This window comes from Qipengyuania sp. L-5Y (genome assembly GCF_056859455.1).
In genome coordinates, this window is the sequence record NZ_JBSXOM010000031.1 from 457072 (window position 1) to 514595 (window position 57524).

Genomic DNA, 57524 nt, shown 5'->3' on the forward strand with positions numbered 1-57524 from the left:
CGGAGCCGTCCTTCCACTCAGGCCATTGACTGTTGTTCGCCAATTCGGCGCCCAAGTCGCGGAACAAGGCGATGTCCTCCACCGCTCCTGCAAGGTTCCAGTCTTCGCTCCACGCGTCGCAGGCGGCGTGGTAGCAATCGCCGGTATAGGCATCGACCCACGCTTGACCGGCTTCGGTACCGCCTTCGACCAGATCGGAAGCGCCTGCGATGCCCATCATCAGCATTACCGGTACGCCGCGCTTGGCGAGGCTGAAATGGTCGGCTCGATAGAACAGGCCACGTTCGGGTAGGCTTTCCTCGCTTACCGTACGCCCTTGGGCCTGCGCAAAGCGAGCAAGATCGTCTTCCAGCGTACTTTGCCCTTTACCGACCAGGATCACATCCTTCGACCGGCCCGCGGTTTGCAATATGTCCAGGTCGAAATTGGCGACGGTCTTGTCCAGCGGATATATCGGATTGGCGGCATAGTATTCGGATCCGAGCAACCCGCGCTCTTCCGCAGTCCAGAAGGCGAAGATCACGCTGCGTTCGGGCGCGGGGCCACTCTTGAATGCGCGGGCGATTTCAAACAGCCCGGCAACGCCCAGCGCATCGTCATTCGCGCCTGCGCGGTAGATGCGGCCCTGTTCGTCCGGTTCACCTTCACCATAGGCGTCCCAGTGAGCGCCGTAGATTATGCTCTCGTCCGGTTTCGATTTGCCGGAGATCTTCGCCAGTACATTCTGGCTCTGAACGACATCGCTCTTTACGGGGAACGATGCGGAAAACGTCGTATCAAGATCGACAGGTTTGAAATCCCTGCGCCGCGCAGCGATGCTCAGTTCGGCCAGATCCTGCCCGGCAGAAGCGAACAGCGTTTCGGCGGTTTCTCCTGAGATCCACCCCTGCAGCGCGAGGCTGGTGATATCATCCTCGGGGCGGACGACATCGTAATTCTCGCCCCCAGGGCTCTCCACGACATTCCAGCCATAACCAGCGCCCGGCGTTTCGTGGACGATCAATGCACCGATCGCCCCCTGCCGCGCAGCCTCTTCGAATTTGTAGGTCCAGCGGCCGTAATAGGTCATCGTGCGGCCCCCGAATGTGCCCGCGACCTCCTCACCATCCTGGGCATGGAAATCCGGATCGTTCACCAGGAACACGGCGACTTTTCCCTTGAGGTCGACACCCTTGAAATCGTCCCAACCTCGTTCTGGCGCATCGACACCGTAACCGACAAAAACCAGCGGGGCGTTTTCGATAGCGGCCGTATCGGACGGCTGCAGGGTCGACACGTAAATATCTTTCGGGAAGTTCAGACTTTTGGTGGTGCCGCCATGTTCGAACGACAGGGTCTTCGGGGTGCCGAGTCGAGTGTGAAGCAATGGCACCTTCTGGGTCCACGTACCGTCTTCGCCGCCCGGTTCCAGTCCCAGTCCCTGCAAACGCCCGATGAGGTAACCGATAGTCCGTTCTTCGCCGACCGTTCCAGGCGCTCGTCCCTCAAACTGGTCGGAAGCCATGGTGCGTACGGTTTCTTCCAGCCTGTCCGGATCGATGCCTGCCGGTTCCCGTTCCGACTGCTGCGCGATCGCAGAAGTGGTGAAGAACAGGGCAGTCGTTATGGCGAGGCTGCGTAGGATCATTGAACGCTCCGGCTAGGGTAAAACATTACCCTAGCCGGTGTGTTCATAGGTGCAAGGTCAGCGGCCCACTTCAGGGCTTGGGCGGTTTACCCTTCCCCTTGAAGGGCTTGCCCTTCTTGAAGGGTTTGCCGCCGCCAGGCTTGCTATCGCCCGGTTTGCCCCTGAAGCCGCCGCCGGGTTTGCCCTCGCCAGACTTGCCCCGGAAACCGCCACCGGATTTGCTGTCGCTGGTCTTGCCGCGGAAACCGCTGCCCTCGGGCTTCCCATTGCCGGACTTCCCTCTGAAGCCAGCGCCGCCGCCGGGCTTCCTGTTCAGCGGGCGAGCGTGGACTTTGCCACCGCCACCATGCTTGCGGTTCTCACGCGCTTCGACACGTGGGCCTTCCGGTGCTTCGACAATGGCAATGGCGTCCTGTTCGTCATCGGGGCTTGCTGTGCGCTGCACAGCATCCGCGAACTTGGCAGCAATGGGACGGGGCACCTGAAACCAGGTTTCATGCTGGCCAATGCGGATCGCACCGATTTCATTCCGCGTGATGTGCCCGCGGCGACAGATCAGCGGTAGAATCCAGCGCGGCTCGGCATTCTGGCGTCGCCCGATGTCCATGCGGAACCACACGACATCTTCGAAGCCGGGACGGTGACGTTCGGCCTTGGCCTTTTCCCGTGCTTCGGGCGTGTTGGCGAGCAGTTCTTCCGGCTCGGGCATTTCCGCCCTGTGCGCCTGCACCAGTGCAGCGGCGATATCTTCCGGGGCCATGCGGGTCATGATGTCGGCAGCGAGTTCGCGATCATACTCTTCGATTTCGCGCGGTGCCGTCAGGTTCTCGATCAGACGGGTACGGTCTTTTTTCCGGATGGCTTCCGGAGTCGGCGCATCGATCCATTCGGCTTCGATCTGCGCGCCCCGCAGCATGCCTTCCACCCGGCGGCGCCGGTTGTGGGGGACCACAATGGCGGCGATACCCTTCTTACCCGCACGGCCTGTGCGACCGGAACGGTGCTGCAGCGTTTCCGCGTCGCGCGGTATCTCGACATGAATGACGAGGCTCAAGGTCGGAAGATCGATACCGCGAGCTGCAACGTCGGTCGCCACACACACACGAGCGCGGCGGTCTCGCATTGCCTGAAGGGCCTGATTGCGTTCGCTCTGCGAATGCTCACCAGAAAGCGCGACCACGCCGAAGCCACGGTTCTGCAATGTCGCGTGAAGGCGGCGGACGCTTTCGCGAGTGGCGCAAAAGCAGATTGCCGTCTCAGCTTCGTGAAAACGCAGCAGGTTGACGACCGCGTTTTCGATTTCCGACGGCCCGACAGCAACGCCCTGGTAGGCGATATCGCCATGTCCACGCGTTTCGCCGACCAGCGAAAGTCTCAAGGCGTTGCGCTGATAGCGTTCGGCCAGCCGTTCGATCGGGCGGGGCATGGTGGCGGAGAAGAGAAGCGTGCGGCGTGTCTCGGGCGTTGCGTCGAGGATTTCCTCGAGATCTTCGCGAAAACCCATGTCCAGCATTTCGTCCGCTTCGTCGAGTACCACGCCGATAAGGCCCGACAGGTCCAATGCGCCGCGCTCGATATGGTCGCGCAGGCGCCCCGGGGTGCCGACGACGATGGCCGGTCCGCCACGCAGGTTGCGCCGTTCCTTGCTCGCATCCATCCCGCCGACACAGGTTGCGATGCGCAGGCTTGCACCTGCAAAAAGCCACCCGAGTTCACGGCTGACCTGCAGCGCCAGTTCGCGCGTTGGAGCCACTACGAGCACGAGGGGGGTCTCGCTCAATGGCGAGCCGCCGAGGTCGCTCAGCAACTGGTCGGCAAGTGCCAGACCGAAGGCAACCGTCTTCCCGCTGCCGGTCTGAGCGGAAACGATCAGGTCGCGACCATGCGATTCGGCTTCGGTCACGGCCTTCTGAACGGGGGTGAGCGCCTCGTAGCCACGAGCGGTCAAAGCCTCGCCGATCACCGGCGGGAGGTGGGAAAACGACATTGAATTCTTTCTTTTGGGCGCGGGGCTCGGCAGGGGGTGCCGGCTCGTCGCGGAGCGGGCACGGCCCGCAATCGCGTGCGCCCTACACGCAAATTGCGCGTTTGGCCCGCATTATTTGCACTGACGGTCGGTCGAGCGCTCGCAAGGCCCGGCATTGTGACAAATGAAAGGCAAAAATAGCGCATTTGTCGTCAAACCGCCTCCGTGCGGCAATCAACCGGTCAAACACCAAAGCTAGGCGGCCCTCAACTTACTCGGAGGGCAACCATGAAAATCAGACATTCCCTATTCGCCGGCGCTGCAATCGCCGCCATGTCACTTCCCGTTCTTGCTCATGCTGGCGAGGTCGCCGGGACGGTTTCGGATACAAGTAACACCATTGCGCTGCGTAGTGCGCAGGTCCGCATTGTCGAACTGGACCGCGTGACAGCAACATCGCGAGACGGCTCCTTCCTGTTTGCCGATGTTCCGGCTGGCGATTACACGCTGGAAATTACGTATGTCGGTGCGGAAACCGCCACCCGGTCGATCAGCGTCCCCGCTACCGGCACAGTGCGCGAGGATGTTGCGCTGGCAGGTTTCGGGGATGATGAGATCCTGGTTGTTGGTCAGGCTGCCAATTTGTCCAGCGCGCTTTCGCGCAAGAAGGAAGCCGATGGCATCTCCGATGTGTTGACGCGCGATGCGATCGGCCAGTTCCCCGACCAGAACGTCGCTGAAAGCTTGCGCCGCCTGCCCGGCGTGAACGTGCTGAACGATCAGGGGGAGGGGCGCTTCGTATCGGTGCGCGGCCTCGATCCGGAGCTCGTATCGACCTCACTCAATGGGGTCCGTTTGCCTTCACCCGAAAGCGATGTGCGCTCGGTCGCGCTCGACGTTATCTCCAGCGACATCATCGAATCGATCGAAGTGAAGAAATCGCTCACTCCCGACATGGATGCCGACACAATCGGTGCTTCGGTCGAAATCCAAACAACCAGCGCTTTCGATCGCAAGAAGGACTTGCTGATCGTCAAGCTCGAAGGGAGTTATAACGATTACGCCGACGCTCTGACGCCGAAAGCAAGCCTCGATTTCGCCACTCTTCTTAGCGACAATTTCGGCGTATCCGGCGGCGTTTCCTATTATCGACGCAAGTTTGAGACCGACAACATCGAAGCCGACGACTGGATCGACGAGGGCGGCATCGTTCCTCTCGAGCTGCAGTATCGCGATTATGACGTGGAACGCGAACGGATCAGCGGCACCTTGGGCTTCGATTTTCGCGCCAGCGATACCACCGACCTTTACGTCAAGGGGACGTGGAGCCAATTCGACGATCAGGAATATCGCCGCCGGCTGACGTTCGACATGGGCGACTTCGAAGATTACGGACCGACCAGCTTCGCCAATGGCATTGCGACGTTCAACGATGCGACCATTCAAGATCCGGAAAGCGACGATCCTGCGGACACGGTGCGCCAGCGGATCGGCGTAGAACGCGATATCAAGGACCGTTTCGAACGCCAGCGGATCTGGTCTGTCGTTGCAGGCGGAAAGACCGATACGGGAACCTGGTTCGCTGACTACTCTGCCAGCTATGCCCGCGCTTCCGAACGCGAGAATGGCAGCGTCGACCCGGCAGAATTTCGTCAGCGTTTCTCGGACGACGGCCTCGAAATCGGCTTCGATCTGACGGATCCGCGCGTTCCGCTCTACACCGTCAATGCCGATCCGGGCAGCTTCTACGATCCGGCGGCTTACGAATTGACCGATATCGAATACACCGCGCTTTCGGACGCGAGTGACGAGGAATGGGCGGGACGCGTTGACTTCGGGCGCCGGTTCATCACGGACGGGGGTGAATTCACGGTACAGGCCGGTGCCAAGGGCCGCTGGCGGGACAAGCGTTACAATGCCAACATCGAATTCTACGAGAACGACAGTTTCACGCTGGACCAGGCCCTGGGCTCTGCCACCTATCGCCTGATTTCCCTCGAACCGATGGCGAGCAACACCGGCGCGAGCGATTTCTTCCGCGCAAACCGTGACGATTTCGAATTCGTCGCACTCGATAGTGCCTTCGATTCAGCGGTGTCTGACTATTCCGTCGGCGAAGACATCATGGCTGGTTATCTTCTGGGCCGATGGGACAGCTCGACGCTGCGTGTCATCGGCGGTCTGCGTTACGAACACACCAGCAACGACATTCGCGGCAATCTCGTCACGCTCGTCGAGGAAGGGGGCACTTTGCCTGATGGGGGTGAAGCCGCCGACGACACTGTGCTCGTCGAACCCACCACGATTGACAAGAACTATGGCAACTGGCTGCCCAGCCTGAATGTCCGTTTCGAGCCGACCCGGAACGTGGTTCTGCGCTTGGCCGGATACCGCAGTCTCGTGCGCCCAAAATTGTCGCGCCTTGCGCCTCGTTTCGCTGTCGAACAGAATGACGATGACGAGCGCGAAGGCGAGTTCGGCAACCCCGACCTTCTGCCGTACAAGGCGTGGAATTTCGATGCCTCGGCCGAATATTACATGAGCAGCACCGGTGCGATCACGGCCGGCATCTTCTATAAATCCATCGAGGATTACATCGTGGATGCCAATTTCGAGGGTGACGATCCGCCGTTCAACGGTGTCTACCGCGGGATTGAATTCGACGAAGCGGTCATTCCTCTGAATGGCGATACGGCCGAGGTGTTCGGCGTGGAAATCGGAGTTTCGCAGGCGTTTACCTTCCTGCCCGAACCGTTCGACGGGTTCGTCGTCAGCGGCAACTACACCTACACCGATGCAACGGGCACGGTGTTCACCGATGGCGACATTGCCGATCCTCGCAAGATCACGCTGCCCGCAACATCCAAGCATACGGCCAACCTATCGCTCGGTTACGACAAAGGGCCGGTCGATATCCGCCTGTCGGGAACCTACCGCGACAAGTATCTCGACGAACTGGCTGGGACGGCCGAATACGATCGCTTTGTCGACGACCACTTCCAACTCGACCTCTCGGCCAAATTTCGGGTCACCGATGGTATTCAGATCTTCTATGAATGGGTGAACATCAACAACGCGAAATATTTCGCTTACAACACGCTCGGCAACCAGCGTAACCTGTTCCAGTACGAAGAATACAATTGGACCATGAAGGGCGGCGTGAGGGTGACTTTCTGATGCGCAGCACACTTCCCATCCTCGCCAGCGTCAGCCTTGCCGCATGTGCGACTACCCCAATGCCCGGCGATCCAGCCGTCCCGGTCTATGCCGTTGCAGAAACCGTGCCGGTAGCGACGGCGAATGAAGACGCTGCCGATGATCCTGCGATCTGGCGCAACGCCGCATCGCCGAGCGACAGCCTGATCGTCGCGACCGACAAGAAGGGCGGGCTCTACGTCTATGGCCTCGACGGCGAGGTGAAGAGCTTCAGCGAACACCCTGCGCTGAACAATGTCGATCTCGTCGACATGGGCGATATGGGCGTGATCGTCTTTGCCAGTGACCGGAGTGATCCCGTAAATGCCGGCATCATGCTTTATCGGCTCGATACGGCGAATGGCACACTGACGAAGCTAGGTCGCGTCGCCACCGGTCCGGGCGAGGCTTACGGTATCTGCGGTACACGTCGCGGCAACACCCTTGTCGTCTACACTGCCCCCAAAAGCGGGCGGATCGGGGAATGGGAAATCGCGCTCGACGCGGCGCCTGCCGCACGCGAACTGCGCACCATGCAGGTGCGCACCCAACCCGAAGGCTGCGTTGTCGATCATCGCAACGGTACGCTCTACATCGGTGAGGAAGACGTCGGCATCTGGCGCTTCCGGTCCGATGCAACGACGGGCGAGCTGGTTGCCGAGGTGGACGGGCGCAAGCTTGTCGCCGATGTCGAAGGATTGGCGCTCGTTCCTGAGGGCACCGATGACGGCTGGCTCTATGCGTCCAGCCAGGGCGACAACACCTATATGCGTTATGCTTTGCCCGACATGACACCTGCAGGGCGGTTTCGCATCGCAAAAGGTGCTTTCGGCAGTGCCGAGGAGACCGACGGGATCGAAGCGATGGCAGGCGATTTCGGACCGGCATTTCCCGGCGGACTGTTCATCGCCCAGGACGGCATGAACGAAGGGAAAGCGCAGAATTTCAAACTGGTCCCGCTGGCTGAGATCGAGAAGGCGCTCGCGACCGAGTAAATACCTCGCGGACATGGTTTTCGCTGACAGAACCTTACCTTGACATCGATGCTCCGGTGGCGGACACATCGGTGTCAGGGGGTAGATGAGACGAATGTCGGCTGCGCGCGAGGAATTGACGGGGGCGATGGCCGGCATTGCTGGCGGCGATCGTAGGGCGCTTAAAACCGTCTACCGCCTGACATCGGCCAAGCTTTTCGGCACAATTGCGAGGATCGTTCCAGACCGCGAACGAGCCGAGGATGTCCTTCAGGATGTCTACGTCAAAGTTTGGCGCCGTGCCGCGCGTTTCGACAGCCGCAAGGGGAGCCCGATTACCTGGCTATGCACGATCGCACGGAATACCGCGCTCGACGAACTGCGCCGTGACGGTCGGATCGTCGAGCGGGCGGAAGCGACGCTGCCCGAAGTCGAAGACATCGATGTTCTTCCCGCCGACGAATGGTTGTGCGCGATGGAAGAGAGCGAGGCTTTGGCGCGCTGTTTGAAAAGGCTGTCGGGTGATCAGCGCCGTTCCATCAGGCTCGCGTTCTTCGATGGCTATTCATATTCCGAGCTTGCTCTGAAAATCGACGTTCCGCTCGGCACATTGAAGAGCTGGATCAGGCGCGGCCTTGCCGGTTTGAAGGGCTGCCTTGGTGGCTGATGACGAAGTAATTCAGTCGGACGACCCGTTCCTGACCGCGGGCGAACTCGCTCTGGGTGTACTCGAGGGCAGTGACCTGGCGGCCGCTCGTCGCTTGCAGCTTTCCGACGTGACCTTCGCGGGGGCGGTCGAATGGTGGGAGGCCCGGCTCGGCGCGATGAGTGAAGGAGCGCAGAGCGCTCTGCCCTCCGATGCTGTATGGCAGGGTATTGTTGCACGGATCGACGCAATTGATGCCCAGCGAGACATGCCGGCCGCAGCAGCGATGGCCCCTGTGCACGGGCGGGGCCCTGCGGGATGGAGCATTGCTGCAGCGCTCGTTGGCGTGAGCGCAGCCGCAGCGGCCTTGGTTCTCTTTTTGTCCACCCCAGCGACATCACCGGTTGCACCGCCGGAAATTGCCGCAGTTGCGGGTGATCAACTTGTCGCCCAACTGACAGATGCGGAAGCTAGTCGCAGTCTTGCGAGCCGCATCGATCCCGAAAGTGGGCAGCTAAGGCTCGCAATCGCCGGTCTGGAAGCGGAACCGGGCAAGACCCCTGAACTATGGGTCATTCCTGCAGGCGGTGGCCCGATATCTTTGGGCGCGATTCCCCAGCAGGGCAATTTCGCTCGTGACCTGTCGGTCGAGGAAAGCTCGTTGTTGGCGGCGGGAGCAACGCTGGCCGTCACTTTCGAAGACGACACGGGCGAACGGCATGAAACGCCTACCATGCCGATCCTGCTGGCAGGTCCTCTGGCGGAAGTCTGAGCCAAATCTCAAAATAATTCTCTGATACTATTCAGGGCGTTGAGACAGATATTCTTATTTTTCTGCGCGCGAGTGCATCCGATCGGGCTGCACGCAAGTAGCTGTTGGCGTCATCTCGATCGGGATGGCAGCCGAGACCCGTAGGTCTTCGTGCAGAACAAGGTGGAATAACCGCCAGCTGTGGGAGAGGATGGCCCGCGTCGATCGGCTTTCTGGTCCGTTAAAGGAAAGAGAAAGCATCATGATCAAGACTTTCGAAAATCGCATCGCAGCCGCACTTCTGGCCGGTACTGCAAGCCTGGCATTTGCCACGCCTGCGCTGGCAGATGGAACCCCGGAATGTAATGCCGCGAATACAAATTCTACCGAGTGCGGCGTAGATTCGGTTGCGACAGGTAACGGCGGCGTCGCCGTCGGAACAGGTGCCGTAGCAGATGGTACCGATGCAGTGGCGATCGGCAGCGACGATGCCGGCGCCGCCCCCGCTACGGCGACCGGTCCGTCAACCACCGCGGTTGGTGGAGAGTCGGTCGCTACCGGCCCTGGCGCAAGCGCTTATGGCTGGCAGTCGATGGCCACCGGTGAACGTGCAACGGCGCTTGGCCATCTTGCGACCGCGCAAGGGGTTCGCTCTGTCGCTGTGGGCGAGAATGCCGATGCACAGACAGACAATGCGACAGCGATCGGCAATGAATCGATCGCCAATGGCATCGATGCACTGGCTGTTGGTGACACGGCGATGGCAATGGGTAATTCGACCAGTGCAATTGGCGGCGAAAGCGTCGCAACCGGGCCGGGTGCGTCGGCCTTCGGCTGGCAAGCACTTGCAACCGCGGAACGCGCGACTGCGGTCGGGCACCTGGCAACCGCACAGGGTGTTCGCTCCGTCGCGATCGGTGAGAACGCCGATGCCCAGACGGACAATGCAACGGCGATTGGCAATGAATCGATTGCCAACGGTATCGACGCACTGGCTGTTGGTGACACGGCAATGGCCATGGGCAATTCGACCAGTGCGGTCGGCGGTGAAAGCGTCGCGACCGGACCGGGCGCGTCTGCCTTTGGCTGGCAAGCGCAAGCCAATGCAGAGCGTTCTACCGCCTTGGGGCATCTGGCAACGTCGGATGGTTTCGCGTCGGTCGCAGTAGGTGAAGCTGCCGCTGCGCAAGGTCGTGGCGGCATAGCTATCGGCGGCAACACCGACGGTGGCGCATTCGGTGCCCTCGCAACCGATGACGCTGGCATCGCACTCGGCGGCGACGCCGAAGCTCGCGGCGTAGGCGCTATTTCCATCGGCAGCGATGGCGACGGTGATGGCGATGGCTCGGTAGCTGACGGTGTGGATGCACTTGCTCTTGGTGCAGACGCGACCGCTATGGGCAATTCGACCTCGGCTATCGGCGGTGAAAGCGTTGCCACTGGGCCGGGCGCGTCCGCTTTTGGTTGGCAGTCCTCTGCCGGTGCAGAGCGAGCCACTGCGCTCGGTCACCTCGCTACCGCGCAGGGCGTTCGCTCTGTCGCGATAGGCGAAAACGCCGATGCACAGACTGACTTCAGCACCGCGATCGGCAATGAAGCGATCGCCAATGGAGTGGATGCTCTGGCAATTGGCGACACGGCGATGGCGATGGGCAATTCGACCACCGCAGTCGGCGGCGAAAGCGTTGCGACAGGTCCAGGCGCGACAGCTTATGGTTGGCAGTCATCGGCTGGAGCAGAACGTGCCACGGCGCTCGGCCACCTTTCAAATGCATCGGGTGTTCGCTCGGTCGCAGTAGGTGAAGCTGCCGCTGCGGCTGGCGATGGATCGATTGCCGTAGGTAATCTGGCCAGCGCGACGGGCGCGAATTCAGTTGCCATCGGTAATGGCGCCAGCGCGACCAATGATGGACAGGTCGTGGTCGCTTCGCTCGACACAAGCACAGGATCGCAAGTCGGACCCATTGCTGTGGTAACTGCCGATGCCAACGGAACGCTGGGCGTCAGTTCGTCAGCAGGGCTGAGTAATCTTGCCAGCTTCACCGACGTGCAGGCAAACAGCGTGGCGATCGCCGGCAACTCCGCCGCCATCATGGATCTGCAGGGCCAAACCGGTCTCCTGTTTGACCTTGCTGCCGAAAACAGCGTGCAGGCCCGCCGTGCAAACGAAGGCGTGGCAATGGCGCTAGCCATGGAATCGCCAATCATCATGCCGGGTAAGCGCTTCGGCGTAGCGGGCGGCTTCGGCTATTATAACGACCGTGTCGCAGGTTCGGCTTCGGTTGGCCTCCGCGTAAGCGACAGCACCGTGTTTACCGGTGGCCTTGGGGTCGGCTTCGACTCCGGTGAGGTGGGCGCACGCGCCGGGTTCCAGGCTTCCTGGTAATCCATCTGCCAGCTTCCTGAAGGACCAGGAAGGAAGGGCGGGGTGCCATGCATCCCGCCCTTTTTTGCGTCTCCATCCGCTGGGCCGAGCTATTCGCCCGTCTTTACCCGTTTCCGCATCATCCCTTCCTGAGCGACACTAGCGACCAGTTCCCCCGCGCGGTTAAAGATGCGTCCGCGGTTGAAACCCCTCCCGCCACCGCTCCATGGGGCATCGGTGGCGTAGAGCAGCCATTCGTCGGCGCGAGCGGGGCGATGGAACCAGATCGCATGATCCAGGCTGGCACCGACGAGTTCGCCCCGCATCCAGCTGAGCCCGTGGGGTAGGGCGCTAGTCCCCAACAAGGTATAATCGCTGGCGTAGGCGATAATCGCACGATGCAGTGCAGGGTTCTCAAGGATCGAAGGCAGATCGGAGACGGTACGGAACCAGGTATGCGCTCGGGGCGCGCGCGGTTCGCTGTTCATCCAGTGCAACTGATCGACCGTGCGCATGTCGATAGGTCGAGGGCGCAGGACGAGAGCGCGTTGCTGTTCGCCCATTCGGTCTCCGGCACGCTCGACCATGGCGCGGCGCATTTCCTGATCGCTCTTGAGTTCTTCGGGCGCTGTCACGTCCGGCATGGCCACATCGTCATGCGACAGGCCGTCCTCCGGTCGCTGGAAACTCGCGGTGAGGTTCAGAATGGCCCGCTGCTCGCCAGTATCATCTGCCTGACTGGCAACGACGCGCCGATTGGCAAAACTGCGTCCATCGAAGTCGCGCGCGGTACGATAGGCGATATCCACGCCCTCCTTCCCACCACGAAGGAAGTAGGCGTGCAGCGAATGTGCTTCCAGCCCATCGGGCGCGGTCGCTTGCGCGGCTTGCAGGGCTTGGGCAATGACCTGACCGCCAAATACGCGCCCGACCCCGCCAGCTTGCTGCGGGGCGGTAAAGGCGTCTTCGCCGTCGCGGGACACAGTCAGCAGGCTGACGAGCTCTGCGACCAATTGTTCAGGGGACTGTTTTTCGCTCACGCCAATGGCTTTGCGGAGGGTTTACGTATCCGTCAAGCGCCCGACTTGTCGGCAAGTCACTTGCCGGAGCGGAAGGTCCTTCGCCAAACCCGGTAGGCCAGTGACTTTGCACGATTGCTGGCTGGCCAGCGCCCTGGCGCACGCGGGTTGATGCCCCATTTCCGCACGATCCCGTTGAAGCAGCGGGAGTCGGATTCGGCATAGCTCCAATCGCTGCGCCAGGTGATGGAAAGCGAGATTGAACTGGCCGATCCATTGCGCACGAAATGCGGTGCCATGACAGGAACGTATACGGCCTCTCCCGGATCGATCGCGAAGGGGGTGCCGCCGGGCAGCAAATCGTTGCTCCAAGGCAGTTCGCGCGGTCCGCCGAGGTGATAGCTTTCATGGACCTCATCGGGAGCATAGATGGGGTTGCCCGCCGGGAACTGGGTCATGACCTTGTTGCCCTTGAGCTGCAGCAAGATGTTGTGTTCCGGATCGAAATGGTAGGGCGTGACAGCGTTCGGGCTGGATATAAAGATGAAGCCCTGCGGTGTCAGCATGGTGCCGGTCGTTGCCTCTATCATGGGGCGAAGTTCTTCCAGAAGCCCCATCAGCAGAGCATCATATTCGGGGATTCGCTCGATATTCTTGAGCACCGCCCAGCTGTTGCTGGTGGCGATATGGCGAATGGTTTCGCCGATGGTGAGCCCGTTCGAACCTGGCTTTCCATCCACGCCTACCGGCAGATCTCCGCGGTTGTATTCGACGGAACGCTGCGGCAGAGCTTCCGCCAGACCGGCCAGCGCATCGAGCGCGAGCCGATCGTCATCCTTCAAGTCATGGCGCAGGACGTGCGGTCTTTCGGGGTAATCACGTGCGAATCGAGCGTATGATTCACCCGAAAACACCCGTGTTCGGCGGGCGGTAAGCGTCTGATCGTGTGCGGTCATCGGTTGTTCTCCGACCTGCGGGCTTCGATTGATGTCAGAATGTCGCCGATCCCCCGGCGGATCGCGCCGCCGACCGGGATGGACACGGAAACGATGTCGCGACGATCGTCCCAGATCTGTTCGATCATGGGATGTCCGGCAGCCGCGCAGCTATCGGTCATCTCGATTTCTTCACGCTCCAGCAGGGCGAGGTTTTCTACCTGCAACAGCATTCCGGGCGACAGTTTGTAAAGATCCTCGTCGAAAGCCGTCTTGAAGCTGTGGGCGAGGGGGGGCGTGACGAAATTGCAGAGCATTGCCACCGGCTTGCCGTCGACATGAAACGCCAGCCGCTCCAGCCTTTGCTCCCGGGCCGCGCCCTGAAGGCTTTCACGGAAAAAACAAGCGGTCTGCCGCGCACTGACGAGCGAGGATCTTTCCTGTCCTTTCCAGCCTGCATCTTCGAGATGGAGAAACTGGTCGATCCATTCGTCCAGACAGTCCTCCCCCGTCGCTCTGGTAAAAATCGTCTGGCCGGTTTCCTCCAGCCGCCGCCGCTTGCGAGACAATTCCTTGCGACGCTTCTTTCCGAGGATGGAGGCCAGATGAGCTTCGGGCGACAGACCGCGGCGAAGACAGGCCCGGCTAACGCGATGGACAACCCGGTTAGGCCTTCGTTTCGCCTTGCAGACACGGTTCAGCGTATCGACGGCAATCCCGTCGCCGGGGAGACACGCGATATGAAGGAACAGGCTCGATCGCCAATTGCGGTCGCTCCAGTCGAGTACGGCCGACCAGAACGCTTCTGCATGATCCCCCGCAATCAACGGTTCCCCGCAGAAGCTATTCGGGTGCATCCAGTTGCCGATGTGGGGCAGAGGATGACCGTGATAGTTGCGGGCCCGGTGTAGTGGCATGAGGCCCACCAGTTCGCCGCCCACGACCAGTGTCGCCAGATGAACGGTGCCGCGAGGATCGAACTGCTCGAGCGAGGGCAGGACGAACCAGTGTTCGCCAAATGGATTGGGCGTGGCTGCGGACGCGGCAAGACGGCGCCACGATTGCACGAACTCCGGAGATACGCAGACTTTCCAGGGTCGTACGGAAAGCCCGTCGGGACCAATGGGGCGTGACCCGACGCTCGCGGGTTCCCCACGCCAGCCGTCTTCGATCAGGTCTTCGATCCGCGTCAATTGAAGGCGTCCCCTAGTCGGGCGATAGCATATATCGAAGCGCCTTAAACTTGCTTAATGCGCCAAACGCAAAGGGCGGCGGTACCTAGAGATACCGCCGCTCGAAGAATTTGCCTGAGGATTTTTGTCAGTTGAAATCCATCAAGCTTGGCTCAGGCGTCTTGTCGGTTTGAATATAAGCAGGATTAAACCTTTCCAGCCAAGCGTAGGCCTCCTCGATCCATTGGATATGCACGTCATCATACGGCAAGTTATGCGTACCTTGTTCCTGCACAATGTAGCGGTAATCCTTCCCTTCGACCTTCCCTGATTTCCGAAGATTGGCGACAAGCGTTTCCGCCTGTTCCATCGGAATGCGAGCGTCCCGCTTAGCTGTTACAATCAGAATTGGCGCCCATGGCCCATTAGTATTGCGAGCGGAACTGATACCTTCAGGGTCTTCAGATGTCGCTTGGAAACCACTGCTAAAACGACCAAGGTTCTTGGAATCCCACTTGTTCATCATGGGCATATCATAGACGCCGGCGCCCGCAATTGCGCACTTCCAAAGCTCGGGGTCACGCTGCGCTCCGCGTGCGGCGGCATAGCCGCCATATGACCAACCCATTATGCACGCGCGCGTCGGATCGATGATGCCCTTCTTTCCATACTCGGTCAGTATATCGTTGAGATCATCTTGCATTCGCTTGCCGTATCCGCCCGGTTGGCGACCGATCTTGATGAATTCTTTGCCATACCCGCCGGAACCGCGATAATTCGGCTGGATCACAACATAGCCTTGCTCAGCCAAAGGCTGGTTCCAAGGTTCGGTACTGTTCGTCGCAGAGAGTGCGCCAAACGGACCACCATGCGGCATGACAATTACCGGCAAGTTTTTTTCGCCAACTCGGTGGCGAGGATAAGTCACGACTGCCTGAATTTTGGTGCCGTCGCTCGCCGTATACCACTCCGCCTTCACCGGGTTCAGTGGTGCATCCTTCAAAGCGGTACGATCCCAGTTCAGCAACCGGAATTTTCCGCTCTTCAGATCGTACAGATAGTATCCGCCATTTCGCTCTACCCCCCCGACATAAATCACCTGCGTCATGAAATCGTTCGACCAGTCAACAATGGTCGCCTTGTCCTGGCCGAAAGTTTCATCAAGAATGGTTTGTACGGTTTTCAGGTTTTCATTGGTCCATACAAGTCGCATCGTGCCATCAAAAGTGCGAACGCCGACGAGTTTAGAATCGTCCTTGCTGGGAATAATTCCCTGAACATCGAACCCTTCGGTTTCAAATGCAGTCTCAACGATTTCCATCGTCTTCATGTTCATTTTGTACACTTTGTCTACACCATCGTGATTGGAGATGGTGTAGGCCATGTCTGTGCCCGGTATGAAAAGTTCGGGCGTAGGGACGCTTCCTACCCAGGTTTCGTCCGCCTCGTTATAGACCGTTTTAAAATTCCGTTCTCCGTCCGCTTTATAGAGCATCCGAAACTTGCCGTCGTCAGGGTTGCTGTTGAAGCCTGCTCTAATTTCGCCGTCGCTGTCGGCGGCCCATGCGCGCACCACCGGATTGGTGCGTTGGACCATTTCGAACTTGCCCGTGGATACATCCACTTCGACAACCTCTGGAAACCCCCAACGTTCAGTGCTGTTGGCAACGCTGTCCCGCTGCAGCAGGTACTTGCCTTTATCATGATCGATATGAAGGATCGCGCCAGCGTCTCCTCCGGCGTCGCGCCAAGCCTGCGGGATTGATTGCCGAGTTTTCACATCGAAAGCAACGAGGCGCCGAAAGTCGGCAAGCTGCCCATACAGATTTTCGCGGCTAATAACGGTGGCCACTACATGGTCATTTCCGATCCAGCGATATTCGCTCATTGTGCGATCACCGCTTTCGCGTGCCTCATTAGCGGCGAGAATTGGCAATTCCTGCATCGTCTCGAGGTCTAACACTACGAGCATTTCACGCCCGTCCCGTCCGGCAACATAGGCTAGCTTAGTCGCATCGGGCGAGATCTTTACGCGCCCCATATTTGGCTGTTTTACAAACTCCGCCACCGGTATGCGGCCCTCAACAGTTTCCGGAACCTGAGGCGGCGACTGCTGTGCCTTCGCCTGCTGCGGAAACACGCCAAACGAAGCTGAAATCGAAAGCCCCAGAGCGAGGGCGCTTGCCTTGCTCAGAACGGAAATTTTGAAAGTTTTCATTTAGATTCTGCGTCCCTGTTTGAAACTCGCGGGACGGTACCCTTGAGATCAACGCGTTCTCGTTGCGCAGATGCAGTAAATTGGGAAATGATTCCCCGCCCCTGCTTCTATAATGCAGCCGTGATGACGAACCGCAAGGAAAAACCCCACCCGGATGGTTCCGAGTGGGGTATCCTTGCTGCGTAAGACGACGAAAAGTCAGCCAGTCGCGAGCGCCGCTAGCAGCAGCAGGGCGACGATATTGGTGATCTTGATCATCGGGTTTACCGCAGGGCCTGCCGTATCCTTGTAGGGATCGCCCACGGTGTCGCCGGTCACTGCAGCCTTGTGCGCTTCACTGCCTTTGCCGCCGTGATGGCCGTCTTCGATGTACTTCTTCGCATTGTCCCATGCGCCGCCACCGGCGGTCATGGACAATGCGACGAAGATACCGCCCACGATCACCCCGAGCAGCAGTGCGCCGAGCGCAGCGAAGCCGTTTTCCTGGCCCGCGATCAGCGTGATCACGTAATAGACCACGATCGGGGCCAGTACCGGCAGCATCGAAGGCACGATCATTTCCTTGATCGCCGCCTTGGTGACGAGATCGACCGTGCGGGCATAGTTCGGCTTGCTGGTGCCGGCCATGATGCCCGGATCGCCGGCGAACTGTTCACGCACGTCTTTCACCACATCGCCTGCAGCGCGGCCCACTGCAGTCATGCCCATCGCACCGAACAGGTAGGGGAGCAGCGCGCCCAGCAGCAGGCCGACGATGACGTATGGGTTCTCAAGACTGAAATCGACGTCCGCATTCGGGAAGAATTCGGCAAGATCGGTGGTGTAGGCTGCGAACAGGACCAACGCGGCGAGGCCGGCAGATCCGATAGCATAGCCCTTGGTCACCGCCTTGGTGGTGTTGCCCACAGCGTCGAGCAGGTCGGTCTTTTCCCGCACACTGTCGTCGAGGCCGGCCATTTCCGCGATGCCTCCGGCATTGTCGGTGACAGGGCCATAGGCATCCAGCGCCACGACCATGCCCGCCAGGGCAAGCATGGCGGTGGCAGCATAGGCAATGCCCATGAGCCCTGCGAGCTGGAACGTGGCGATGATGCCCGCAACGATCAGGATCGTCGGCAATGCGGTCGATTCAAGGCTGATGGCCAGACCCTGGATGACATTGGTGCCGTGGCCGGTTTCCGATGCCTTGGCGATCGATTTTACCGGGCGATAGTTCGTGCCGGTATAATATTCGGTGATCCAGATGATCAGGCCGGTAATCGCAAGACCGATGAGCGAGCAGTAGAACAGCGACCAGCCGGTGAAACCACCGATCTGTTCGGAAAGCCCCTCTTCTGCCAGATTGGTACCATCGGTTGCAGCAACGATTTCCGTTACCGTGCTGCCTCCGATGACGGTGTCCATGCCGCCAAGGGCAACATTGATTACGATCCAGATCAGCGGGATCGAGAGCAGTGCGGTGACGAGGAAGCCTTTATACATCGCGCCCATCACATTCGTGCTGCCCTTGCCGAGCTTCACGAAATAGGTTCCGATGATGCTGGTCACAATGCAGGCACCGCCGATCAGCAGCGGCAGTGCCATCATCGGCATCAGCAAATCGCCCAGTCCCTTAAGCAGCAGTGCGGTGAGAACCATGGTCGCACCGACGGTGACGACATAGGTTTCGAACAGGTCGGCCGCCATCCCGGCGCAGTCACCGACATTGTCGCCCACATTGTCGGCGATCACGGCAGGGTTGCGCGGATCGTCTTCCGGAATGCCGGCTTCGACCTTGCCGACCAGATCGGCGCCAACGTCGGCAGCCTTGGTGAAGATACCGCCGCCCAGACGCGCGAAGATGGAAATGAGCGAGGCGCCGAATGCCAGGCCGACCAGGCCGTCGATCACCTCACGGCTGTTGGGTGCGTGACCACTTGGGCCCACGAGGTACCAGAAGAACACTGCGATCGCGAGAAGGGCGAGGCCAGCCACCAGCATGCCGGTGATGGCACCGGCGCGAAACGCAATGGTGAGACCCTGCTGCAATCCGCTTTGCGCAGCGGCAGCCGTGCGGACGTTCGAGCGTACCGAGATATTCATCCCGATAAAGCCTGCAACGCCCGAAAGGATCGCGCCAATGATGAAGCCGGTTGCCGGGATAATGCCGAGGAAGATGAAGACGAGCACCGCCACGACCACACCGACAATGGCAATGGTGGTATACTGGCGCTTTAGATAGGCCTGCGCACCTTCCTGAATGGCCGCGGCGATTTCCTGCATCTTTTCGTTGCCGGCGCCGGAACTGAGCACCTGGCGGCTGGTGACGAAGCCGTACACGACGGCAAGCAGTCCCAGCACAATTGCTATGAAAACAAGGTCCACTGAAATTTCCCCTCCCGATTGATTTTATATGCGGTCTGCGCGGGAAACGCAGAACCATCTGGGCTAGGGGTATAAGGGGCCTATGTTGCGTGACAAGGCCGAAATGCGCAGCAATCTTCGCCTGCTAGCCATCATGCGCGCAAGCGATCAATGCCGGTAGCCGAGGCCGTCTTCGGGTGTCAGCATGTCACCATCGAGGAGGAGCCCCGGCGGGCCCGAAAGGACGGTGCCGATGCGGGTGGCCGATACGGGCAATGGGTTACCGTCCGACATGGTGAAGAGCAGCTGATAATCGTCACCCCAGCGCATGCATTCCTCGCGTCGTTCGGGATCGGCTGCAGGAATGCTGCCAGCCTCGATTTCGAAGCATGTCCTGCTCGCCTGCGCCATACGCCAGCTATCGAGGAGAAGCCCGTCCGACACGTCCATCATCGCACTCACAAGGGGGGCAAGCGACTGGCCTTCCGCCAGTAGCGGCTGCGGCCGGCGATAGGCGAGATCGTTCGTACTGCCGGAGCCACGCTCCTCCATGCCCAGCATTGCACGCCCCAGAACGCCGGTGACATAAATGGCATCACCCGCCTGCGCGCCGCGCCGGTCCGGCACGGTAGCGCTGCTGGCCTTTCCAATTGCGGTACAACCCCAGACCCGCCGTCCATCGGCCCTAACCGTATCGCCTCCCAGAAGCGGTACGTCGTAAGCTTCCAGAATTTCGCCAAGGCCCTGCGCAAACCGATCGTCATCGTCGCCCAGCATATGGGACACGAGCACGCCGACCGGTTGCGCGCCTTTCGCTGCAAGGTCGGAAAGGTTCACCGCAATGAGTTTCCACGCGATGTCGGCCGGGTCTTCATCCTCGCGCACATGGACGCCCTGAACCAACGCATCATGCGTCAGGACAAGGCGTTCGCCGCCTATTTCCATAACTGCGGCGTCATCTTCCAGCCCACGGGCTGCCGAATTAACTGCCAGCGCCTTCAGCGCAGAGATGAACCCGGCTTCGTTCAGCGTCTGGCATCCTTGGCCACAGCATCCAGGACGCCGTTGACGAACTTCGCCTCGCGGTCGTCGAAGAAGGCTTTGGCGACATCGACATATTCACTGATCGCGCTGGCCTTGGGCACATCGGGCCGGGCGATCAGTTCGTAGGTTCCGGCACGCAATATCTGCAGCATGGTCTTGTCGAGCCTTGCCAGCGTCCAGCCTTCGGCCAGCCGCGCGGTCAATTTGCCGTCGATCTCTTCGCGCCGTGCCTCGACGCCGCCGACGATGTCGTCGAAGAAGTCGACATCCGCTTCCGCATATTCTTCGTCCTCGATGACGCGGCCAAGGCGGTGCTGGTGAAATTCGTCAAGCAGCTTGGCGAGGCGCGTGCCTTCCATCTGCTGCTGGTAGAGCGCCTGAACGGCGCCGAGGCGAGCGGCACTGCGGGCCTGGGATCTGGAATTCTGGCTCATTTCAGTCTCGTCGAAATCGATAGGGCGTGCGCTGGGAGACCTTCTGCCTCCGCCAGTCTCACCGCGGCCGGACCGATGGCAGCAAGGGCAGCTTCGGAGGCGTCGATAAAACTGGTGCGCTTCATGAAATCAAGCACCGACAATCCGCTGGCAAAGCGGGCGCGGCGCCCAGTGGGTAGGACGTGGTTGGGCCCGGCAATATAATCTCCCACTGCCTCGGGCGTGTGTCGGCCCAAAAACACGCTGCCTGCATGGCGCATGGCATCGAACAGGGATTGCGGTTCGTCGACCATAAGCTCGACATGTTCGGCAGCGAGGCGATCGGACAGGGCAGGGGCTTCGTCGAGGCTATCGACCAGTACGATCAAGCCATGGGTGTCCCAGCTTGCCTTCGCAGTCTTCGCCGTTGGCAATTTCATCAGGGTGATGTCGACCGCATCCTCGACCTGACGGGCAAGGTTTTCGCTGTTGGTAATCAGGATCGATTGGCTCGTCGGGTCATGCTCCGCCTGACTCAACAGATCGGCGGCGATCCAGTCAGGGTTGTTGTTGCCATCCGCGATCACGAGAATTTCGCTCGGCCCTGCCACCATGTCGATGCCGACCACGCCATAAAGCTGGCGCTTGGCTTCTGCGACCCAGGCGTTGCCCGGTCCGGCGATAACATCGACCTTGCCGATCCGTTTCGTACCGTAGGCGAGTGCGGCCACGGCCTGTGCCCCGCCGACGCGCCAGATTTCGTCGACCCCGGCGATATGGGCTGCTGCAAGAACTAGCGGATTGACCTCGCCCTTCGGCGTGGGTGTGGTGACGACGAGGCGCTCCACCCCGGCAACCCTTGCAGGGATCGCGTTCATCAGAAGGGAAGACGGATAGGCTGCGCGGCCACCGGGAACATAGAGCCCGGCAGCATCAACCGGCCGCCAGCGCGCCCCCAGGCGCATGCCGATATCATCGGTGTAGTCGCGGTCAGAAGGCAGCTGGCCTTCGTGATAGGCGCGGATGCGCGATGCGGCGAGTTCGAGCGCGTCGCGCAGATCGGCGTCGAGCGCTTCGTAGGCAGCGCGGCAGTCCTCCAGCGGGATCTGCCAGTCGCTATCCCGTGTCAGGTGGTGCCCGTCGAAGCGGGTCGTGTATTCGACCAGCGCGCTATCGCCGCGTTGGCGCACTTCGTTGATCATCGTTGCGACATCACGCCCGACCTGGGCGTCGCTTTCGCGCCTGTCTCGCACGACGCGATCGAATTTCTTGGGAAAATCGGCGTCGCTGGTGCGCAGAAACTGCATCAGGCGGCCTCGCGCCGGGCAGCGTCGGCGCGGAATTCCTCGACCAGCGCAGCGACGCGCGGATCGGTCTTCAAGGCGGCGCGGTTGACGATAAGCCGGGCGGAGATGTCCAGAATGCGGCTGGTTTCAACCAGGCCGTTTTCGCGCAGTGTGGTCCCGGTGGAAACGAGGTCGACGATCCGCCCCGCCAGCCCCAGTGCAGGTGCGATTTCCATCGCCCCGTTCAGCTTGACACATTCGGCCTGAATACCCTGCCGTTCGAAATGGCGGCGTGTCAGATTTGGGTATTTGGTCGCGACACGCAGGTGGCTGGCCCCATCGACACTGGCTGCGCCTTCCTTAGGCTCGGCAACCGACAGCCGGCAATGTCCGAAATCGAGATCGACCGGCGCATAAAGATCGGCATAATCGAACTCCTCGATCACGTCCGACCCGACGATGCCCATCTGCGCAGCGCCATGCGCGACGAAAGTCGCCACGTCGAATGCGCGCACACGGATCAGCCGCATATCGTCGCGCATGGTGGCGAAAGTCAGCGAGCGGTTGGCCTTGTCGTAAAAGGCATCTTCGGGCACCACGCCGGCACGCGCCATGACAGGCAGGGCCTCGTCGAGGATCCGCCCCTTGGGAACGGCGAAGGTCAGGCTGTCGTTCATGGGCTGCGCAAATAGGCAGCAGGAGGCCAAAGGGCAATGACGATCGACAAAGCGGAATATGTCGCGAGCGATCCCGAAGCTACGGGCCCGGAAGCGGTTGCGCGGGCTTTCGAAAACCAAGTTGCCTATTGCCGGTCCAGCAACGCTGCCATCACGGCTACGGTATGTCAGGCCTTGCGTGACTTGATAGACACCGAACGCGGCGGTGCGGTAATGCGCAGAGTGCGGCGATGGGCAGGGCCGGCGCTGGCCGATGCCCTGCCACTGAGATTGGCTGGCGGGTTGCACGCGCTTCATCTGAGCGGCGAGGAACCGCGTCTTGCGCCAATATACGAAGGGCTGGGGCCGAACAATGCGGCAGAATTGATCGCCGATGCCATAGAGCGGCACGAACCATATTTGATGCCGTGGCTCGATGGGCCACCGCAGACCAATGAGGCGGGCCGGTCTGCCGGATATGCGGCGGCATTTCTGTGGTTGGTCGATCACGGGCTTCCCGGCGAGTTCGACCTACTTGAAATTGGTTCGAGCGCGGGAATAAATCTGATGATGCGCCGTTATCGCTACGATCTGGGCGGAGTGGCTGTAGGACCGAAGTCTTCGCGTATTCACCTGACGCCGGAGTGGCGCGGCGAACCTCCGCCGGATCGGGATTTCGATATCATCGCCGCCGAAGGTTGCGATGTTGCACCGGTCGATCTGACCGATGATAGGCAGGCGCTACGCCTCAAGGCGTACATCTGGCCCGAATTCACCGAACGGTTTGCCCGGATGGACGCTGCAATCGCGGCGGCTAATACCTTCCCGCCCGAGGTGGCTCGAATGCGCGCAGCGGACTTCCTGCGCGATCGCCTTGCCCAGCCCCAGCAGGAGGGTACGACCCGCGTCCTGATCCATTCGGTGGTCTGGCAGTATATCCCGCAAGAAGAGCGGGAGGGGATCGTGGAGATGATGGAACAGGCCGGCCAAGAGGCGAGTAAGGACAAGCCACTTGCCTGGATCAGCCTGGAAGCCAATCGCGATACGCACCGCCATGAACTGACCGTGCGATATTGGCCCGGCGGGCAGGCGTGGCAGAAGCTCGCCACGGCCCACCCCCATGGAGCGTGGATTCAGTGGGAGGGCTGACTATTAAGCCGTACGCTCGAGAAACGTCTCCATCGCCTCGTTGACGGCGAGCGGCGCTTCCCAAGGTACGAAGTGGCCGCAGTTGGGCACCTCGACCAGCGTGAAATCTTCAATGCACTCGCGCATCCCTGCGGTATTTTCGGGCGGCAGGGCCAGATCGTCCTGCGCCCAGATAACCAGGGTCGGCAGGCGCAACTTGGGCAGGGCGGGGGCGGTCCAGCCTTCTGGCAATCCGAACGGCGCATCCATCGGGGGAACGTCGATCGGGCTGGCGCGATACCAGTTGAGCATGGCGAAGGCGGCATCACGGTCCTGCCAGTCTTCCAGCAGCATGGCACGTTCTTCCGGCTCCATCCGGTCGGGCGCATCCCATTTGATCTCCTGCATCAGGATCCCGCCAAGCCCGTGTTCGCGCACCAGCGCGTCGTTCGCCGGATCGCGAAAACCACGCATGTACTGGCTGGCTTCGCGCTGAACCTTGCTGGTGTAGAGCAGCTTCTGGAAGACCTGCGGATGCGGTGCATTGGCGATTACCGCGCGGGTCACGCGGCCCGTATCCTGGCCGGCCAGCGCTACGCCCCATGCAATCGCGCCGCCCCAGTCATGCCCGACGATGGTGAAGTCCCTCACGTCGAGCGCCGCGGCCATAAGGAAGATGTCGCCCACCAGCTTGTCGGGCGAATAGTCGGCAACCGCCTGCGGCTTTGACGATCCGCGATAGCCACGCTGATCGGGCGCGATGCAGCGGAAGCGGTCGGAGAAATGCGCAATCTGATGGCGCCAGGTGCGATGGCTCTCGGGAAAGCCGTGAAGGAAGATCAGGACCGGCGCGTCGCGAGGCCCTTCATCGACCACATCGAGTTCGATTCCATTGCCCAGCGCAATCCGCTTCTGTTCCAGCCCCATGGTCACTCCTCCGCTTTCATCTTCTCCATGTAACCGGCGGCAACCATGCCCGCGACCTGATCGAGCAACTGGTCGGGCGTGCGGCGCAATTCGCCCATCGCCTCTTCCATGCCTTCCGCCACGATGATTTCGCGCTGGTTCGCCTCGACTGCGCTGACGATGCGACTGGCCGCTTCGGCCGGATCGATGCCGTTATCGATCACCTTGTCGCTACGCCCGCGTTTGCTGCCATCCGCGGTCAGCGCATTGCGGCTCACGTCGGTGGCGACGGAACCCGGGCAGACCACGTGGACCGAGATGCCCGATTGCGACAGTTCGGCGCGCAGCGCATCGGCATAGCCGACCAGCCCGAACTTTGCCGCACAATAGGCGGTACGCATGGGCACGCCGACCTTGCCCGCAATGGAACTGATGAACAGTAGGTGCCCGCTGCCACGCGCGGTTACATGCGGTAGCAGCGCCTGCGTCGCCGCGATCTGCGCGGTCAGGTCGATATCGATGATCTCGCGATAGACGCTCATGTCCGTGTCGACGGCTGCACTGCGCTGCGACACGCCAGCATTGGCCACGAAAATGTCCACGCCCTTCCAGGCGATTGCCTGCTCGGTCGCGGCCTGCATCGCCATATCGTCGCGCACGTCGAAAGGCAGTACCAGAGATTCGTGCTGCAGTGTGTCTGCGACATCGGCCAGTCTCGCTTCGTCCCGGCCCGACAGGATGATATTGGCGCCCCGGCTTGCCCATTCACGTGCCAGCGCTGCACCGATGCCGCTGCTGGCGCCCGTGATCCAGGCGGTCTTGCCTTCGAAGCTCATCATATCCCCCTTATGGATAGGTCACTGTCTTGGGCGCGCCGTCAGGCAAGGGGATGAATTCCCCGTCTTCGCCCGGCACCGTGCCGAAACGCCCTTCGCGCCAGTCGTCCTTGGCCTGGTTGATGCGTTCGCGGCTTGAACTGACGAAGTTCCACCAGGCGTGGCGCTTGGTGGTGAACGCCTCGCCGCCCATCAGCATGACGCGCGCGCCGCTCCTGCTCTCCAGAGTCATTTCGCGGCCCGGCTGCAACACGGCAAGCTGGTATAACGTCAGCGCGTGCCCATCGACCGACGCCTCGCCGCCGACCAGCATCACCGCGCGTTCGTCGGCATCTTCCTCCAGTGGGATCATGCCGCCTGGCTCCAGCATGATTTCTGCATAGATCGTGTCGGCATGCGTCGTGGTCGGCGCACGTTCGCCCCACAATTCTCCCATGATAACGATGGCCTTGGCATGTCCGTCCTCGATGACCGGCAGATCGGTCACCGCCTCGAAAGCCGGATCGATTTCCTCGCGCCCGTCCGGCAGGGCGAGCCATGTCTGCATGCCATAAAGCCTGGGGCCGGCCTTGCGCTCCGCTTCGGGGGAGCGTTCGGAATGAACGATGCCTTTGCCGGCCGTCATCAGATTGACCTGACCCGGGCGGATCGTGGCAAAGCTGCCGATGCTGTCACGATGGTCGATGGCGCCTTCGAACAGCCAGGTGACCGTGGCGAGATTGATATGCGGGTGGGGCCGGACATCCATTCCCGAACCCAGATCGAGCTGCGCCGGGCCGAACTGGTCGACGAAGATGAACGGACCCACCATGCTGCGGGATTTGGCCGGCAAGACCCGTCGAACTTCGAACTGGCCCAGATCGTGAGTGGTCGGGGTTAGGGTCTGCTCGAAATTGCTCATGCCGGGTCGAGGTCCTCGTAATGACGGAAGATACCGTCTTCGTTGAAAGCGATACGTCGATCGCTTGCCAGATAAGCTGCAATCCCTTCGATAGTCGAGACTGCATTGCTGCAGCCTATCAGACAGGGGTAGTCGCTCTCCACCGCAGCCATCCGATTGGGGAACGCATAACGCAGCCCTGCGACCAGCTGAAATAACGATGTGTCGACATGCGACCACTTCGTGCCGGCAACGAACGGACCGTCGCAAATGCCGAGGGCGGTCTCGAAATGATCGAAGAATTTGGGAATGCGCTCGTCACGAAATGCCTGGGCAGCCCTGATCGCCGCATCCTTCTGATCGTCGAAATACAGGCCGCCTGCTATCGGATGGTGCACGTTGTGCACCTCGGCCACCATGTCGGAAATGGTTAGCTGCAACTGGATCAGATGAAGGTCCTTAGCCCCGTCGCCAGTGCCCAGATCGTGGCGATCGGTCAGCCATGTGACGATATGGGCGGCCTGCGCGATCGAAAACCCGCTCTCCCGTTCGACCAGATAGGGCGGCGCAAAAGGTGCAAATTCATCTGACTTGCTGCGTCGTTCCATATCGTCGACCAGAGCTTCGACGCCATCGTCTCGTGCGCGGTCGCGATAGGTAATCCCCGCCCCTTCCATCAACAGGCGAACGAATTCTCCGCGGCCCTGGATAGAGGGCCAGTACCACAAATCGTATTCGGGCCCGCTCACGTTACCGGGGCCGACGCCTGAATGGCGAGGGCATGGACACGTTCACCGGGAATGTCGCCCAGCGCGCGGTTGACCATGCGCTGGCGTTCGAGGCGGGACTTGTCGGCAAAGGCGGGTGCTTCGATGACCACGGTAAAATGCGATTCACCGCTACCATCGTCTCCGGCATGGCCGGAGTGCTTTGCACTGTCGTTGATTACCTCAAGCCGCGTGGGGCTGAAGGCTTCTTTCAGAAGGTCTTCCATTTCCTGCTGGACTGATCCTGCCACGGGTTCGAATCTCCTTTTCGGGGGTTTCCTTAGCGCACTTCGCTCCCCATCCTAGAACGAATGCGCCAGACAAAGTTTCACGGACGATACGAAGACACCGGGCGGGTATGCGCCCATCCATCCTGCGAAGAACCGGGCGAATTCCGCGCTCCGGGCGGCGGAGGGCATGGTTTCGACGGACCGGGTGAATGGCGCTGGCTGTGTCTTGAGCATGTGCGCGAGTTCAATGCGGGCTATGATTGGTTCGAAGGGATGAGCGCCGAGGAAATCTATAACGCACAGGCCCCGGGGGCGGGCTGGCGGACCGAAAGTCCCAGTTTTCGTCCAACCGCGGGCGTCGATGGGATGCCGCGCTGGTCCGATTTCGACGATCCTCTGGAAGCCATCTCCGCGCGTGCTGCTGGCATCAAGAGCCGTGCCCGGCGTGAGGCAGAAATGGCGATGGACGGCCGCTTCAGTCGCGAAGAGGCAGAAGCGCTGGAAACGATGGGTCTGGGCCTGAACACGGATCGGCGTCGTCTGCGCCGTCGGTATTCAGAACTGGTGCGCCGCTATCACCCGGACCGCAATGGCGGGGATCGGCAATACGAAAGCCGGCTTGGCCGCGTAGTGGAAGCGTACCAACTGCTGCGCAAGTCGCGCGCTATCGCCTAGGTTGCAGGTCTCTCAGCGCCCCAGCGACCGGGCGAGTTCCACGAATTCCGCGACCGTTACCGTCTCTGCTCTGCGCTGCGGATCGATGCCCAGTTTTTCCAGCGCCTCGACCGCGCCCGGTACGCCTTTCAAACTCTGACGCAACATTTTGCGGCGCTGGCCGAACGCGGCTTCGGTCAGGCGTTCGAGCATGCGCGCGCTCACCCCTTCGGGCATGGCGGTGGGTTCGACATGCACGATCGCGCTCATCACCTTAGGCGGCGGGGTAAAGGCGCTGCGATGAACCTTCATCGCCAGCTTTGCCGTGCTGCGCCACTGGGCCAGCACGGCAAGCCGGCCGTAGGCAGAACCGCCTGGTTGGGCCGCAATCCGCTGGGCGACCTCCTGCTGGAACATCAGTGTGAGGCTGGTCCACAGGGGCGGCCAATGTTCCCCGCCCAGCCAGCGAACGAACAGCGCGGTGCCCACATTGTAAGGCAGGTTCGACAGGACGGCGAAAGGCTCGCCTCCCATCAATTCTGCATGATCCAGCTTCAGCGCATCGCCTTCGATCACGCGCAGTTGTCCCAGAAACGCCTCGCCCAGTTCGGCAAGTGCGGGCAGGCAACGACGATCCATCTCGATCGCCGTGACGCGGGCGCCGGCACGCAGCAAGGCGCGGGTCAGACCTCCGGGGCCCGGCCCGACTTCCAGCACCTGCTTGCCTGAAAGGTCGCCGGGAACGGCTGCGATCCGGTCGAGAAGATGCTCGTCGAAGAGGAAGTTCTGTCCCAAGGCCTTGGACGCAGAAAGGCCGTGGCGGGCGATCACCTCGCGAAGGGGGGGAAGAGCGGTCATGCGCTAAATCCGCTCTGCTGAGCTCGTGGAAGCATAGTCGCGACGCTTGCCCCATCCCGCCGCCTTCGACAAGCTCAGCCTGCGTGCGCGTGCTTTCTGCGGGCGGCGATTTCACCGGCCATCTTCAAGGCCGCGATCATCGCGCCCGGCTCGGCGAGGCTGCGACCGGCAATATCGAAAGCGGTGCCATGATCGGGGCTGGTGCGCACGATCGGCAGGCCGAGCGTGACATTGACCCCCTCGTCGAAATCCAGCGCCTTCAGCGGCACCAGGGCCTGATCGTGGTACATTGCCAGCGCCGCGTCATACGTCTGGCGCGCACGGGGCGTGAACGACGCATCCGCCGGATGAGGCCCGGTGACGGCAATACCTTCTGCCACCAGCGTTTCGATGGCCGGCGCGATTATGCGTGCTTCTTCATCCCCGAAGCGGCCGTTTTCGCCCGCATGGGGATTGAGGCCGCACACGGCGATCCGAGGGTCTGCAATCCCGAAATCACGGGTAAGCGCCGCAGCCACGATCCGGGCGCGGCGCGTGATGAGTTCCTGCGACAGCCGTCCGGGCACATCCGCCAGCGCGCAATGAACGGTCAGCGGAACTGCGCGAAGGCTCGGACCGGCCAGCATCATCACGGCGTCGTCCGGAGCCAGTCCGCAGACTTCTGCCAGAAATTCGGTCTGGCCGGGATATTCGAAACCGACCATGGCCAGTTGCGCCTTGCCGATGGGGGCTGTCACCAGACCGGCGGACGCACCCAGCAGGCAGTATCGCGTCGCTTCGGCGAGTGAATGCAGCGCCAGCGCTGCGCCCGGCTCGTCGGGTTTTCCCGGTGTAGCAGCCACATCTTCGGTACCAAGAACGGGTATCGCCCGGTCGAAAACAAGGGCCGTCTTCGCAGGATCCGAAATGACTTCGGTTTCGACAGCGAGGCCACGCCTTCGGGCTGCCTCGGCCAGTACGCTTGCACCCCCGACCACGAAAAAGGGCGCGATGCCAGATTCCTGACGCCGCGCCCAGCTTTCCGCTATGATCTCAGGCCCGATCCCCGCCGGATCGCCAAGGGAAACGGCGAGGGGAGCCATGATCGGTGTCAGTTATACTCGATGTAGGCGTCGTTGCGCAGGTCGCGCAGATAACGCTGGGCACGCTTTTCGATGCGATCTTCTTCGAGCTGGCCCATGATCTGGTTGAAGTCCGGTCCGGCAGCCGACTTCGGATCGTCGCGGCCGCACAGCATGAGCACCCGGACGCCTTCTTCGAACGAGCCGAAGGGCGGGGTGGACTGGCCGACCTGCAGTTGCAGGATGATGTTCTGCAGCTGCTCCGGCAGGGCGCGGACGCGAATCTGATCATTGGTCACGACATTCGCGCCGAGTTCGGCGGCGACGTTTTCCGCGTCACCGCAGCCACGGATTTTCTGCACGCCTTCGGTGAAGCGGGCGACGCGCTGCTGGGCCGCGGCCTCGGTCGTACCCGGATCGAAGCCGATTTGGATCTGCTTGAGGCTGAGAACGGCATCGCGCGGATCGGCCATCAGCACCTGGCGCCGGTCGATCAGGTAAAGGATCGAATAGCCGCCCGGAATGGCGATCGGCCCGACGAGCTGACCGGGGGTCATTTCGCTGGCTACCTGTTCGAGCTGCTCGTTCTTCAGCTGAGGCAGCTGGATCCAGCCGAGGTCGCCGCCGACCGCTGCGGTCGATGCTTCGGAGAACTGGCGGGCATAGGCGACGAAGCTGCCACCCTGGCGCAGCTGTTCCACGATCTTGCGGGCATTGTCCTCAACCGCGGATGACGTTTCAGGCGTCGCCGACAGGTAGATTTCGCCAAGACGGTATTCTTCCGTCCCGCGCGAGGCTTCCATGCGTTCGATCATCTCGTTCACTTCGTCGGTCGAAATGTTGACGAACGGGGCCACGTTGCGACGCAGCAGATTGTTCCACGCCAGCTCGCCCGTGATCTGGCGCTTCAGCGCTGCGGGCGAAGAGCCGATCGATGTGAGATAATCGTCCATCTTCCCCGGCTCCTGGCCGAAGTTCTGGGCGGCAACGCGGGCATAGGTCTGGTCGACTTCTGCCTGCGAGACTTCGATTTCCTGCGATAGGGCTGCCTGGATCTGCAGCGTTTCGTCGATCAGATTGCGCAGCACCTGCATGCGCACGCGGATCATTTCCTGTTCGCTCACCGGGCGTTCGTTCGCGGCGAGGAGCAGCGCGACGCGCTGGTCGATGTCGGTCTGGGTGATCACGAAACCGTTCACCACTGCCGTCGCGACGCGCTTGTTCGGGTCGCTGTTCGTGAGCATGCTCAGGTCGCTCGGCAGACCGAGAAGGTCGCCTTGCGCCATCGCGTCCTGGGCCTGCCCCGCGATCGGCGCGGTAGCCAGCCCGGCAGCAGCGGCAGCGGAAAGCAGTCGGGAAATTATGTTTGCAGTCACGTGTCGAACCTATCTAACGGCAACGTCTGGATGCCAATATGCCGGTCGCCATGAAGGGATGCGGCTTAACGGAAGCTGATAATCGCTCGCCGGATAGCGTGTTTGGCGCAAGGTGCCAACAAGCGCCGCCTAGCGGAAGCCCAGATTTCTCAGACTGAAATAGAACTGGAAGGTATCGCCGCGTTCCGCATCGCCCGAACTGATATAGTCGCGGCGCCACGTCACCCCGATTTCGAGGCAGTCGTCCTGATAGGCGACGCCGAGCCGGGTGCGGATCGGATCGAACCCGTCGGAATCGAAGGTCGGGTCCTCCTCGCGGTCGGTCAGATTGAACACGCCCGATCCGAAGATCGACCAGTAATTGGCGAAGGCCACGCGCACCGCGCCGCGCAATTCCTCGCGATCCTGAAGATCCTCGACCTGCGTGATGTCGCGATTGAGGCGGACATAGCCCAGTTCCGCATAGGTCTTGCTCGACCCGACCGCCGCGTCGATTTCGTTGCGGCGGATGGCGAAGCTGTCCTTGTCCAGCCGGAAACGGTGCGTAAACTTGACGAAATTCTGGTACCGCACTTCCGTCCGGCCGACGAAATCGGAGAATTTTTCCGACAGGCCCGTACCGTCGGGGAATATCTCCCTATCGTTGTCGAGCCGGTAGGACTGGCCGATCGTGCTCTTCACTTCCCAGTCGGGCACCCGCAGCGACCAGTCGACGCCGTATGTCACACGCGCCCCGTCCTCCACCCGGTCGTATCCCGGGAAGCGGTTGAGCGCGAACAGGTTGGAATCTTCCAGATCGATCGCCCGCGCATCTTCGTTGGGGATCGCGAGGTTCCTGATCGGCGGCGTCGCCACGAACTGGACCCGCGGGGTGAAGACCTGCGTTCCGCCGAACGCTTCGCCCACGAAGGGCCACTGCACATCCACCGCGCCCAGCGCCACACCGCGATATTCCCAGCCGGGGTTACCGCGATAGCTCGGCGTCTGGGTGAGGAAGTTCTCGTCCGAATGATAGACGTCGCCGCGCACCATGCCGGTCAGCGTCACGACCTGGCCCATGCCGGTCACGCGGCGAAGGTCCCATTGCGCGCGGGCGAAGGCGCGCTGCGTGTCCTGGCCGATGTCGCGCGTGATGGCGAGCGTGTTGGCCTGCAGCTCGAGCTGCCCGCCCATGATCGGGGTTTCGGGCCGCCAGCGGGCGTCGAACACCGGCAGCGCGATGGGAACTTCGCCTTGCGGCTGATCCAGGCGCAGCGTCTGCGTGGCCCAGCCGGCGAGCGAGATGTAGCTGTGTTTCCCGATCCGCTCCAGTTCGACCATCGACCGCAGCCGGTCGTCGCGGCTGATGTCGTACCGGCGCAGGAAGGTGCGGTCGGTCGCGCGGCGGATCGATCCGGTCAGGCTCCAGTTCGGGCTCAGCTGGAACTTGCCGTTGGCGAAGAGATAGCCGCGGAATTCCTCTTCCCCGACCAGGTCGCCGGTGCGCGTCGATATGCGCTGGCTATGCGTGGCATAACCGGTGACCTGATAGGCGCCCCGTTCGGTCAGGTGCCGCCATTGCCCGGCCAGCATCGGCGCGGCCTGGGTATAGAGATGGGTGGTCAGCGTCAGGTCGCGATTCTCCGCGAACCGGATATAATAGCTGCCCGATACTTCCACGCCATTGCTCTGCGACACGCGCAGATCGGGCACGAGGAAGCCGGAAACCGGCCCGCCATCGGTCCGCAGCGCCAGGCCGGGCAAAGGCAGGATGCGCGCCCCGAACAGTTCCAGATAGGCGCCTGTGAAACGGATACGCTGTTCGTCGGGGTTGTAGACCACCCGTTCTGCGGTGATCCGCCAGCTCGGTTCCTTGGGGCAACCCTTGGGCGTTACCACGTCGCACCCGCTGTAGGCGGCATCTTCCAGCGCGACAGTGCCGTCGTTTTCGCGCACGCCGCGATTGGCGGCCAGCCTTCCGCCCTGGCGCAGCGCCAGCAGCAGATTGTCCATCGCCCCGGCTTCGAACTCGTCGGTCAGCTCGACGCGTTCGGAAAACAGCTGATTGCCGTTCTCGTCCACGAAGCGGACGCGTCCATTGGCGACGATCTCGCCCGTATCCTCGTTCCAGGTGACCGAATCGGCGCGCAGCGAACGGTCGCCGCTGCGCAGCACGACATTGCCACTGGCCGTAACGACGTCGCTTTCCGAACTGTATTCGAGAATGTCCGCCTCGAACCCGATCTCGCGTTCGCCGGCGGCATTGATGCCATCCGCGCCGGTGGGGGGCGGGGGTGTGTCGAGGCCGGCATTGGGTTCGGGTATCGTCAGCAGCTCGTCGACATTTTCCGCTGTATCGACAGTGGGCTGCTCGCTGCCCGGCTCGCCCTGCGGGTCTTCGACCGTGCCGACATCGTCCGCCGCGGCCTGGGCTGCAAGCGGTGCCGTTGCGCACAGGATCAGCGCTGTCGCCGCCAGTGTCACTGGACGAATGGCCACCCGGCTGGCTCGTTTGGCTGACTCGGCAGGCGGGAGCATCACTTGCCTATCGCACCGCCCACGCCTAATCGCAATCGCCATCCTTGCAGGCCGGCTGCCAATTGCGCCAGCCCCACCAGAAATTGTTTTGGGAGATCCCATGGAAATTCAGTTCACCCAGTCCCGTCCGCAGAGCGCGCGCCTTGTTGCCCAAGTCACCGACAAGGGCAAGGTTCCTGTCGGTCTCGACAAGGCGATGACCGAAGGCATGGAAGCTGCGCGGTTCAAGGGCAATACCGGGCAGGTCTTTGACGGGTTCGTCGAACGCGACGGTCAGGTTTTCCGCCTGGCGATCGCCGGTGCGGGCGACGCCAAGGACGATGCGCGGCTTGCCAATCTCGAAAAGGCCGGCGCCGCGCTGACAGCCAAATACCAGTCGATCGGCAACGATGAACTCGTGCTCGACCTGTCGGACAGCAATCTTTCCGGCGAAGAAGCCGCCAGCGTCCTGTTCGGCCTGCGCCTGCGCAACTGGCGCTACGATATCTACCGCACCAAGATGAAGGACGACCAAAAGGTTACGCTGGCCAAGGTCACCGTGGTCGGCGCGCCCGAGGGGACGCAAGCCGCGTGGGAAGACATGGCTCATGTCGCTACCGGCGTTGAATTCACGCGCGAACTCATCACCGAACCGGCCAACATCCTCTATCCGGAAACCTTCGTCGAACGCTGCCAGCAGCGCTTCGAGGGCACCGGCGCGGAACTGATCGTTCTCGACGAAGCGCAGATGGAAAAGCTCGGCATGGGCTCCCTGCTCGGCGTCGGTCTCGGTTCGGATCGGGAATCGCGCATTCTTGCCATTCGCTGGAATGGCGGCGCAGGCGATGAAGCCCCCACCGCGCTCGTTGGCAAGGGCGTCACCTTCGATTCGGGCGGCATCTCGATCAAGCCCGGTCCGGGTATGGAAGACATGAAATGGGACATGGGCGGGGCCGGTGCGGTCGCCGGGGCGATGCTCGCTCTCGTCGGTCGCAAGGCCAAGGCCAATGTCGTGGGCGTCGTCGGCCTCGTCGAGAATATGCCCGACGGCAAGGCTCAGCGCCCCGGTGACGTCGTCACCTCGATGAGCGGCCAGACCATCGAAGTCCTCAATACCGATGCCGAAGGCCGTCTGGTGCTCGCAGATGCGCTGCACTGGACGCAGGAAGAATTCCAGCCTGCACGCATCATCGATTTCGCCACCCTGACCGGCGCCATGATCATCGCGCTGGGCAATGAATTTGCCGGTGTGTTCTCGAATGACGACAAGCTGGCGAAAGACCTGCACGATGCCGGCGAAATCACCGGCGATCGCAACTGGCGCATGCCGATCGACCGCGCTTACGACAAGCTGATCAATTCCCCGATTGCCGACATGAAGAACATCGGTGGCCGCGCGGCCGGATCGATCACGGCGGCGCAGTTCCTCCAGCGCTTCATCTCCGACGATACGCCTTGGGCGCATGTCGATGTTGCGGGCATGGTGTGGTCCGACAAGCCGGGCCGGACCTGGAACAAGGGCGCGACCGGCTATGGTGTGCGTCTCGTCGACCGCTTCGTGCGCGACACGCTGGAGAAATAGGACAGCCCAATCCTCGATCGGCGGCTGCACGCTGTGCCCGCCGATCGAACCGACAGGACCCCGATGAGCCAGACCCGCGTCGATTTCTACCAGCTCAGCCGCGATCCGGTGGACGTGACCGTGGCGAAGCTTGCGCGCAAGGTGCTGCAGGCGGGCGAACGGCTGGTCGTCGTCAGTGAAGACGAAGACCAGCGCACCCGCTTGTCCAAGGTCCTGTGGGAGCAGGGGGGCGCGGCCTTTCTCGCCAACGGCATGGCCGACAGTCCGCATGCGGCACGCCAGCCGATCCTGCTCTCGGCAAACTGCGATGCCCCCAATGAAGCGCGCATGGCGATGATCGTCGACGGGCGCTGGCGTGACGAAGCGCTGGCCTTCGATCGCGTGCTCCTGATGTTCGATGCCGCGCAGCGCGATGCGGCGGCGGATCTGTGGCGGCGCTTCGCGAAAGACGATGCGATCGACAACCGGATCAACAAGCAGGACGAAAACGGCGCCTGGCGCGAAAGGCGCTGACGGAACTCTTCGGCCAGTCGTGCATCGGTTGATGATGAACCGATTCCCGCATGCCCCGAACGTCGCCGCCACAATCCTCGCAGTCTTGGCGCTGGGCGCCTGCAGCAGCGAGAAGGGCGATGATGGCGCGTCAGGCACCGGCGAGGCCGCTCAGGCCGTCCAGCCGCGCGGCTCCTACGACATCGACCGCGAAACCGGTGAAACGCGGGCGCGTTTCACCGACAACGATGGCACCACCACGACCATGCGTTCCGGGGAAAAGGTCCCCGTTCGCCTGCCTTCCGGCTTCACCGTCTATCCGGACGCGACGATCACCAACAACACCCGCGTGGAACAGGCGGATGGCCTTCTCGTCCTCATCAATCTGGAAACGGACGCCCCGCTCGACGAGCTGGTGGGCTACTACCGCAACGAAGCCGATGCTGCCGGGATCGACGTCGCGACCTCGTTGCAGTCCGGACCGATGACGATGATCGGCGGCGAAAACGGGGATGGCACCAGCTTCTCGCTCACCGCTACGCGGGATCGGGATACCACCAGGGCGCAACTGTCCATCGGGCGCGGCCTCGAATGAATCTTGCCGGGTCGCGCGCGCGGCGCTAGGGGCGCGCGCGAGAACTCTCTCCCCATAAAACCCCTACGCAAGGAACAGTCCCATGGCGGTTACCCGCACCTTTTCGATCATCAAGCCCGACGCCACCCGTCGTAATCTGACCGGCGCCGTCACCAAGATGCTGGAAGAAGCCGGCCTGCGCGTCGTCGCTTCGAAGCGCATCCAGATGACCCGCGAACAGGCCGAAGGCTTCTACGCGGTCCACAAGGAACGCCCCTTCTTCGGTGAACTGGTCGACTTCATGATCTCGGGTCCGGTCGTCGTGCAGGTTCTCGAAGGTGAAGACGCTGTAAAGCGCAACCGCGACGTGATGGGCGCCACCAATCCGGCCGATGCCGACGAAGGCACCATTCGCAAGGCCTTCGCCGAATCGATCGAAGCAAACTCGGTCCACGGTTCGGACAGCGATGAAAACGCCAAGATCGAAATCGAATTCTTCTTCAACGAAGACGAAATCGTCGGCTGATTTTTCCGCAGGACGATGACAGGCCTCGTCGCAGCGATGCGGCGGGGCCTTGTCGTATCTAGGCTTCGGCGAAGCGGGCGATCTGCGATCGATGCTCGCGATGCGCCCCGGTGTTCGACCGTTCGTATTCGCGCTCGATCTCGGCCAGTGCGGCGGGGAGCTGTTCGATCTCCAGCGCGCCATAGATGCGGATGATTTCCCGGCGCCAGTCTGCGCCCAGCGCATCGAATTCGACGCGGGCAACGTGCCCCTCGAACTCGCTCAGCGCCTGCTCGATCCGCTTTTCTCGCAGGGCCAGCTTTCGCCCCCATTCGGCCTGTATCGTGGCAAGGTCGGCCTGACCGCTCTGGAATGCCATCTGGCTGGCGATCAGCGATACGGAACTGTCCAGCACCGCTTGACTGTCGCGATGCGTCACGACCACGCGTGCCTCGGGAAACTGCGCCAGCAGGGCAGGCAGGTCTTCCGAAAACTGCGGGCACTTGATCGCGCGGGGCAGGGCCTCGTCGCCCATGGTGGCGGCATCGGTACGCAGGATGCGCGCAAACTCCGCATAGACCGGTCCGGGGTCGCGCGCCTCGCTCCAGCGGACGAACTCGGGAATGTGCCACTGCGCTTCGAACGTGGCGGGTGACAGGGCGGCGGCAAGCCAGCCGATTTCCTCGTCGATGCGCGTGGCGCCGAACGGATGCAGCGTGTCCAGCCAGGGATTGATGCGCCGCGCAATGGCCAGTGCGGCACCCGCCTTCAGTGGGCGCAGGTCGGGCTTGGCCGGCACGGGATAATGGCTGTTGCAGAACCGGGTGCCGGTATGGCGCGGATCGGCGGCGATCAGCCGGTGAATGCGGGTCGTGCCCGTTCGCATCTGCCCCACGATAAGGATCGGCGGGGCAATCTCCGTCGTGGCAAGTTCGGGGCTCTCGCGCCAGATGCGGCCCAGTGCATGGCGTTTGCGGATGGCGGACGTCAGTTGCCCATATGCCATGGTATGACCCAGCGCGCTCAGCTTCGCCTCACCTCTCAGGCTTGTGCAAAGCCGATCCAGCCGGGTGCGGAAATCCTCGACCTCGGCTTCGCTGCGGCCCGCATGCTCGTCTTCGCTGTCGAAGCCCCGGCTGCCAACCGACCACAGGAACTCCGGCTCGAGCGGGGGTTTCGCCGTGACACCGCCATCCCACAGCGCCTGGACCGCCCGGTCGGCCCATATGGCAGGCCTTGCGCGGGCGAGCGGGTGGGGGCGGGGCGGGCTGGCCATGCGGTCAGAATTCGTCCGCTACGTCGAGCAGGCGGGTCACGCTCTTGGGCGCGACGGCACGCCAGCTTCGCTGAAGCCAGTCCGCGACACTCTCCCAGTCGACGCCGGGCCGGTTCAGGATCACGCCGATCCATCCTGCCGCCCCGTAATAGGCTGGTTTGTAGTAAGCTTGCGGCTGCGCTTCGACGAGGCCTTCAAGTTCGTCCATGCTCGAACATTTCACCAGCAGCGAAATATGCGGTGTGCCGTGATGCTGGTCGGAAAAATAGGCGAAGAACTTGCCCGACTTTTCCGTGCCCACCCGGAAGCCGGGCGAACCGTGGCTTTCGCGTTCGTGCGTTTCGGGCAGGGCCAGCGCCAGTTCGCGGACGCGGCCCAGCAGCCACTCCGGGTCGCTCCCTCGGGAAACGTAATCGGCCAGGACCCGGGGATAGAGCTGGTGTTCGGCGTGTCGGACGTGTTCGGCAAGCGAATCATACGTATGATTGACATGTATCTTCACTTTGATCTGGCCCAGTACCTCGCCCGCATCGAGCTCTTCGGTGACCAGATGCACGCTCGCTCCGCCATGCGAATCGCCTGCCGCAATGGCCCGCGCATGCGTGTCGAGACCCGGATATTTGGGTAGCAGGGACGGGTGGATATTGAGCATCCGGCCTTCCCAGCGTCTCACGAACTCGGGGGTCAGGATGCGCATATATCCAGCAAGAACAATATATTGCGCCCCGGCATCCAACGCCGCCTGTTCCATCGCCGCATCATGCTCGGCGCGCTTCATCCCCTTGTGGGACAGCGCGAAAGTCGCAACGCCTTCGGCCTCAGCCAGTGTCAGCGCCTCGGCCTTCGGATCGTTCGATGCCACCAGGCCGATCTCGTAAGGACACCCCGGCAACCGGCTCGCATAAAGCAGCGCCGCCATATTCGTCCCCCGTCCGGAAACGAAGACCGCGACCCGCACCTTGTCAGGCATTATGCGTCGCCGACCAGCTATCGCGCGCGGACCAGGTACCGGCCGAACCTTTCACCGTGCAGCCTTTGTCACCTTCGGCGATGCGGCCCACGGCTAGGACGGTTTCTCCTGCTTTTTCAAGGCGGTCTCGTACTATTTCGACATTGGCAGGTTCGACGGCCAGCACCATGCCGACGCCGCAGTTGAACGTGCGCGCCATCTCGGCCGGCTCGATATTCCCCTGGGCCTGAAGGAAAGCCATGAGTCCCGGCTGCTCCCATCCATCCGCATCGACTTCCGCATGCGCGCCAGCAGGGAGCACGCGGGGAATGTTCTCGAGCAGGCCGCCACCGGTAATATGCGCCATCGCATCGATCAGCCCGTCGCGCACCAAGGGCAGCAGCGTCTTCACATAGATCCGCGTCGGCTCGATAAGCGTGTCGATCAGCAGTCGGTCCCGATCGAATACGGCAGGACGGTGGAGATTCCACAGCTTGTCTTCTGCGAGCCTGCGAACCAGCGAATAGCCGTTGGAATGCACTCCCGAACTCGCGAGACCGAGAAGGATATGTCCCGGCGCGACACGCTCGCCCGTCAACTGCTCCCCGCGCTCGACTGCGCCGACGCAGAAACCGGCAAGGTCGTAATCGCCAGCGGCATACATGCCCGGCATTTCCGCCGTTTCACCACCGATCAGCGCGCACCCTGCCTGCTTGCAGCCTTCGGCAATGCCGGCAATCACCCGCTCGGCCACGCCATTCTCGAGCTTGCCCGTGGCGAAATAGTCCAGGAAGAAAAGCGGTTCGGCCCCCTGAACGATCAGATCGTTGACGCACATGGCAACGAGATCGATTCCGACCGTGTCATGTTTGCCGCTATCGATGGCGAGCTTCAGCTTGGTGCCGACGCCATCGTTGCCTGCCACCAGCAGCGGATCCTTGTAGCCCGCAGCCTTTGGATCGAAAAAGCCCCCGAACCCGCCGATTTCGCCATCGGCACCCGGGCGCATGGTGGCCTTCACCAGAGGCCCGATGGCCTTGACGAGAGCGTTGCCCGCCTCGATTGAAACACCTGCCTGTTCGTAGGTGTAAGACGGGGTGTTCTGGCGCGGTTCGTCACTCATGACACCCGCCTTACGCATTCGCGCTTGGATTTCCAGTTGCCTTTGGGCAAAAGGCGCCCTGTTTTCCCCATGAGCCAAGCTATCTCCCTTCAGCACGCCCTTCGCCGTCCCGCCATATTGGCGATCATGCTGGCCGCTTTCTGCGCGCTGGGCGTGGCCGTATGGGCGCAAGTCGGGGGTGAACGTGGTATCGCTCCGGTCGCGTCGACCAGCGATATCCAGGTTTCGGGTGTCGAAGTGGATGTACATGCCGACACCGGTACCGAAGCCCGCGAGAAAGCCTGGGTTGAAGCGCAGCGTAAGGCTTGGGAGCGTCTCGACGGACCCGAATTGAGCGATTCGCAGATCGAAGGGCTCGTGTCAGCCATCGTCATCGAACGTGAGCGACTGGGGCCAAAGCGGTATATCGCCACGCTCGGGGTGGTTTTCGATCGTCAACGGGCATCCCGCTATCTTGGGGCGCAAGGCGAGGCGACCCGTTCCGCACCCATGCTGCTCCTGCCGGTAACCGTTTCGGCAGGCACGCAGATGATCTACGAGCAGCGCAATCCATGGCAACGGGCCTGGGCTGAATACCAGGCGGGCCAAAGCCGGATCGATTACGTGAGGCCCGCAGGCGCCGGCGGCGATTCGCTTTTGCTGACCTATGGACAGACTGGCCGGCGCAGCCGCACGTGGTGGCGCAATGCACTTGACCAGTTCGGCGCCGCCGATGTGCTCGTGCCCATCGCCAATCTGCGGTATACCTATCCGGGCGGTCCCGTCGAAGGTACGTTCACCGCAAGGTTCGGTCCGGACGACGATTTCCTGGGTAGCTTCGAAATGACGGCAGCGTCGCCCGCCGAACTGCCGGCCATGCTGGATAGGGCCGTTGTCCGCTTCAATCGCCTGTTCGAAACCGCGCTGGCCAATGGCACGCTCAAACCCGATCCGACGCTCAACATCGGTACTCCGGAACTCAGCCCGGCGCTGCAGCGGCTGCTCGAACTCGGGCGATCGGTCCGTGCGCAGGATCAGGCCGCGGCAACTGCAGAGCCGACGACCGAGAGCGGCGATGCAATCACGGCTGCGCCGATCCGCACGCCTCCGCCCGAAGGTTCCGTCGCGCTGTATACTGTGCAGGTCGCGACCCCCGATGCATCTGCTTTCGATACAGCCGTCAGTTCGGTGCGGGGCACGCCCGGTGTCCGCAATACGGGTATCCGTAGCACCGCTATCGGTGGGACGTCGGTGATGACGGTCAGCTATTCCGGCACGATTGCGCAACTGGCGGATGCCCTACGCGCACGGGGCTTTACCGTCAGCCAGGGCAGCAACGCGCTCGCCATCAGTCGCTGAGACGCAGGCGATGACGTCGCAGATTGCGCTCCCGCTGATTCCGGCAGGTGCGAGAGATCCGGCATCCATCGCCATAGGATCCGGCAACCGTGCGGTTGCAGAAGCGCTTGCCGCACCTGAAAACTGGCCGTTTCGTACCGCCATTCTCCACGGCCCACCGCGCTCTGGCAAATCGCTTCTGGCGCGCTGGTTTGCCAACCGGCATGCGGGAGGGGTGATCGATGGCGTGGAGGCGCTTGATGAAACCGAGGTCTTCCATAGCTGGAACAGGGCCCAGGAAGACGGTTTCCCGTTGCTGATTGTGGTTGATGGCGAAAACTGGACGATAACTCTTCCCGACTTGCGCAGCCGTATGGGGGCTGCCCTGCAACTCGAGATCGGTGCCCCGGACGACGATATGGCCGCCGAACTCATGCTCAACCACGCGTTGCAGCGCGGCCTCGTCCTGGGAGAGGGGGCACCTGCCTATCTCATCCCGCGTATGGAGCGCAGCTATGCGGCAATTGAGAAAATCGTGTCGGAAATCGACCGGCTGAGCCTTGAACGGCAGGTTCCGGCAACCCTATCTGTATGGCGAGACGCGCTGGAAGCGGTGCAGGGCCCCGAACAGGGCCGCTTGATTTAACTGCCCGCGAGTGGGAGAATAGTGCCAATGTTGGAACGGCTTGTCGCCTATCTCGACAGCGTGAAGGCACGCGATCCGGCCCCCCGCAGCCGCTGGGAAGTGCTGACATATCCTGGTGTCTGGGCCGTCGGGTATCACCGCATCGCGCATTGGCTGTTCGAGGCGGAGCTGTTTTTTCTCGCCCGATTGGTGAATCACTGGAGCCGTATGTTCACGGCGATCGACATTCATCCCGGTGCGAAGATCGGAAAGAACTTCTTCATCGATCACGGTTTTTCGGTGATCGGAGAAACCGCCGAGATTGGCGACAATGTGACCATCTATCAGTGCGTCACATTGGGCGGGACGAACCCGACGAATGGAAAGGGCGGCAAACGTCACCCGACCATTTCGGATGATGTCATCATCGGTTCGGGGGCGCAGGTGATCGGCCCGATTACTGTGGGTCGGCGCGCGCGTATCGGTGCCAATGCGGTCGTCACGGATGAAGTGCCGGAGGGTGCGACCATGATTGGTCTGAAGGCCCGCAGCACACTGGTCCCGGCTGAGGAGTGGGTGAAGGAATTCATTCCCTATGGCACTCCATGCGATGATCCGTGCGAAAGCACGCGTGAGCTCGGCCGCGATTGCATCGAAAAGCTCGAGAACGAGCTTAAGCAGCTGCGGGCGGAAGTCGCTGCCCTGCGTGCCGAACGGGAACCGGTCCGACGTAGCGGGACCGAAGATTGATGAGCTATCTCGGCGACACGGTGGTCGCTTTCCCCGGGCGTAAACCGCAGCAAGTGGGCTTCGGTCGCGATGAACTGACGCGAATACTCGATCTTTACGGACGCATGGTCGCTGCTGGGGAGTGGCGTGATTATGCCATGGACTTCACGCGCGACGTAGCCGTTTTCGCAGCTTTTCGACGTGCAGCGGAAAGACCGCAGGCGCGGATCGAGAAACGGCCGGCATTGCGCAATAAGCAGGGCATGTGGACACTCTTCGGTGAGCACGGCCAGATATTGAAGCGCGGGCACGAATTGCCCGGCGTCATTGCCCCTGTCGAACGTCGCTTGCTGAAAGCGATAGACGATTAGGACATAAAAAAGGGCCCGCATTTGATGCGAGCCCCTTTGTAAGCTGTCGGTCAGTATCAGCTACGAGCGCTGCTTGGCCCCGTACCGGTTACTTTCTGCATTGCGGTCAGGATAGCGCCCGACTGTTCGCTACCGGACTGCGGGGCCTTGAGGTTCGAAAATTCGCTGATCTTGTCCCAGTTGGCAGCGAAACCTTCCACCGTGCGATCTTCGTCCTTCAGCCAGACTGCGTCGTTCATAACCGTCCAGGCGGAATGGAAACCACCAGCGCCGGCGCCGACGATGGCATTGGTCGGCGCATCTTCACTAACGAGGAAAAGCGCGGCCGGAACCACATTGACTGGATCGAACAGCTTGAAAGCTTCTTCGGGGAAGAGATCTTCGGTCATGCGCGTTCCTGCCACAGGCGAGATCGTGTTGACCTTGATGTTGTATTTCGCACCTTCGAGCTGCAGCGTTTTGGTCAGGCCAGCCAGACCCAGCTTGGCCGCACCATAGTTTGCCTGGCCGAAATTGCCGAACAGACCGGTCGAGGACGCTGTCATAAGGATACGGCCATAGGCCTGCTCGCGCATGGTTTCCCAAGCTGCCTTGGCGACATTGGCCGAACCGTTGAGGTGAACGTCAACGACGAATTCGAAATCATCCATCGTCATTTTGGCGAAGGTTTTGTCGCGCAGAACGCCGGCGTTGTTGATGACGACATGCACGCCGCCCCACTTCTGCTTCGCGTCGGCGACCATCTTTTCCATCTGGTCGAATTCGGTGACCGAACCGCCGTTCGAAACCGCTTCGCCGCCGGCCTTTTCGATTTCCTCGACTACCTGCAGGGCCATATCCGAATGGCCGGTACCGTCGCGCGAACCACCCAGATCGTTTACGACGACCTTCGCGCCGCGCCGCGCGAGCTCCAGCGCGTATTCACGGCCCAGACCGCCGCCAGCGCCGGTGACGATTGCTACCTTGTCCTTGAAATCGATGCTCATGGAACTGCTCCTGCTATGTCGTTTACGTAAAGGTCAATGTGGGCTGCGAGGTGGCACGATCCCCTCGCAGTTGCAACAGGGGGCATGGCGGACCGCCATTCCGTAGCGGCGGACTGTTCAGCCGAGGCGCACGAGAGCCGGTATGAGTTCGGACAGCGAATCGATTTCCGCATCCGCACCCAGTTCGCCGCGGGGCTTGTCGCAATATCCATAGCGTGCGCCGATCACCGGCACATTGGCCGCGCGAGCCGCTTTCACGTCGTATGAACTGTCGCCCACGAAGGCGAGCGACCCCCCACCGCCACGCCTGATGGCTTCGAAGATCGGGTCCGGTGCAGGCTTGGATCGTCCCTTGCCCATGGTATCGCCGCCGATGACGCCGGCGAAGCGATCGCGCAGACCCAGCGATTCCAGGATTTGCGAGGCGAAGCTTTCGAACTTGTTCGTCACCACGACCATGGCGATGCCACGATCATCAAGGTCGGCCAGTACCTCGGCGGCGTGGGGGTACGGCCGTGTGTGGACTGCGTTATTCTCTGCGTAGAAAGCCAGCATGGCTTTGTAGAGCTTGCGGAATTCCTCTTCGGGCAGGCCGCCCTGTTCGTCTACCGCGCGCATCAGCATGATCTTCGCACCGCCGCCGATGAGGTCGCTGGCATGATCGGCGGGGACCTTCTCAAACCCGCCAAGCTCGAGGGCGTGGTTGACGGCTGCGCCGAGGTCCCGGTGGGTTTCGAGCAGTGTCCCGTCGAGGTCGAAACCGATAATCTGAAATGGCAGTTGGCTCATGCGACGGGCGGTGCAGTATGCGCCTTCAAACTGCAAGGGAATGATGGCAAGGGCCTTGATCATGAAAACCGATCGCGATTTCGCCGCCATAATTCTTGCTGCCGGCAAGGGAACCCGCATGAAAAGCACCCTGCACAAGGTGCTTCATCCGATTGCTGGACGCCCGATGCTGATGCATCTGCTCGACAGCCTTGCGGAACTGGAATTCCAGCGCACCGTGGTTGTGGTCGGGGACAAGCGCGAGCAGCTGGATGCCGCGCTGGCGGATCGCGATATCACGACCGCTCTTCAGGAACCCCAGCTTGGCACGGCCCACGCTGCGCTACAGGCGCGCGAAGCGTTGGCCGGGTTCACTGGCAACATTCTCGTGTGTTTTGGCGATTGCCCGATGGTCAAGGCGGCTACCGTCCGCAAACTGGTCGCTGCGCTGGACGACGGAGCCAAGGTCGCGGTGCTCGGTTTCCGCCCCGATGACCCACTGCAATATGGCCGCATCATTGCCGATCGCGATGGCCGGGTGGCGAAGATGGTGGAATATAAGGATGCAACGGAAGACGAAAGGGCGTGCGACCTTTGCAATTCCGGTCTCATCATTGCGCATTCGGACGACATGTGGGCGCTGCTGGATGCGGTCGGCAATGACAATGCGCAGGGTGAATATTACCTGCCCGATGTCGCGACGGGCGCCATCGCGCGGGGTGATAGAGTTGCCGTGGTGGAAACCGATGCAGCTGAAGTCGCGGGCATCAACAGCAGGGCTGAACTGGCGGCGGCGGAAGCGCAATGGCAGGATGATCAGCGCGATTACTGGATGAGCGAAGGGGTCACTCTGAGGGCTCCGGAAACCGTATTCTTCAGTTACGATACCAAGCTGGCAGCCGACGTCACGATCGACCCGAATGTGGTGTTCGGTCCCGGTGTGACCATCGCGAGCGGCGCTCATATCAAGAGCTTTTGTCACCTCGAAGGGGCAACTATCGGAGAAGACTGTTCGGTTGGACCCTACGCGCGCCTGCGGCCCGGCGCCGTTATGGGAAAGAACAGTTTTGTCGGCAATTTCGTCGAAATGAAAAAGGCGGTGCTGGGCGAAGGCGCAAAGGCAAGCCACCTCTCCTATCTCGGAGATGCTGAAATAGGCGCTAATGCCAATATCGGGGCGGGCACGATCACCTGCAATTACGATGGCTATTTCAAGTACAAAACCGTGATCGGGGAGCGCGCCTTCATCGGCTCCAACAGTTCTCTCATCGCTCCCGTCACGATCGGCGCGGATGCAATCGTCGGCGCGGGAAGTGCCGTGAGCCGGGACGTCGGTGCAGGCGATCTCCGGGTGGTCCGCGGCGAGCAGAGCGTGAAGCCTGGCTGGGCCGACCGCTTTCACGATGCGATGAAGAAGAAGAAAGCGGCCGAGAAGAAGGACTGAGTGTTCCCACTTTGGTCGTACGATTCTTGTAGAGGCGATTTTTCAGAAATCACGGGCAGCGGCGGGCAGAAAGTCCGTCGGCCATCCCTATTCGTTTACAGCTCGTTTACCATGTTCCTTTAGCCGGCGGTGGAGGTTAATCGGGAGCCCCGACATTGGATACGGAAAAGTCTAGCCAGCTGGCCGAGTATAAGGCGGTATGGGCTGCGACAACGCAATCGTTCGGCATGGTCCAGATGACCTTCGACGGGATCATCACCGCAGCAAACGATAAATTTCTCGAGATCTTCGGATATCGCGAAAAGCAGGTGGTGGGTTTTCACCACCGCATGTTGTGCGATCATACTTATGCGCAGTCGCACGAGTATCGTAAGTTCTGGGCACAGCTGGGCGAGGGCCTGACGATGGCCAATCGCTTCAAGCGCGAACATCGCAATGGCGGCACCCTGTGGCTTCAGGCAGTCTACACGCCCATCTTCGATGCCGATGGAAAGCCTGCCCGAGTGCTCAAGATCGCGACCGATATAACGCGACAGACGGAGCTCGAACTGGAGCTCGACGACCGCCTACGCGACAGCGAGCGGCTGCGAAAGGAACTGGTAGAGGCTTCCAACATCAAGGAAGCGACCATTTCGGACATCGGCAAGATCGTGCGCACGATCGAGGCTGTCGCTGACCAGACGCGCCTTCTGGCACTGAATGCATCGATAGAGGCCGCGCGAGCTGGTGAAGCGGGCCGCGGCTTTGCCGTCGTCGCCGATGAGGTCAAGAAACTGTCCCTCACGATCGGCGAGGCGACGAGGCAGGCCGAGGGCCTGATGAAAAATGCTCTTGAATCCAAAAACCCGTCCACCCCGGTCAGGCCGGAGGGACGGATCAAATTGGTTGCCTAAGCTGCCCGTTTATCAGTCGGCCAGTCGCTGCAGCAGATAGATCATCTGCAGAGCCTGGAGCCTGGCGCGCTGTTCGTTGTCCACTCCGCCGGAATGGCCACCGGTAGTGTTTTCGAAATAATAATAATCCTGTCCCAGTTCCTTAACCCGTGCAGCGCCCTTGCGAGCATGGGCAGGATGAGTGCGATCGTCCGCCGTCGACGCCCAGAAGAATGGGGCAGGGTAATCCTTGCCTTCCAGCAGCTTCTGATAGGGAGAATAGGGTTCGATCCAGGCGCGCTGTTCCGGAATGCGTGGATCGCCATATTCGCCGATCCACGACGCGCCGCGTCCAATCTCGTGATAGCGCAGCATGTCGAACAGCGGGATCTGGACGATTGCCGCGTTGAATAGCTCAGGTCGCTGGGTGAAGGCTGTGCCGACCAGCAATCCGCCCTGCGAGCCACCCTGGATACCAAGGTGCTCGGGACTGGTGATACCCCGTGCGATCGCGTCTTCCGCGATAGCAATGAAATCGTCCCAGGTGCGCTGCTTGTTTTCGCGAATTGCCGACTGGTGCCAGTTCGGGCCGAATTCGCCGCCCCCACGCATGTTGCCGAGGATGTAAGCCCCGCCACGCTCAGCCCAGATCTTGCCGATCGAACCCAGGTAAGACGGTAGGCGCGGAACCTGAAAACCGCCGTAGCCGGTCAGCAAGGTAGGATTGGTGCCATCCATTACCATGCCCTTGGGTTTGACGAGGAAGTACGGAATCTTCGTTCCATCTGCGCTGGTCGCTTCGAACTGCTCGACTTCCATTCCGGTCGCATCGAAGTTGCTCGGGGAAGTCTTGATCACTTCGGGCGCGCCACTGCCGTCGGAGTAGTAGAGGGTCGACGGGGTGAGGAAATCGGTCACCGAATACATGATCTCATCGGACCCATCGGAAGCCGCCGCTACCCCGAGTGTCGAGTTATCCGGTAGCGCGACTTCTGTGGAAACCCATTTGCCGTCCACATAGTCGAACTTGAGAACCCTGGCTCGAACATTGTCGAGAAGGCTTACATAAAGGCTCTCTGCCGTATTCGCCGCGCCTTGTTTGGTCTGCTTCGCTTCAGGCGCCCAGACGAGCGTCTTGGTCGCGCCATTCGGGTCGGCCTTGAACTCTTCCAGATCGACGGAAATCAAGGCATCCGCGGGGAAAGTCTGACCCTGCGTTTCCCAATCCACATCGGTCGAAAAGAGCAACTGGCCATCTATCAGGCCATAGGGCGCTGCTTTGAGCGGCATGTCGAGGCGCAGCCACTCGCCGTCCTTCTGCCAGAAGTATTCGGTTTCATGGAAGCTGGTTGCGCGGAAGGCATACGTGCCATGTACAGTGCCGGTATGATCGCGCAGCAGCGTTGCTCCCGACCAAACGTCGGCTTCCTCGCCGCGCCAGATTTCTTCGGCTTGGTCGATTGGCGTTCCGCGTTTCCAAACGCGAGTTGTCCGTGGATATTGGCTTTCCGTTAGTGTGCCTTCACCGAAATCGCGGCTGACGAGCAGTGTATCCTGGTCCAGCCATTGGATGCCGCCTTGGCTTTTCTGATCCAGGACGAAACCGCCATCCACGAAGGACTTGGTCGACATATCGAATTCGCGAAGCACGGTGGCGTCCTCGCCACCGTCGGATAGCGCGATCATACAGAGGCGCTCTTCTGGCGGCAGGCAATCGTAACCTTTGTAGACCCACTCCCGGCCTTCGGCCTTGGCGAGTGCATCCACATCGAGAACGGTTTCCCATTGTGGATTGTCGGTTCGATAGCTTTCCAATGTGGTGCGGCGGACAAGCCCGCGTGGATTCTGCTTGTCCTGCCAGAAATTGTACAGTCCGTCGGGCCGGATCGACACGTAGGGAATGCGATCTTCACTATCGTAGATTGCAAGCGCTTCGGCCTTGACGGTGTCGAAACGAGGGTCGCCCGCCAGCAACTCCGTAGTGCGTTCGTTTTCCGCCCGCACCCAATCAAGAGCCCTGTCGCTGCGCGCTTCTTCGAGCCAGATGTAGCTGTCTTCCTCAGGGCCGGGAATGCCATCTTGAGCAATCGCGGGAGTGTTCGTTGCAAACGTCATGGCAGCCGCAATGGCCAGCGCAGATACGAGTTTCAAGGGCATGTCTCCGAAGAAGCTTGGAATGGCCTCAGAGTGAAGGCTCGTCATCGGAAATTCAAGCTTCCGATTGTCAGTCGATCCGCTTCCATACTCTGATTGTGCGTCCGTGGAGGACGCCATTGGTCAATTCGCGATAAAGGTCTGTTACCGCTCGCTCAACGAGCTGCCCTGCATCTTCGTTTTGGATCGTGAATTTTGTATCAGCGGTCACGATGATCGGCGGCCGGTTCGCGAGAATACGTGCCACCTCGTCGGTCTGCTCTACGCCGAGGGCATTTCGCTCGAGAGCGTTGTTCAAGTGATCAGGGTAGATGTAGCGGGTGGGCAGGCAGCTACCGCTGAGCGTGTAGAGCGATGTCGGTCCGTCGAAGACCCACAGACATTCGGTCTTATTGTCAACATTCGGCGTTATGGCTCGTGACAGCCTGTTCAGCGTTGCGCTCTGTTCTTGCGACTTTGCGTGTTGCTGCGGCAAGGACAGCGTAGCTGCTGCACCTGCAACGACAATTGCCAACGGTATCCAGCGTGCTTTTGTCCGGCAGTCGATGAGCGGAAGGGCTACCAGGACCGCGTTTGGAACCAATGCCGCGTAATAATACCGATAGACGGTCGAGGGCAGAAAGACCGTCGCAAGAGACGCGACAAGCCAGAAAAGCATAAAGATATAGGTTTGGCGTTCGCGTGGTGGGCTGAATCGGATCGCTGCGTAACCGCCGAGAACGATCAGGACGACGAGCGGCGAAGCAAATGCGGTGTGATCTATATTGAGCCTGCCACCTGGAGAAGGCAGGCGATCGAAAAATGACGTGAAATTGGCGAACAGGAAAGTATCGAAGTGACCGATGAAAGTGTAGAAGGCGCTTACGGCGATTGTTGGCAATAGGCCCAGAGCGGCGAATGCGATCCCCGAGCGCCAGAGTTTCGACACCGGCGCGCCACGTTTGTACTGCCCCCAAAGCGCCCACATGCCAAAGAAGATACATTGCGGAACGACTGTGTATTTCACTTGCAAGGCAAACCCGCCGATCAGCATCGCTGCAAGCGCGCGGCGAAAGGCCCGAGGATGGGCAGGATCGCGTACCAGCAGTGCCATCGCCAGCATCATCGGAACATAGAACGCCTCCGACTGGCCGGAATGGCTGCCGTAAGTCGACATCAACATGACATAAAGCAGCCCTGCGCCGGAGGCTGCCACACGGTCGACGAGAGCACGGGACAGAACATACATCATCACCGCGCCAGCTAATGTGAATAACCCGGCGAGGACCTGATATGAAGCAGCCGCCGGGCCGCCGACGGCATGTGCTAGAGCGAAGAGTGCAAACAGGCCGAACGGTTTTCGATCCCACAGATCGACAAATGGTAGTTTGCCGTCGAGCATCGCATTGCCGATGAGAGAATAGAGCTGCTCGTCGACGTCGGCATTTGCATTCCCGATCCACGGCGCGCGCACCGCGATTACCGTCAGCAGCAGGACGATACACGCGGCGACATCGGCGCGCTTCCATTTCGTGATCGGCTCGGTTTGGGGGAGCGAACTCATGACAAGCATATGTCCCGACAATGGTTAAATTACGCGTAAGCACGCTCCTCGGTGCCAAGCCTGCTCCGAAACGAAAAAGGGCGACCCGTGGGCCGCCCTTCCTGTTTAGTCTGTCGTACGAGCTTCAGCCTTCGACGTGCTCGGCCAAGACGGTCAGTCCCTTTTCGCTGACTTCCGCAAAACCGCCGCGCACCTCGATGCTTTCCGGAGCGGCCCCTTCGGTCTTGTAGACCTGCACGGCGCCGTCGCGGATCGTGGACATGAAGGGCGCGTGACCCTCGAGCACGCCGAATTCGCCTTCCGCTCCGGGGACGACGACCATGTGGACGTTTTCGGAGCGGACCAGCTTGGCCGGTGTGACGAGTTCGAAGTGGAGGGCCATGTGCTTACGATTCCTCGGCCAGCTTCTTGGCCTTCTCGACCGCCTGATCGATGCCGCCTACCATGTAGAAAGCGGCTTCCGGCAGGTGATCGTATTCGCCTTCGACGACGGCCTTGAACGACTTGATGGTGTCTTCGAGCTGGACGAACACGCCAGGAATGTTGGTGAACACTTCGGCGACGTGGAACGGCTGGGACAGGAAGCGCTGGATCTTGCGGGCACGGGCGACGGTCAGCTTATCTTCTTCGCTGAGTTCGTCCATACCGAGGATGGCGATGATGTCCTGCAGGCTCTTGTATTTCTGCAGTGTTTCCTGGACCTTACGGGCCGTTTCGTAGTGTTCCTGGCCGACGACGCGGGGTTCGAGAACACGGCTGGTGGAGTCGAGCGGATCGACGGCCGGGTAGATGCCCAGTTCCGAGATCGCGCGGCTCAGCGTGGTCGTTGCGTCCAAGTGGGCGAACGAGGTTGCCGGGGCCGGGTCGGTAAGGTCGTCGGCGGGAACGTAGATGGCCTGGACCGAGGTAATCGAGCCCTTGGTGGTCGAGGTGATGCGTTCCTGCAGGTTGCCCATGTCGGTCGACAGGGTGGGCTGATAGCCCACGGCCGAAGGAATACGGCCGAGCAGAGCCGACACTTCCGAACCCGCCTGCGTGAAGCGGAAGATGTTGTCGACGAAGAACAGCACGTCCTGGCCTTCCACGTCGCGGAAGTATTCCGCCATCGTCAGACCCGAAAGAGCGACGCGGGCACGGGCGCCCGGAGGTTCGTTCATCTGACCGAAGACGAGCGCCACTTTCGAACCGTCGGACGTTGCGTTGCCGTCCGCATCCTTGGCGATGACGCCGGCGTCGAGGAATTCGTGGTAGAGATCGTTACCTTCGCGGGTACGTTCACCCACGCCGGCGAAGACGGACACACCGCCGTGGCCCTTGGCGATGTTGTTGATCAGTTCCTGGATCAGAACCGTCTTGCCAACGCCGGCACCGCCGAACAGGCCGATCTTACCGCCACGCGCATAGGGAGCGAGAAGGTCGATCACCTTGATGCCGGTGACGAGAATGGCCGCTTCGGTCGACTGGTCGATGAACAGCGGGGCTTCCGCGTGGATCGGCATCGTCTGGTCTGCGCCGATCGGGCCGCGTTCGTCGATCGGCTGGCCGATGACGTTCATGATGCGGCCGAGCGTCTTCGGTCCAACCGGGACCGTGATCTGCGCGCCGGTGTTGACGACTTCCTGGCCACGAACGAGGCCGTCGGTGCCGTCCATCGCGATGGTGCGAACGGTGTTTTCACCGAGGTGCTGCGCGACTTCGAGAACCAGCGTGTTATCGCCGTTCTTTGTTTCCAGCGCGGTCAGGATGCCGGGCAGTTCACCTTCGAACTGCACGTCGACGACGGCGCCGATAACCTGGCTGATGGTGCCATTGGGCGATTGGTTGAGTACGGGAGCGGTGGCCATGATCTATGTCCTGACTTGGGGTTTATCGCGTCTTAGCCGACGCAAACATTTTCCGGATCGGCAAAGGTCCATTCGCCTTCGCCAGCAGTGAGTGTTGCCTTATTACGCAGGTATTCGTCGTCACCGAGGCCGAATTCGCAGACGACGTCCGGAGAACCCATGCCGGAGCGCTTGCAGACTGCGGTGTTGACGGGCTTTTCGTCGGGGCAAGCTTCTGCATACTTGACCGAAAACAGTTCCTGATCGGGGGCGGGCAGCGTTTCGACCGGTTCGGGCGTCGCGACCTCTGCCACGGGCTGTTCAGCCGGTTCGTTGCCACATGCAGCAAGCAGGGCGAGAGCGGCGAGGGCGGGGATAGTCTTGATCATCGTAGTATGGCTCCGGTCAGCGTTCTGCGACACTTTCCGGCATCCTCTCCATTTATATTTTACAGCGCTTCCGCGCCGGCAATGATTTCGATCAGTTCGGTCGTGATCGCGGCCTGACGGCTGCGGTTGTACTGAATGGTGAGCTTCTGGATCAGATCGCCGGCATTGCGCGTGGCGTTGTCCATCGCGGTCATCGAAGCGCCCTGTTCGGAAGCTTCGCGTTCCAGCAACGCACCGAACAGCTGGGTCTTCACATACCGCGGAAGCAATTCTTCGAGAATTTCCTCTTCGCCCGGTTCGTATTCGACGACGGCATCGCCGCCGGTGGACGCTGCTGCAGGAGCAGGCGAAGGGACCGGGATCAGCTGATCGACCGTCGGATCCTGCGCCAGTGCAGACTTGAAGATCGGGTAGATGAGGTGCGCGACATCGAATTCGCCATTCTCGAAACGCGCAATCAGATCATCGGCAATTGCCTCTGCTTCTTCAAACCCGATATTGCGCACAGCCGAGGTATCGAAATGCTTTTCGATGCTGCTGGCAAAATCGCGCTTGATCGGGGCGCGGCCCTTCTTGCCGACGAGGTAGAACTTCACGTCCTTGCCTTCGGCAATAAGCGCGCGGGCCTTGATCTTGGCGGCCTTGACGATGTTGGAGTTCAGACCGCCGCACAGACCCTTGTCGGTGTTGACGACCACCAGCAGGTGACGCTTGTCATTCCCGGTGCCGGCCAGCAGCCGAGGTGCGCTGTCGCCGCTGACCTTGCCGGCGAGCGAAGCCATGACGCCCGACAGCCGTTCGGCATAGGGGCGTGCAGCTTCGGCCGCAGCCTGAGCGCGACGCAGCTTGGCCGCTGCGACCATCTGTTTGGCCTTGGTGATCTTCTGGGTCGATTTGACCGAGTTGATCCGACCCTTGAGTTCCTTGAGGCTAGCCATTTCGGCTCCCTATCTTAGTGTCTCGTGGACTCAGGCGAACTGCTTGGCGAAGGTCTTGAGCGCGTCGACGACCTTGTTCTTGGTGTCGTCTTCGAACTTGCCGGTGGTGCGGATTTCTTCGAGCACGCCAGCATGTTCGGACCGCATGAAGCTCAGCATCTGGGCTTCGTAATCGGTCACGCGGTCCACCGGAACGTCGTCGATATAGCCATTGGTGCCAGCGAAGATCGACACGGTCTGTTCTTCGAACGGCATCGGCGAGAACTGCGGCTGCTTGAGCAGTTCGGTCAGGCGCGCACCGCGGTTGAGGAGCTTCTGCGTTGCGGCGTCGAGGTCCGAGCCGAACTGCGCGAAGGCAGCCATTTCGCGGTACTGTGCGAGGTCGAGCTTCATCGAGCCCGAGACCTTCTTCATTGCCTTCGTCTGAGCGGCACCGCCAACACGCGAAACCGACAGACCCACGTTAATGGCGGGACGGATACCCTGATAGAACAGGTCCGTTTCGAGGAAGATCTGGCCGTCGGTGATCGAGATCACGTTGGTCGGAATGTAGGCCGAGACGTCGCCAGCCTGCGTTTCGATGATCGGCAGTGCGGTCAGCGAGCCGCCGCCTTCAGCCTTGTTCATCTTTGCCGCACGTTCGAGCAGGCGGCTGTGGAGATAGAACACGTCGCCCGGATAGGCTTCACGGCCCGGAGGACGACGAAGCAGCAGCGACATCTGACGATAGGCAACGGCCTGCTTGGAAAGGTCGTCGTATACGATGACGGCGTGCATGCCGTTGTCGCGGAAGAATTCGCCCATCGCAGCGCCGGTGTAAGGTGCGAGGTACTGCAGCGGAGCCGGTTCCGAAGCGGTTGCGGCCACGACGATCGTGTATTCCATCGCGCCGTTTTCTTCGAGCTGCTTCACGATCTGCGCAACGGTCGAACGCTTCTGGCCGACGGCGACGTAGATGCAGTAAAGCTTCTTGCCTTCATCGTCGGACTGATTGGCTTCCTTCTGGTTGATGAAGGTGTCGATCGCGACAGCCGATTTACCGGTCTGACGGTCGCCGATGATCAGTTCGCGCTGGCCACGGCCAACCGGGACGAGGGCGTCGATGGCCTTCAGGCCAGACTGCACAGGCTCGCTGACCGATTCACGCGGGATGATGCCCGGAGCCTTCTGTTCGACCAGACGGCGCTCGGTCGTTTCGATCGGACCCTTGCCATCGATCGGATTGCCCAGAGCATCGACCACGCGGCCAAGAAGGGCCTTGCCGACGGGAACGTCCACGATGGTGTTGGTGCGCTTTACGCTGTCGCCTTCGCCGATTTCCTGGTCGGAACCGAAGATAACCGCACCGACGTTGTCGGCTTCGAGGTTGAGCGCCATGCCCTGAACGCCATTGGCGAATTCGATCATTTCGCCGGCCTGCACGTTATCGAGGCCGTGGATGCGGGCAATACCGTCACCCACCGACAGCACGGTACCGACTTCGCTGACTTCGGCTTCAGTACCGAAATTGGCGATCTGGTCCTTGATGACCTTCGAGATTTCTGCGGCGCGGATATCCATGATGTGTGTCCTTTAAGCCTTCATGGCCTGGGAAAGCGAATTGAGACGGGTGCGGATCGAGGCATCGAGGCGCTTCGAACCGATGGTGACGACGAGGCCGCCCAGCAGATCGGGGTCGACGTTCGTGGAAAGTTTTACGGTGCGACCTTCGCGGGCCGTCAGCTTGGCTTTCAGATCGGCGAGCTGCGCATCGTTGAGTGCATGCGCGCTGGTCACTTCTGCCGTGACTTCCCCGCGCTGTGCGGCGGCGATGGCGCGGAATGCGCGAATTACCTGCGGAAGCTGCGACAGGCGGCGGTTCTGTGCCAGCACGCCAAGGAAGTTCTGTGTCAGCTCGGAAACGCCCAGAAGGGCGGACACGCCCCACAAGGCCTTTTGCGCATTGGCGCGCGACACCTTGGGGTTGGTCGTGACGGCAGCGAGCTCGGGCAATTCGCCGAGCGCGGCCTCGATCTTGTCGAGGTCCGATTCGACCGCTGTCACGGTCCCGTTTTCGCTGGCGAGGTCGAACAGGGCCGAAGCGTAACGCCCTGCCAGGCTAGCCTGAATACCGGCGGAAATATCCACGCGCTTAAGGTCCTCTCGGGTCCGGAAGAAAAGTCTGTGCGAGCCGAGCCGTTCGCGGGCAGACAGGAGTCGCCCCGGCAAGGTCGGCGCGCGCCTAGCAAAGCCCCCCGTCAATGGCAAGCCGACTCCGGACCGGGAATCTGGACTCCGTTGTTAAAGAGCGTAAATTACGTGGCACAAAGAAACCAATCGCACGGGAGAGAAGCGATGGAGGCCGTACCGCTGGCCCCGAAGTGCGGGGTCGAAATTACCGGTGTGAATCTGGCCAGTGTGGATGGCCGGGAACTGGATAGCATAAAGCAGGCGATCTTCACGCACGGTGTCGCCCTGTTTCGCGGGCAGGACGATTTTACACCCGACGCGCATATCGCCTTTGCCAGGAGGTGGGGCGGCATCGACATCAACAATTACTTCCCGCTGACGGACGATCACCCGGAAATCGCAGTAGTGCGGAAACGGGCGGATCAGGTCACCAATATCGGCGGCGGATGGCACACGGATCATTCCTACGACCAGATCCCTGCGATGGGATCGATCCTGGTCGCGCGGACGCTGCCGCCAAGCGGGGGCGATACGCTGTGGGCGCATATGGGCGAGGCTTATGATGCGCTGTCCGACGAACTGAAGCTGGAGATCGAGGGGCTGGAGGCCTTCCACACCGCCGACCACATATATGAAGAAGGCGGACTATACGCGCAGACCGACATCGGCAGCGATTTGCGCGGCCAGGGGCTGAAGACGGGTGCGATCCATCCCATCGTAATCCGCCACCCGCAGACCGGGCGCAAACTGCTGTATGTAAACAGCGCCTTCACGATCAATATCGTGGGCCGGACACGGCAGGAAAGCCTGCCATTGCTGCAACGTCTGTACGACGCCGCGACGCAGGCCGACAATGTCTGCCGCGTGGCGTGGGAAGCGGGATCGGTGGCGATCTGGGACAACCGCACGACCTGGCATTTCGCTTCGAACGATTACCAGGGACATGCCCGCGAAATGCACCGCATCACGCTGACGGGTGAACCGCTGGCAGCCTGATCCGTCAGTTCCGCGCCTTGCATTCGTAGACCAGGCGTTCGTTCGCCTGCTGCGGCAGCTTGCCCAGCACTTCGCTCTGCAGTTCGCCGAGCCTGGA

The 57524-nt window shown here is 61.3% G+C and carries 52 protein-coding genes (2 of these 52 only partly in view); 18 read left to right on the forward strand and 34 right to left on the reverse strand.

All coding sequences use genetic code 11. The annotated features are described in order from the left end of the window. Positions 1 to 1627, reverse strand: partial view of a M28 family metallopeptidase gene (locus AC13F2_RS13105; RefSeq protein ID WP_482965446.1) — the 5' portion only. 50 nt of this gene lie to the left of the window's left edge; the window shows 1627 of its 1677 coding nt (coding positions 1-1627); the start codon lies at positions 1625 to 1627; its stop codon lies off the left edge, out of view. 70 nt (positions 1628 to 1697) lie between these two features. Next, a complete protein-coding gene (locus AC13F2_RS13110) occupies positions 1698 to 3614 on the reverse strand; it encodes a DEAD/DEAH box helicase (RefSeq protein WP_482965447.1) in 1917 nt (638 codons plus the stop codon). Between the two features lie 267 nt (positions 3615 to 3881). On the opposite strand from AC13F2_RS13110, the gene AC13F2_RS13115 reads away from it, so the two are divergent. From AC13F2_RS13115 to AC13F2_RS13135, 5 genes are all read left to right on the forward strand, one after another. After that, positions 3882 to 6770 carry a TonB-dependent receptor gene (locus AC13F2_RS13115; protein ID WP_482965448.1) on the forward strand — a complete coding sequence of 963 codons (2889 nt, stop codon included), beginning with the start codon at positions 3882 to 3884 and terminating at the stop codon, positions 6768 to 6770. Further along, entirely contained in the window at positions 6770 to 7783 is a 1014-nt protein-coding gene (locus AC13F2_RS13120) for a phytase (protein WP_482965449.1), read from the forward strand. The genes AC13F2_RS13115 and AC13F2_RS13120 overlap by 1 nt, the downstream gene beginning before the upstream one ends. An 85-nt stretch (positions 7784 to 7868) precedes the next feature. After that, entirely contained in the window at positions 7869 to 8429 is a 561-nt protein-coding gene (locus tag AC13F2_RS13125; RefSeq protein ID WP_196846551.1) for a sigma-70 family RNA polymerase sigma factor, read from the forward strand. Next, positions 8422 to 9180 (forward strand): anti-sigma factor, encoded by a 759-nt coding sequence (locus tag AC13F2_RS13130; protein ID WP_482965450.1) that lies wholly within the window; start codon positions 8422 to 8424, stop codon positions 9178 to 9180. Before AC13F2_RS13125 ends, AC13F2_RS13130 begins: the two co-directional genes overlap by 8 nt. Positions 9181 to 9421: 241 nt before the next feature. Continuing rightward, a complete protein-coding gene (locus AC13F2_RS13135) occupies positions 9422 to 11545 on the forward strand; it encodes a hypothetical protein (RefSeq protein ID WP_103024871.1) in 2124 nt (707 codons plus the stop codon). Positions 11546 to 11634: 89 nt separating this feature from the next. Here AC13F2_RS13135 and AC13F2_RS13140 read toward each other — a convergent pair whose 3' ends face one another. The 9 genes from AC13F2_RS13140 to hisG form a co-directional block, all read right to left on the reverse strand. Beyond that, a complete protein-coding gene (locus AC13F2_RS13140) occupies positions 11635 to 12564 on the reverse strand; it encodes an acyl-CoA thioesterase (RefSeq protein WP_221597740.1) in 930 nt (309 codons plus the stop codon). 56 nt (positions 12565 to 12620) lie between these two features. After that, positions 12621 to 13499: a transcriptional regulator gene (locus AC13F2_RS13145; RefSeq protein WP_482965451.1), complete on the reverse strand. Its 879-nt coding sequence runs from the start codon at positions 13497 to 13499 to the stop codon at positions 12621 to 12623. After that, positions 13496 to 14671, reverse strand: a complete 1176-nt coding sequence (locus AC13F2_RS13150) for a GNAT family N-acetyltransferase (RefSeq protein ID WP_482965452.1) — start codon at positions 14669 to 14671, stop codon at positions 13496 to 13498. Before AC13F2_RS13150 ends, AC13F2_RS13145 begins: the two co-directional genes overlap by 4 nt. 127 nt (positions 14672 to 14798) lie before the next feature. Further along, positions 14799 to 16868 carry an alpha/beta hydrolase family protein gene (locus AC13F2_RS13155; protein WP_482965453.1) on the reverse strand — a complete coding sequence of 690 codons (2070 nt, stop codon included), beginning with the start codon at positions 16866 to 16868 and terminating at the stop codon, positions 14799 to 14801. A 198-nt stretch (positions 16869 to 17066) separates the two neighbouring features. After that, positions 17067 to 19232, reverse strand: coding sequence for a sodium-translocating pyrophosphatase (locus AC13F2_RS13160; RefSeq protein WP_475209505.1), 2166 nt, complete (start codon positions 19230 to 19232; stop codon positions 17067 to 17069). A 147-nt stretch (positions 19233 to 19379) separates the two neighbouring features. Continuing rightward, positions 19380 to 20240 carry a thiamine-phosphate kinase gene (thiL, locus tag AC13F2_RS13165; protein WP_482965520.1) on the reverse strand — a complete coding sequence of 287 codons (861 nt, stop codon included), beginning with the start codon at positions 20238 to 20240 and terminating at the stop codon, positions 19380 to 19382. Next, the gene (gene nusB, locus AC13F2_RS13170) at positions 20237 to 20689 is read right to left on the reverse strand and encodes a transcription antitermination factor NusB (RefSeq protein ID WP_482965454.1); all 453 of its coding nucleotides are present in this window, start codon (positions 20687 to 20689) and stop codon (positions 20237 to 20239) included. The genes thiL and nusB overlap by 4 nt, the downstream gene beginning before the upstream one ends. Then, positions 20686 to 21975: a histidinol dehydrogenase gene (hisD, locus tag AC13F2_RS13175; protein WP_482965455.1), complete on the reverse strand. Its 1290-nt coding sequence runs from the start codon at positions 21973 to 21975 to the stop codon at positions 20686 to 20688. Before hisD ends, nusB begins: the two co-directional genes overlap by 4 nt. Next, positions 21975 to 22631: an ATP phosphoribosyltransferase gene (gene hisG, locus AC13F2_RS13180; protein ID WP_482965456.1), complete on the reverse strand. Its 657-nt coding sequence runs from the start codon at positions 22629 to 22631 to the stop codon at positions 21975 to 21977. The genes hisD and hisG overlap by 1 nt, the downstream gene beginning before the upstream one ends. 36 nt (positions 22632 to 22667) lie before the next feature. On the opposite strand from hisG, the gene AC13F2_RS13185 reads away from it, so the two are divergent. Beyond that, a complete protein-coding gene (locus AC13F2_RS13185; RefSeq protein ID WP_482965457.1) occupies positions 22668 to 23759 on the forward strand; it encodes a DUF2332 domain-containing protein in 1092 nt (363 codons plus the stop codon). Positions 23760 to 23762: 3 nt separating this feature from the next. On the opposite strand, the gene AC13F2_RS13190 is transcribed toward AC13F2_RS13185, so the two are convergent. From AC13F2_RS13190 to AC13F2_RS13210, 5 genes are read right to left on the reverse strand one after another with little or no spacing between them, the layout of a single operon-like run. Next, positions 23763 to 24665 (reverse strand): alpha/beta fold hydrolase, encoded by a 903-nt coding sequence (locus tag AC13F2_RS13190; protein ID WP_482965458.1) that lies wholly within the window; start codon positions 24663 to 24665, stop codon positions 23763 to 23765. Positions 24666 to 24667: 2 nt separating this feature from the next. Further along, the gene (locus AC13F2_RS13195; RefSeq protein ID WP_482965459.1) at positions 24668 to 25480 is read right to left on the reverse strand and encodes an SDR family NAD(P)-dependent oxidoreductase; all 813 of its coding nucleotides are present in this window, start codon (positions 25478 to 25480) and stop codon (positions 24668 to 24670) included. Positions 25481 to 25490: 10 nt separating this feature from the next. Next, entirely contained in the window at positions 25491 to 26381 is an 891-nt protein-coding gene (locus tag AC13F2_RS13200) for a pirin family protein (RefSeq protein WP_222827677.1), read from the reverse strand. Beyond that, positions 26378 to 27109, reverse strand: a complete 732-nt coding sequence (locus tag AC13F2_RS13205) for a glutathione S-transferase (RefSeq protein WP_482965460.1) — start codon at positions 27107 to 27109, stop codon at positions 26378 to 26380. Before AC13F2_RS13205 ends, AC13F2_RS13200 begins: the two co-directional genes overlap by 4 nt. Next, positions 27106 to 27354 carry a BolA family protein gene (locus AC13F2_RS13210; protein ID WP_196848132.1) on the reverse strand — a complete coding sequence of 83 codons (249 nt, stop codon included), beginning with the start codon at positions 27352 to 27354 and terminating at the stop codon, positions 27106 to 27108. Before AC13F2_RS13210 ends, AC13F2_RS13205 begins: the two co-directional genes overlap by 4 nt. A gap of 84 nt (positions 27355 to 27438) precedes the next feature. On the opposite strand from AC13F2_RS13210, the gene AC13F2_RS13215 reads away from it, so the two are divergent. Beyond that, positions 27439 to 28032 (forward strand): DnaJ domain-containing protein, encoded by a 594-nt coding sequence (locus AC13F2_RS13215; protein WP_196846541.1) that lies wholly within the window; start codon positions 27439 to 27441, stop codon positions 28030 to 28032. Positions 28033 to 28044: 12 nt separating this feature from the next. Here AC13F2_RS13215 and rsmA read toward each other — a convergent pair whose 3' ends face one another. The 4 genes from rsmA to AC13F2_RS13235 all read right to left on the reverse strand — a co-directional run bounded on the left by rsmA (position 28045) and on the right by AC13F2_RS13235 (position 33823). Continuing rightward, positions 28045 to 28869 (reverse strand): 16S rRNA (adenine(1518)-N(6)/adenine(1519)-N(6))-dimethyltransferase RsmA, encoded by an 825-nt coding sequence (gene rsmA, locus AC13F2_RS13220; protein WP_482965461.1) that lies wholly within the window; start codon positions 28867 to 28869, stop codon positions 28045 to 28047. Between the two features lie 74 nt (positions 28870 to 28943). After that, entirely contained in the window at positions 28944 to 29951 is a 1008-nt protein-coding gene (pdxA, locus tag AC13F2_RS13225; RefSeq protein ID WP_482965462.1) for a 4-hydroxythreonine-4-phosphate dehydrogenase PdxA, read from the reverse strand. A gap of 8 nt (positions 29952 to 29959) precedes the next feature. Next, complete coding sequence (locus AC13F2_RS13230) at positions 29960 to 31306, reverse strand: peptidylprolyl isomerase (RefSeq protein ID WP_234003259.1); 1347 nt, start codon at positions 31304 to 31306, stop codon at positions 29960 to 29962. Positions 31307 to 31435: 129 nt separating this feature from the next. Then, positions 31436 to 33823 (reverse strand): LPS-assembly protein LptD, encoded by a 2388-nt coding sequence (locus tag AC13F2_RS13235; RefSeq protein ID WP_482965463.1) that lies wholly within the window; start codon positions 33821 to 33823, stop codon positions 31436 to 31438. A 100-nt stretch (positions 33824 to 33923) separates the two neighbouring features. On the opposite strand from AC13F2_RS13235, the gene AC13F2_RS13240 reads away from it, so the two are divergent. The 4 genes from AC13F2_RS13240 (at position 33924) to ndk (ending at position 36976) form a co-directional block, all read left to right on the forward strand. Beyond that, a complete protein-coding gene (locus tag AC13F2_RS13240; RefSeq protein WP_482965464.1) occupies positions 33924 to 35384 on the forward strand; it encodes a leucyl aminopeptidase in 1461 nt (486 codons plus the stop codon). Positions 35385 to 35447: 63 nt separating this feature from the next. Next, positions 35448 to 35897 carry a DNA polymerase III subunit chi gene (locus tag AC13F2_RS13245; RefSeq protein WP_482965465.1) on the forward strand — a complete coding sequence of 150 codons (450 nt, stop codon included), beginning with the start codon at positions 35448 to 35450 and terminating at the stop codon, positions 35895 to 35897. 34 nt (positions 35898 to 35931) lie between these two features. Beyond that, positions 35932 to 36471: a hypothetical protein gene (locus AC13F2_RS13250; RefSeq protein ID WP_482965466.1), complete on the forward strand. Its 540-nt coding sequence runs from the start codon at positions 35932 to 35934 to the stop codon at positions 36469 to 36471. 82 nt (positions 36472 to 36553) lie between these two features. Beyond that, positions 36554 to 36976: a nucleoside-diphosphate kinase gene (ndk, locus tag AC13F2_RS13255; RefSeq protein WP_103024849.1), complete on the forward strand. Its 423-nt coding sequence runs from the start codon at positions 36554 to 36556 to the stop codon at positions 36974 to 36976. 58 nt (positions 36977 to 37034) lie between these two features. On the opposite strand, the gene AC13F2_RS13260 is transcribed toward ndk, so the two are convergent. From AC13F2_RS13260 to purM, 3 genes are read right to left on the reverse strand one after another with little or no spacing between them, the layout of a single operon-like run. Further along, the gene (locus tag AC13F2_RS13260; protein WP_482965467.1) at positions 37035 to 38231 is read right to left on the reverse strand and encodes a sulfotransferase; all 1197 of its coding nucleotides are present in this window, start codon (positions 38229 to 38231) and stop codon (positions 37035 to 37037) included. 4 nt (positions 38232 to 38235) lie between these two features. Next, positions 38236 to 39201, reverse strand: a complete 966-nt coding sequence (gene purN, locus AC13F2_RS13265) for a phosphoribosylglycinamide formyltransferase (protein WP_482965468.1) — start codon at positions 39199 to 39201, stop codon at positions 38236 to 38238. Then, the gene (gene purM / locus AC13F2_RS13270; protein ID WP_103024846.1) at positions 39194 to 40303 is read right to left on the reverse strand and encodes a phosphoribosylformylglycinamidine cyclo-ligase; all 1110 of its coding nucleotides are present in this window, start codon (positions 40301 to 40303) and stop codon (positions 39194 to 39196) included. Before purM ends, purN begins: the two co-directional genes overlap by 8 nt. 69 nt (positions 40304 to 40372) lie before the next feature. Here purM and AC13F2_RS13275 point away from each other — a divergent pair, with 69 nt between their 5' ends. From AC13F2_RS13275 to AC13F2_RS13290, 4 genes are read left to right on the forward strand one after another with little or no spacing between them, the layout of a single operon-like run. Then, positions 40373 to 41641 (forward strand): heavy-metal-associated domain-containing protein, encoded by a 1269-nt coding sequence (locus AC13F2_RS13275; protein WP_482965469.1) that lies wholly within the window; start codon positions 40373 to 40375, stop codon positions 41639 to 41641. 10 nt (positions 41642 to 41651) lie between these two features. Then, positions 41652 to 42266, forward strand: coding sequence for a P-loop NTPase family protein (locus tag AC13F2_RS13280; RefSeq protein WP_196846530.1), 615 nt, complete (start codon positions 41652 to 41654; stop codon positions 42264 to 42266). 27 nt (positions 42267 to 42293) lie between these two features. Then, positions 42294 to 42995 carry a serine O-acetyltransferase EpsC gene (gene epsC / locus AC13F2_RS13285; protein WP_103024843.1) on the forward strand — a complete coding sequence of 234 codons (702 nt, stop codon included), beginning with the start codon at positions 42294 to 42296 and terminating at the stop codon, positions 42993 to 42995. Beyond that, complete coding sequence (locus AC13F2_RS13290) at positions 42995 to 43345, forward strand: DUF2794 domain-containing protein (protein WP_196846529.1); 351 nt, start codon at positions 42995 to 42997, stop codon at positions 43343 to 43345. The genes epsC and AC13F2_RS13290 overlap by 1 nt, the downstream gene beginning before the upstream one ends. Before the next feature lie 56 nt (positions 43346 to 43401). Here the strand turns inward: AC13F2_RS13290 and AC13F2_RS13295 are convergent, their stop codons facing one another. Both AC13F2_RS13295 and AC13F2_RS13300 read right to left on the reverse strand, forming a co-directional pair. Next, entirely contained in the window at positions 43402 to 44331 is a 930-nt protein-coding gene (locus tag AC13F2_RS13295) for an SDR family NAD(P)-dependent oxidoreductase (protein WP_375246535.1), read from the reverse strand. 117 nt (positions 44332 to 44448) lie between these two features. Further along, entirely contained in the window at positions 44449 to 45120 is a 672-nt protein-coding gene (locus AC13F2_RS13300) for an HAD hydrolase-like protein (RefSeq protein WP_482965521.1), read from the reverse strand. Positions 45121 to 45181: 61 nt separating this feature from the next. Here AC13F2_RS13300 and glmU point away from each other — a divergent pair, with 61 nt between their 5' ends. Continuing rightward, positions 45182 to 46543, forward strand: coding sequence for a bifunctional UDP-N-acetylglucosamine diphosphorylase/glucosamine-1-phosphate N-acetyltransferase GlmU (glmU, locus tag AC13F2_RS13305; RefSeq protein WP_482965470.1), 1362 nt, complete (start codon positions 45182 to 45184; stop codon positions 46541 to 46543). 155 nt (positions 46544 to 46698) lie between these two features. Next, positions 46699 to 47436 carry a methyl-accepting chemotaxis protein gene (locus AC13F2_RS13310; protein WP_272020219.1) on the forward strand — a complete coding sequence of 246 codons (738 nt, stop codon included), beginning with the start codon at positions 46699 to 46701 and terminating at the stop codon, positions 47434 to 47436. Positions 47437 to 47448: 12 nt separating this feature from the next. Here the strand turns inward: AC13F2_RS13310 and AC13F2_RS13315 are convergent, their stop codons facing one another. The 8 genes from AC13F2_RS13315 to AC13F2_RS13350 form a co-directional block, all read right to left on the reverse strand. After that, positions 47449 to 49572: a prolyl oligopeptidase family serine peptidase gene (locus tag AC13F2_RS13315; protein ID WP_482965471.1), complete on the reverse strand. Its 2124-nt coding sequence runs from the start codon at positions 49570 to 49572 to the stop codon at positions 47449 to 47451. A 67-nt stretch (positions 49573 to 49639) separates the two neighbouring features. Further along, entirely contained in the window at positions 49640 to 51112 is a 1473-nt protein-coding gene (locus tag AC13F2_RS13320; RefSeq protein ID WP_482965472.1) for an ArnT family glycosyltransferase, read from the reverse strand. 124 nt (positions 51113 to 51236) lie between these two features. Then, on the reverse strand, positions 51237 to 51494 hold the full coding sequence (locus tag AC13F2_RS13325) for an ATP synthase F1 subunit epsilon (protein ID WP_196846525.1): 258 nt from the start codon (positions 51492 to 51494) through the stop codon (positions 51237 to 51239). A 4-nt stretch (positions 51495 to 51498) separates the two neighbouring features. Continuing rightward, positions 51499 to 52956, reverse strand: a complete 1458-nt coding sequence (gene atpD / locus AC13F2_RS13330; RefSeq protein ID WP_103024836.1) for a F0F1 ATP synthase subunit beta — start codon at positions 52954 to 52956, stop codon at positions 51499 to 51501. 32 nt (positions 52957 to 52988) lie between these two features. Continuing rightward, entirely contained in the window at positions 52989 to 53324 is a 336-nt protein-coding gene (locus AC13F2_RS13335; protein WP_103024835.1) for a hypothetical protein, read from the reverse strand. 59 nt (positions 53325 to 53383) lie between these two features. Then, the gene (locus AC13F2_RS13340; RefSeq protein ID WP_103024834.1) at positions 53384 to 54262 is read right to left on the reverse strand and encodes a F0F1 ATP synthase subunit gamma; all 879 of its coding nucleotides are present in this window, start codon (positions 54260 to 54262) and stop codon (positions 53384 to 53386) included. 30 nt (positions 54263 to 54292) lie between these two features. Beyond that, positions 54293 to 55822 (reverse strand): F0F1 ATP synthase subunit alpha, encoded by a 1530-nt coding sequence (gene atpA / locus AC13F2_RS13345; protein ID WP_196846522.1) that lies wholly within the window; start codon positions 55820 to 55822, stop codon positions 54293 to 54295. Positions 55823 to 55834: 12 nt separating this feature from the next. After that, the gene (locus AC13F2_RS13350) at positions 55835 to 56389 is read right to left on the reverse strand and encodes a F0F1 ATP synthase subunit delta (RefSeq protein WP_482965473.1); all 555 of its coding nucleotides are present in this window, start codon (positions 56387 to 56389) and stop codon (positions 55835 to 55837) included. Positions 56390 to 56596: 207 nt separating this feature from the next. On the opposite strand from AC13F2_RS13350, the gene AC13F2_RS13355 reads away from it, so the two are divergent. Next, entirely contained in the window at positions 56597 to 57427 is an 831-nt protein-coding gene (locus AC13F2_RS13355) for a TauD/TfdA dioxygenase family protein (protein WP_482965474.1), read from the forward strand. 4 nt (positions 57428 to 57431) lie between these two features. On the opposite strand, the gene AC13F2_RS13360 is transcribed toward AC13F2_RS13355, so the two are convergent. After that, positions 57432 to 57524, reverse strand: the final stretch of a protein-coding gene (locus AC13F2_RS13360) for a S1 family peptidase (protein ID WP_482965475.1). 1452 nt of this gene lie beyond the right edge of the window; the window shows 93 of its 1545 coding nt (coding positions 1453-1545); the start codon falls outside the window, past its right edge; it ends in the stop codon at positions 57432 to 57434.

Excerpts from the sequence above, each read along its gene's own strand:
- AC13F2_RS13110 (WP_482965447.1), bottom strand. The coding sequence starts at position 3,614 with ATGTCGTTTTCCCACCTCCCGCCGGTGATCGGCGAGGCTTTGACCGCT.
- AC13F2_RS13115 (WP_482965448.1), top strand. The coding sequence starts at position 3,882 with ATGAAAATCAGACATTCCCTATTCGCCGGCGCTGCAATCGCCGCCATG.
- AC13F2_RS13120 (WP_482965449.1), top strand. The coding sequence starts at position 6,770 with ATGCGCAGCACACTTCCCATCCTCGCCAGCGTCAGCCTTGCCGCATGT.
- AC13F2_RS13125 (WP_196846551.1), top strand. The coding sequence starts at position 7,869 with ATGAGACGAATGTCGGCTGCGCGCGAGGAATTGACGGGGGCGATGGCC.
- AC13F2_RS13135 (WP_103024871.1), top strand. The coding sequence starts at position 9,422 with ATGATCAAGACTTTCGAAAATCGCATCGCAGCCGCACTTCTGGCCGGT.
- AC13F2_RS13145 (WP_482965451.1), bottom strand. The coding sequence starts at position 13,499 with ATGACCGCACACGATCAGACGCTTACCGCCCGCCGAACACGGGTGTTT.
- AC13F2_RS13155 (WP_482965453.1), bottom strand. The coding sequence starts at position 16,868 with ATGAAAACTTTCAAAATTTCCGTTCTGAGCAAGGCAAGCGCCCTCGCT.
- nusB (WP_482965454.1), bottom strand. The coding sequence starts at position 20,689 with ATGAGCCAGAATTCCAGATCCCAGGCCCGCAGTGCCGCTCGCCTCGGC.
- hisD (WP_482965455.1), bottom strand. The coding sequence starts at position 21,975 with ATGCAGTTTCTGCGCACCAGCGACGCCGATTTTCCCAAGAAATTCGAT.
- hisG (WP_482965456.1), bottom strand. The coding sequence starts at position 22,631 with ATGAACGACAGCCTGACCTTCGCCGTTCCCAAGGGGCGGATCCTCGAC.
- AC13F2_RS13185 (WP_482965457.1), top strand. The coding sequence starts at position 22,668 with ATGACGATCGACAAAGCGGAATATGTCGCGAGCGATCCCGAAGCTACG.
- AC13F2_RS13190 (WP_482965458.1), bottom strand. The coding sequence starts at position 24,665 with ATGGGGCTGGAACAGAAGCGGATTGCGCTGGGCAATGGAATCGAACTC.
- AC13F2_RS13195 (WP_482965459.1), bottom strand. The coding sequence starts at position 25,480 with ATGAGCTTCGAAGGCAAGACCGCCTGGATCACGGGCGCCAGCAGCGGC.
- AC13F2_RS13200 (WP_222827677.1), bottom strand. The coding sequence starts at position 26,381 with ATGAGCAATTTCGAGCAGACCCTAACCCCGACCACTCACGATCTGGGC.
- AC13F2_RS13210 (WP_196848132.1), bottom strand. The coding sequence starts at position 27,354 with ATGGAAGACCTTCTGAAAGAAGCCTTCAGCCCCACGCGGCTTGAGGTA.
- AC13F2_RS13215 (WP_196846541.1), top strand. The coding sequence starts at position 27,439 with ATGCGCCAGACAAAGTTTCACGGACGATACGAAGACACCGGGCGGGTA.
- rsmA (WP_482965461.1), bottom strand. The coding sequence starts at position 28,869 with ATGACCGCTCTTCCCCCCCTTCGCGAGGTGATCGCCCGCCACGGCCTT.
- pdxA (WP_482965462.1), bottom strand. The coding sequence starts at position 29,951 with ATGGCTCCCCTCGCCGTTTCCCTTGGCGATCCGGCGGGGATCGGGCCT.
- AC13F2_RS13235 (WP_482965463.1), bottom strand. The coding sequence starts at position 33,823 with ATGCTCCCGCCTGCCGAGTCAGCCAAACGAGCCAGCCGGGTGGCCATT.
- AC13F2_RS13240 (WP_482965464.1), top strand. The coding sequence starts at position 33,924 with ATGGAAATTCAGTTCACCCAGTCCCGTCCGCAGAGCGCGCGCCTTGTT.
- AC13F2_RS13245 (WP_482965465.1), top strand. The coding sequence starts at position 35,448 with ATGAGCCAGACCCGCGTCGATTTCTACCAGCTCAGCCGCGATCCGGTG.
- AC13F2_RS13250 (WP_482965466.1), top strand. The coding sequence starts at position 35,932 with ATGAACCGATTCCCGCATGCCCCGAACGTCGCCGCCACAATCCTCGCA.
- ndk (WP_103024849.1), top strand. The coding sequence starts at position 36,554 with ATGGCGGTTACCCGCACCTTTTCGATCATCAAGCCCGACGCCACCCGT.
- AC13F2_RS13260 (WP_482965467.1), bottom strand. The coding sequence starts at position 38,231 with ATGGCCAGCCCGCCCCGCCCCCACCCGCTCGCCCGCGCAAGGCCTGCC.
- purN (WP_482965468.1), bottom strand. The coding sequence starts at position 39,201 with ATGCCTGACAAGGTGCGGGTCGCGGTCTTCGTTTCCGGACGGGGGACG.
- purM (WP_103024846.1), bottom strand. The coding sequence starts at position 40,303 with ATGAGTGACGAACCGCGCCAGAACACCCCGTCTTACACCTACGAACAG.
- AC13F2_RS13275 (WP_482965469.1), top strand. The coding sequence starts at position 40,373 with ATGAGCCAAGCTATCTCCCTTCAGCACGCCCTTCGCCGTCCCGCCATA.
- AC13F2_RS13280 (WP_196846530.1), top strand. The coding sequence starts at position 41,652 with ATGACGTCGCAGATTGCGCTCCCGCTGATTCCGGCAGGTGCGAGAGAT.
- epsC (WP_103024843.1), top strand. The coding sequence starts at position 42,294 with ATGTTGGAACGGCTTGTCGCCTATCTCGACAGCGTGAAGGCACGCGAT.
- AC13F2_RS13290 (WP_196846529.1), top strand. The coding sequence starts at position 42,995 with ATGAGCTATCTCGGCGACACGGTGGTCGCTTTCCCCGGGCGTAAACCG.
- AC13F2_RS13295 (WP_375246535.1), bottom strand. The coding sequence starts at position 44,331 with ATGAGCATCGATTTCAAGGACAAGGTAGCAATCGTCACCGGCGCTGGC.
- AC13F2_RS13300 (WP_482965521.1), bottom strand. The coding sequence starts at position 45,120 with ATGAGCCAACTGCCATTTCAGATTATCGGTTTCGACCTCGACGGGACA.
- glmU (WP_482965470.1), top strand. The coding sequence starts at position 45,182 with ATGAAAACCGATCGCGATTTCGCCGCCATAATTCTTGCTGCCGGCAAG.
- AC13F2_RS13315 (WP_482965471.1), bottom strand. The coding sequence starts at position 49,572 with ATGCCCTTGAAACTCGTATCTGCGCTGGCCATTGCGGCTGCCATGACG.
- AC13F2_RS13320 (WP_482965472.1), bottom strand. The coding sequence starts at position 51,112 with ATGAGTTCGCTCCCCCAAACCGAGCCGATCACGAAATGGAAGCGCGCC.
- AC13F2_RS13325 (WP_196846525.1), bottom strand. The coding sequence starts at position 51,494 with ATGGCCCTCCACTTCGAACTCGTCACACCGGCCAAGCTGGTCCGCTCC.
- atpD (WP_103024836.1), bottom strand. The coding sequence starts at position 52,956 with ATGGCCACCGCTCCCGTACTCAACCAATCGCCCAATGGCACCATCAGC.
- AC13F2_RS13335 (WP_103024835.1), bottom strand. The coding sequence starts at position 53,324 with ATGATCAAGACTATCCCCGCCCTCGCCGCTCTCGCCCTGCTTGCTGCA.
- AC13F2_RS13340 (WP_103024834.1), bottom strand. The coding sequence starts at position 54,262 with ATGGCTAGCCTCAAGGAACTCAAGGGTCGGATCAACTCGGTCAAATCG.
- atpA (WP_196846522.1), bottom strand. The coding sequence starts at position 55,822 with ATGGATATCCGCGCCGCAGAAATCTCGAAGGTCATCAAGGACCAGATC.
- AC13F2_RS13355 (WP_482965474.1), top strand. The coding sequence starts at position 56,597 with ATGGAGGCCGTACCGCTGGCCCCGAAGTGCGGGGTCGAAATTACCGGT.